Below are 55,625 nucleotides of genomic sequence, written 5' to 3'. Positions count from 1 at the left end.
GGCCAAGGACCAGCCGAGGAAAATGTACGCAATGGTGCTGCCGCGGCGCTTCACCGGCACGATCAGCGCAGCCGTGCCGGCCGCCTGCGGCGTATAGAGCGCGCCGACGGCGAGCATCACCAGGCGAATGATCAGGAGGCTGGTGTAGCCGGGCGCGAAGGCCGAGGCGAGATTGCCGAAGGCAAGCACCGCAAGCGTGATCGCGAGCAGCATTCGCCGCTCGATGCGGCTGGTGAGCCAGGCCGTGAGCGGCGAGCCGACGCACAGCGTCACCGCGCCGAAGGTGATCAGCAGCCCGGCCGCATGGATGCTGACGTCGAGTCCCCCGGCCAATTCCGGCAGCATGCCCGCCGGCGCCAGCACCGAGCAGCCTGTGACGAGGTTGCCGAGCATCAGGGCGGTCGGCGCGAAACGGCCGGCGGCGGGGGCATTTTCCATGCAAACGCATGTAGCGGCACTTGTTTCTGGGGTAAAGGGCGGCCAGATAAAATAGCTGCCTCGATACGGCTCAAGCCGCCTCTTCGCCGCCAACCCGACATCGCAGGAAAAGCTCACGACTGAGATACCCTTGTCTCGGACGCATTTGCCTGCAAAAAATACAACCGAGGCGGGCAGGCCAAGACATGTCTAAAACCGAAATTGATCCCTACAATATAGAGGCACTGGAGAAGTCGCTTAACGACTCGGCGACACGAGTATCTACGATCTGGGTCAGTTTCGTGATCTTCTCCTTGTATCTGTTAGTCGCAGCTACAACGGTGGATGATCGTCAACTCTTATTAGCAGACCCCGTCAAATTGCCGGTTCTAGGAATCGAATTGCCCCTTCGGGGCTTCTTCATTTTGGCACCGATACTCTTCGTAATCTTCCATACCTATGTGTTGATACAGGTCATTCTGCTTGCCCGGACGGCCGCCGTCTACAACGACGTCCTTGATCGCCTTGTTCCTCTCAAGTCGAACAACACCGTTATGCGTCAACGGCTCGCCAATACGCTGTTTGCTCAAATCTTTGCTGGCTCTCCACGCGAGCGACAGGGATGGCTAGGCTTGCTGCTGAAGGGAATCGCGTGGATCACGCTTGCCGTTGCGCCTGTCCTGCTGCTGCTCTCATTTCAATTTGCTTTCCTGCCCTATCATGATCACTTGGCGACATGGGTCCACCGCCTCCTCATCCTCGCGGAACTAGTGGCGGTTGTTGGGCTATGGACGCCGATTCTCGACGCGAGACGAGAGGTTGGATGGTCGAAGATCAAGGACTGGCTTAGAGGCCTGCTTGCCCTTTTCGCTACGCTTGTTGCATGGGCCTCGCGAACGTTTACTTCGAAAAGACGCGTGTTCGCGTCCCCAAAGCGTCGATGGTGTCGGCAATGCTCTCGCATGGGACGGCGCGTAGCTTTGCCAATAGCCTTAGTTGCATTATATGTCACGGTCTCGCTGTCGGTCGCGAGTTTTCCTGGAGAGCTCCATGTGAATCTGGCAACCGGCCATCCCCCGCGTTCGACGCAGTGTGAGCGCTGGTTCGCGAAGACGTACGACCGCTTGATCTTACGCAATGTGGACGTCGTTGACGACGAAAAACTCGCAAAGATCATCCGAGCTACGGAAGAACGGATGAAAGAAAATGCTCATGAAGGCGAAGCTACGCGAAACTTTCGTGATCGCGACCTAAGTTGCGCCGACCTCTCCAATGCAGATTTCCGCCACGTCGATCTTCAAAAGGCTAGTTTGTCGGGCGCGAACTTAAACGATACCGAACTCCAGGGAGCCACCCTGGACAATGCCCACCTGTCGGAGGCGACCCTCAGGTATGCAAAGTTATCAGGAGCATCGTTAAAGCGGGCGGAGTTTCATAATGCAGACCTGACCGGCGCAGAGCTAACGGAAGTGCATGCCGAAGGGGCCGGCTTTCAAGATGCGGATCTGTCTTATTCGCACCTGCGAGGAGCCTATCTCCGAGATACTCTTTTCCACGCAGCCAACCTCTCGTCCGCACAGCTTCAGGGAGCCTCTCTTTGGGGCACAGAGTTCCAGGCAGCCAACCTTGAAAGTGCGGAGTTTCAAAGCGCTTCACTGTACCTAGTGAAATTTCAGGGAGCCACGCTTACCCAAGCCAACCTCACGGGAGCACGGATGACCGAGGTTCAGTTGCAAGGAGCCGTCATGGAGGGGGCAATATTGGAAACAACTTTAATGGCGCGACCTTACGTGTGGCGTACAACTGGCGCGTCGTGCAACGGGGCTCAGATCGAGAATGTTGAACCTGATGCGATCATCGATGTAAATCGGAGCGGACTAGACTCTTCGGTCACAGCAACCAGGGCTACGCCGAGATCAGTCAAGAATTTCATATCGCGGATCGTCCAGAAGAGACCCGAGTCTCAGCAGGCTCAAACACGAGAATTGCTCGAGGCGCGACTTCAAAAGGAAATGGAGCCCGAAGCCTCAAAATCTGCCAATTGGGAAGTATGCGCTTCACAGGCGCTATCAACAGAGGAGTACTATCAAAAGATGGCCAAGCGCGTGCTTGAGCAAGTGTGCTCCAAGGCCTGGAACCCTTATTTGGGCGCAAATGCCATCGTTGCTGGCGCTGTCTCGATGGACATTGCCATTGGTGCACCACCCTCGTACACGAAAGGTCTCGCACGGGGTCTGCTTGGAATAGACAAGACGGTGTGCACAACTCCAATAGAGCTTCCGGAGAAGACAAAATTGCGCCTGACAAGGTGGCTGATGCAACCCGAGAGCGACCAGTAACAGGGGGCAAATCGTAGGCATTCTAGTATTGTAGGCTGGACTAACTTAGGATAGGCGTTCGCTCGTTCCCGCTTACCTGCGCTCGTTCGCAGGAGTGAGCCTCAGGAGAAAAGCAATGACCGACCAGCCCAAATCCGAGTCCGGCTTTCAATACAGCCTGTCCAACCTAAAGCCCGTGACCCCTGCCCCCAAAGTCACCCTCACCTTTCCCGACGGCGCCCGGCGTGAATATGACAAGGGCGTCACCGGCCTTGACGTCGCCAAGGGCATTTCGCCGTCACTGGCCAAGCGCACAGTTGCGATGGCGCTCGACGGGAGCCTCGCCGATCTCAACGACCCGATCGAGGACGATGCCAAGATCGAACTCGTCAATCGCGACGACCCGCGTGCGCTCGAACTGATCCGCCACGACTGCGCGCACGTGCTGGCGGAAGCCGTGCAGACGCTGTGGCCGGGCACCCAGGTCACCATCGGTCCGGTGATCGAGAACGGCTTCTACTACGACTTCTTCCGCAACGAGCCGTTCACCCCGGAAGATTTTGCCGCGATCGAGAAGAAAATGCGCGAGATCATCGCGCGCGACAAGCCTTTCACGAAGGAAGTCTGGGACCGCGAGAAGACCAAGCAGGTGTTCCGCGACAAGGGCGAGGCCTTCAAGGTCGAGCTGGTCGACGCCATTCCCGGCACCGAGCCGATCAAGATCTACTACCAGGGCGACTGGTTCGATCTCTGCCGCGGCCCGCACATGACCTCGACCGGCAAGGTCGGCAACGCCTTCAAGCTGATGAAGGTGGCCGGCGCCTATTGGCGCGGCGATTCCAACAACCCGATGCTGACCCGCATCTACGGCACGGCCTTCGCCAAGCAGGAGGACCTCGACGCCTACCTCAAGCAGATCGAGGAAGCGGAGAAGCGCGACCATCGCAAGCTCGGGCGCGAGCTCGACCTCTTCCACTTCCAGGAGGAGGGTCCGGGCGTCGTGTTCTGGCACCCCAAGGGCTGGACCATCTTCCAGCAGCTGATCGCCTATATGCGCCGGCGCCTGACCGGCGACTACAACGAGGTCAACGCGCCGCAGATCCTCGACAAGGTGCTGTGGGAGACCTCTGGCCATTGGGGCTGGTACCGCGAAAACATGTTCGCGGCGCAATCGGCCGGCGACGAGGCCGAGGACAAGCGCTGGTTTGCGCTGAAGCCGATGAATTGCCCGGGCCACGTGCAGATCTTCAAGCACGGCCTGAAGAGCTACCGCGACCTGCCGCTGCGCCTCGCCGAGTTCGGCGTGGTGCATCGCTATGAGCCCTCGGGCGCGATGCACGGGTTGATGCGCGTGCGCGGCTTCACCCAGGACGACGCCCATGTCTTCTGCACCGAGGACCAGCTCGCCGAGGAATGCCTGAAGATCAACGATCTGATCCTGTCGACCTATGCCGATTTCGGCTTCACCGGCGATCTCACCGTGAAGCTGTCGACCCGGCCGGAAAAGCGCGTCGGCACCGACGAGATGTGGGATCACGCCGAGCGCGTGATGGCCACCGTGCTGCGCGAGATCCAGTCGCAGAACAATCACATCAAGACCGAGATCAACCCGGGCGAAGGCGCGTTCTACGGACCGAAGTTCGAATACGTGCTGCGCGATGCCATCGGCCGCGACTGGCAGTGCGGCACCACCCAGGTCGACTTCAACCTGCCGGAGCGGTTCGGCGCGTTCTACATCGACCATGACGGCGGCAAGAAGCCGCCCGTGATGGTGCACCGCGCGATCTGCGGCTCGATGGAGCGCTACATCGGCATCCTGATCGAGCACTATGCCGGCAACTTCCCGCTCTGGCTCGCGCCGGTGCAGGCGCTGGTCACGACCATCACCTCGGAAGGCGACGAATACGCCAAGGTGGTGCTCGAGCAGGCACGCCGCGCCGGCCTCCGGGCCGAGATCGACCTGCGCAACGAGAAGATCAACTACAAGGTCCGAGAGCATTCGCTGGCCAAGATCCCGGCGCTGCTCGTGGTCGGCAAGAAGGAAGCCGAGTCGCATTCGGTCTCGGTGCGCCGGCTCGGCAGCGACGGCCAGAAGGTAATGAGCACGGCGGAAGCGATCGCAGCGCTGGTCGACGAGGCGACGCCGCCGGACGTCAAGCGGATGCGCGAGGCGGTCGCTGCGACCTAGCCGGCCCGCGCCGTCGTCGACATCGGGGGCGAGGCGCCGCGCGCGCAACTGCGCATCGCTTCGTCCCCGCATTCGGCAAGATAGAGAAACATCGTCGCGAGCATCGCTTCGAGCGCATCGCGGCCAGGCGGCAACAGCACGATCTCGCTGTCGCCCGGTCCGCAGCGCTGGAGCAGGCCCTGCCGCTCGGCATCCCGCAGCAAGGTCAGCACGTGCTTGCGCGACACCGAAAACCGCTTCGCCAGCGCGTTGATCGAGAGCGGCACCGGTTCGCGTGGCGGAAACGGCCCGTTCTTGTCTCCGCTCAGTGCCAGGCTGAACAGGATGACAATTCCGGCGTTGCGTTCGGCGAGCGACCCGAGTTCGGGCGCGCTGTCGAGAACGCGGAGACCTGCCACGAACCGCCGGCCAAGCGCAATCACGAACGCCCTCACGAAGTCCGGGTCCATGATCGCGGCGCTGTAGGCAGTCGCCCTCGGCAGCACGCTGCGCATTGCGGCGAAATGGGCATCCCAGGCACCCGATGCAAAGAGATCAGCTTCTCGGTCGGCACCAGCAGCCGCTTGCGCCGATCCGGATCCGGCGCAGGAGCAAGCAGTCCGGTTGCCTGCATCAAGGCCAGCATCGCTTCGCAACGCCCCCCGCTGCACAGGTCGAGCTGTACGCAGTGCTCCTTCATGGCACCCACGGTCAGCCCCGGCTCGCCGGGTTCGATGCCCTGATGATGCAGGTAAAGCGCGACGTGGCCGAACAGCGCCCGGGCCCGATCGTTCAACAAGGCATTGAGGGGGCGACTTGATTGGTAGAGCGCGACTGCGCTGGCTGCCGAGGACCGGATCGCATGCGAAAATCCGGGATGGCGGCGCAACGCGGCAACGGCGTCGGGCGAAGGGATGTGTGCCGCGTCAGGCATTTCCAGCAATTCACAACAACCGGCCGGGCGTCCGGCCTCACTGCAAGCGATAGCAACCCACCCGGGCCTCCACAACACGGGAAATCCGGACGGATCGCCGCGATCGCTTGGAGGCACTCCCGGCCATGTTGCACGCAAGTCACGTCAATCCGTGCAATCGGCGCATCCGGAATGCACCCAAAAAGTCACAGTTTGAGCGGTCCTCCGGCGCAGGTAACTCGTTGGGACGCAGGCCGCTCCGCAAGGAGCGGAGCCGAAGACGCTGCAAGGGCTGTATGGGCGTCTTTGCGCAAGGGGGCAACGTTGCTGGCCGCTCACATATCCGTTCGCGACCTTCCCGGCGGGACCCCGCGGCGGCCGAGATTTTCCCATCTGGCAAGTGCCGCAGTGTTGGCGCTGGTTATTGCCGGCCCCGCTTTGGCGCAGACACCCCGCGGCGGTTCGGGCGGCAGCGGCAGCGCCGCCTTTACAAATGGCGGCCTGAGTTCGGCGACCGGTGCAGGGGATAACGGGCTCGACGGCGCGAATGCGACACGCGGCGGCGGCGGCGGCGGCGCTGGCGTGACCAGCGGCGCCGGCGGGAGCGACAGCTCGGGCAACGTTCTGGGCGGCTCCGGCACCGACAGCGATGGAAACGGCTACGATGGCGAAAATGGCGACTACGTCACGAGTGGCGGCGGAGGCGCTGGTGGCGTTCACGGCGCGGTGGTGACGACCGGCACCACGAATGTGGGCACGGTCGCCGGAACCCGCGGCGGTGACGGCGGCTCAACGACCGGCGCCAATCGCTCCGGTGGAGGCGGCGGCGCAGGGGGTTACGGCGCCGTCGTGGACGGCAGTGGGCTCACCTACACCAACAGCAGTACCGGGATCATTCGCGGCGGCAATGGCGGTGCCGGGGGCGCCAACACGTTGAGCGACGGTTATGGCGGAAACGGAGGCGACGGCGGCATCGGTGTTTTCCTGTCCGGCGGCAGTGTCCTCAGCAATGCGGGCAGCATTACCGGCGGAAGCGGCGGCAAGGGCGGCAACGCGCCAGGCAGCTCGTTCAGCTCCTCGGGCGGCGACGGCGGCGATGGCGGGGTTGGTGTCTATGCCAGCGGTCCGGCGACGGTGATCAATTCCGGTAGCATCACCGGCGGCAGTTCGGGGAACGTAGGCACCGGCTCCAGCCCCACGACAGGGGGGACAGCCGGCGATGCCGGCCTCGCCATCCTCGGTGCCGATCTGACCGTCATCAACAGCGGCACGATTTCGGGCGGGCTGCAAGCCGGCGGCCCTACAACCGCCAACGCCATCACTTTCACCGGCGGCATCAACGTGCTGGAAATCCATGCCGGATCGATTATCACCGGCAATGTCGTCGGCACCGGCACGGATACCTTCCGCCTCGGAGGCGCCACCGACGACACCTTCGATGTCTCCAGCATCGGTCCGGCGGCGCAGTATCAGGGCTTTCTCGAGCTTCGTGAAGACCGGGACCGGCACCTGGACGTTGACGGGAACGACGACCGCGACCACGCCCTGGAGCATCAACCAGGGTGTTCTCGCCGTGTCGTCCGATGGAAGTCTCGGCGACGTCTCGGGCGGGCTGACGCTGGACGGCGGCACGTTGCGGTTTCTCGCCGGTTTCGTCACAAGCCACGTCATCTCGCTGAACGGCGGCGGTGGCAGCTTCGACACCAACGGCAACAACGCGACGCTCGCAGGTGACATCGTAGGCACCGGCGGATTGACCAAGATCGGCCTCGGCACGTTATCGCTGTCGGGCACCGGCACCTATACCGGCGAGACCCATGTGAACGCCGGCGTCCTGCAGGCGGGTGCGACCGGAGCGTTTTCCTCCGCCAGCGCTTTCACCGTGGCGAGCGGCGCGATACTCGACCTCAACGGCTTCGACCAAGCCATCGGCTCGCTGGCAGGCGGCGGCGCCGTGACGCTCGGTGCGGCGACCCTGACCACCGGCGGCGACAATGGCAGTACGGTCTTCGCCGGTACGATCTCCGGCAGCGGCGGACTGACCAAGTCCGGCAGCGGCACCCTGCGCTTGACCGGCACCAGCACCTAGTCGGGCGCGACCATCATCAACGGCGGTACGCTCGACGTCGAAGGGACACTCGGCGGCACCTCCGCCGTCACTGTCAATGCGGGCGGCACGCTGTCCGGCGAGGGCCTGATCGATCCTCTCACGGTGACGATCAATGCAGGCGGCGTACTGGCGCCGGGCAATGGCACGGCGGCATCGTCGATGACGATCGACGGCAATCTCGTCATGCAATCCGGCGCCATTTATCGTGTGCAGCTCGATCCCTCGGCCGCGTCCTTCACGACCGTGAACGGCACCGCCTCGCTCGGCGGTGCCACGGTGAATGCGGTATTTGCCAATGGGGCCTATGTCAGCAAGAGCTACACCATCCTCACCGCCAGCGGCGGCATCTCCGGTACGTTCGCATCAGATATCGTCTCCACCAACCTGCCCGCCAACTTCCAGACCAGCCTGAGCTACGACGCCAACGACGCCTATCTCAATCTCGCTCTGAACTTCGGCATTCCGTCCGGATTGAACGGCAACCAGCAGGCCGTCGGCAGCGCCCTCACCGACTCCTTCAATCGCATTGGTGGCATTCCCGCCATCTATGCCGGGTTGACGCCTGCTGGCCTGACGCAGGCCTCTGGTGAGACCGCAACCGGCGCGCAGCAGGCGACGTTCGATGCGATGGGCCGCTTCGCCGCCCTGCTCACCGATCCCACCACGCGCGGCGTCGCGGGCGGAGGTGGCGCGAGCGGCTTTGCGGATCAGCACAACCACCGGCGAACCAATGCCTTTGCAAGGCTCACCCGCGCTCCGGCTGCCAGCTTCGAGCAGCGCTGGGACGTGTGGGCGGCCGGCGTCGGCGGCGCGCAATCCACGTCCGGCAACGCGACCGCCGGATCGAACGATGCGACCAGCCGCACCTATGCCGTCGCTGCGGGCGCCGATCACGCTGTCGGCGCAGACGGTGACCGGCTTTGCGTTGGCCGGTGGCGGCACCAGCTTTGGCGTGAACGGCCAGGGTTCCGGCCGTTCCGATCTGTTCCAGGCCGGAATCCATCTGCGCCATACCGAAGGGCGCGCCTTTATCGCTGCCGCCCTCGCCTATGGCTGGCAGGACATCACCACCGACCGCACCGTGACGATCGCCGGCACCGATCGGCTGCGCGCCAACTTCAGAGCCAATGCATGGGCGGGTCGGCTCGAGGGCGGCTACCGGTTCGTCCTGCCCGTCAGCGGCGGCGTGGGCCTTGCGCCATACGCGGCGGTACAGGCCGCTCTATTCGACCAACCGGGCTATGCGGAGCAGGTCGTCTCCGGCGCCTCGACCTTTGCGCTGGGCTATGCTGGCAAGCGCTTGGCCGACAATCGCAGCGAACTCGGCCTGCGCAGCGACAAGTCGTTCGCGGTGCCGGACGGCATGCTGGCCTTGCGCGGGCGCCTCGCCTGGGCCCATGATTTCAACCCTGACCGTTCGGCGGCCGCGAGCTTCCTGGCGCTGCCGGGCGCCAGTTTTGCGGTGAGCGGCGCCGCGCAGGCGCGCGACTCCGCGCTCATGACAACTTCGGTCGAGATGACATGGGCCGGCGGCTGGTCGGCCGCAGCGTCCTTCGAGGGCGAGTTCTCCCGGTCGACGCGCGCCTATGCCGGCAAGGGCGTCGTGCGCTTCGCCTGGTGAGCCCGGGCACAGGACGGCCGTGATCACAATCGATCTAATCGGGGCTCTATGGCCTCGTGGCGAGGGGGAGCGCATGCTAATGCGAGGCTCATACCGACCCCACGAGAGAGACTGCCCGTGCCCGACGCCATCGAACTCCTGAAAACCCGACGCTCGGTCAAGCCGCGCGAGATGACCGGGCCCGGGCCCTCGCCGGCCGAACTCGAAACCATCCTCACCATCGGCGCGCGCGTGCCCGATCACGGCAAGCTGGCGCCCTGGCGCTTCATCGTCTTCGAGGGCGATGCCCGCGCACGTGCCGGAGAGGTGATCGCCAAGGTCTTTGCCCGGAAGAATCCCGGCGCACCGGCCGCCGACGTCGAGACCGAGCGCAAGCGCCTGATGGATGCGCCGCTGGTGATCGGCATCGTCAGCTTCACCAAACCGCATCCGAAGGTGCCGGCTTTCGAGCAGGAATTGTCGGCGGGCGCAAGCGCCATGAACATCGTCACCGCCGCGACCGCGCTTGGCTACGGCGCCTGCTGGCTCACCGGGTGGTTCTCGTTTGACCGTGACGTGCTTGACGGGCTTGGCCTCAAGCCGGACGAAAAGCTCGCCGGCTTCATCCATATCGGTACGCCGACCAAGCCGAGCGAAGACCGTCCGCGACCGTTCCTTTCCGAAATCGTGACGCGTTTTTAATCGAAGGCTTGTTGACGCCCCTGGCGTTGTGCGGCTTTGATCCCGGCGAGGGAGGAAGCCCGGATGCGACGCCGTGAATTTCTGGTCGGGGCCGCGCTGCTCGCCGGCTCGACGATGCGAAGCCGGGCGGCCGCTATTCCCGCCCCCGCGTCCGAGGGGCTCGATCGTATCACGGCCTATTTCAACAATGAGGTGACAAGCGGCCGGCTGCCCGGCGCTGTGATCCTGGTTCAGCAGCACGGCAAGCCGGTCTACCTGAAGTGCTTCGGCGTGCGCGACACCCGGACCGGTCTTGCGATGACGCCGGACACGATCTTCGCCATCCATTCCATGACCAAGCCGATCACGTGCCTCGGCGCGATGATGCTGATCGACGAGGGCAAGCTTGCGCTCACCGACCCCGTGTCGAAATACGTCCCGCTGTTCGCAGGGACCTTGGTGGGCCGCGAGGTGACCCTGCCCAACGGCACGGTGGAGCTGGACCTCGACCCACCGGACCGCCCCGTCAATATCGAGGATCTGCTGCGGCATACTTCGGGCATCAGCTACGATTACATCGGCAGCGAATGGGTCGAGCACGCTTACAAGATGGCCAACATTTTCGAAGGTCACTTCAACAACAGGGAATTCGCCGATCGCATCGCCAAACTGCCGCTGGCGCGTCAGCCGGGAACGCTGTGGCGCTACGGCCATTCCACCGATGTGCTCGGCAGCGTGATCGAGATCGTGTCGGGCCAGACGCTGTACGAGTTCCTGAAGGCACGCATCTTCGATCCGCTTGGCATGAACAGCACCAAATTCGTGGTCGCGACGGAGGACGAGCTGAGGCGGATGGCGCGGCCGCTGCCGAACGATTTCATCCTGCTTGCCGGAGAGCGCGACCGTCTCGACCATCCGGAATGGCAATCCGGCGGCGGCGGCCTGCTCTCGACCATCACGGACTATCAGCGCTTCTCGCAGATGCTGCTCAATGGCGGGGAGTTCGAGGGCAGGCGCTATCTGAGCCCGGCAGCATTCAAGGCCATGACGACCGATCAGATCGGGCCCGGCTCCGGCGTCGGACGCGACTACTTCTATTTCCCGGGCGACGGCTTCGGCTATGGCTACGGCCTTGCCGTGCGCACCGATCCCGGCAATGCAAAGCCGCCGCCGCCAGGGTCGCTCGGCGAATTGAAATGGGACAGCGGCAGCGGCACCTATTTCGGCGTCGATCCCAAGCTCGACATGGTCTACCTCATGATGCAGCAGACCCAGAACGAGCGCGGCCGCATCACGCCTGCGTTCAAGGCGCTGGTCTACGACTGCTACCCGGAAGGGCTACGCCGCCCGTGAGGTGCGCTGGCGGAAATCCGCGAGCAGCTTTGCGATCTCGGCGGCAGGCCGGGCGGCGCTGAACAGAAACCCCTGCACCTCGTTGCAGCCTTCCGCACGCAGCCAGTCGAGCTGATCCTCGGTCTCGACGCCCTCCGCGGTCGTGGTGATGTTGAGGCTGCGCCCCAAACCCGAGATCGCGCGCACGATCGCACCGCAATCGGGCCGCTGCGCCAGGTCCTTGACGAAGGAGCGGTCGATCTTGATCTTGTCGAATGGAAAGCTGCGCAAATAGCTCAGGCTGGAATAGCCGGTGCCGAAATCGTCCATGGAGATGCTGACGCCGAGTTCGCGCAGCTGGTGCAGGATGGCCAGATTGGCATCGGTCTCGGCCAGGAAGATCGACTCGGTGATCTCGAGCTCGAGCCGCTTCGGCGACAGGCCGGACTGCGCCAGGGCCGAGATCACGACCTGAACCAGGTTGCGGCTGCGGAATTGCGCCGGCGACAGATTGACCGCGACCTTGACGTCGGCGGGCCATTTGACCGCCTCGGCGCAGGCTTCGCGCAGCACCCATTCGCCGAGCTGGATGATCAGCCCGATGTCTTCGGCAACGGGGATGAACTCCGCCGGCGAGATCATGCCCTTTTCCGGATGCCGCCAGCGCAGCAGCGACTCGAATCCGGAGATTCGGTCGGAGGCGATCGACACCAGCGGCTGATAATGCAGCTCGAACTCGCCGTTGGCGAACGCGCGGCGCAGGTCGAGCTCCATGTCGCGGCGCTTTTGCGCATGCAGGTCCATCTCGCGCTCGAAGAAGCGGTGCACGCCGCCGCCGTCGGATTTCGCCCGGTACAGCGCCATGTCGGCATTGCGCATCAACTCTTCCGGCGTCGTGCCGTCGCCCGGCGACAATGCGATGCCGACGCTGGCCCCGATCACCATCTCCTGCCCGTCGATCTCATAAGGCGCCTTCACCGTGTCGATCAGCAGGGATGCGCAGGCGCTGGCCTCGTTCGGCGAGACGTCGGCGACCAATATGACCGCGAACTCGTCACCGCCGAGCCGCGCAGCGAGATTGCCGCCTCGGACCGCGGTGGTCAGCCGTCCGGCGACTTCCTTGAGCAGGCGGTCGCCGACAGGATGGCCGAAGGAATCGTTGATGTTCTTGAACAGGTCGAGATCGATGTAGAGCACGCCGACGCGCTTTCCTGCGGCCTGGTCCAGGGCCTGCTTGAGGCGCTCCTGGAAATATTCGCGGTTCGGCAGGTCGGTAAGCCCGTCATGATGGGCCATATGGGCGATGCGCGCTTCGGCCTTGCGCCGCTCCGTGATGTCGACGACCGCAACCAGATAGCCGTCGCGGTCGTCGAAGGCGACGCGGCGGCCGAAGGTGAGCACCTCAATCTCGCTGCCGTCGGCGCGCAGGTGCCGCCAGTTGCGCGAGGAATGATAGGCGTCCCCGAGCCGCTCCAGCGCCTCGGAATGGCTGTCCCACTCGTCCTCCGGCCAGATCTCGTTCAGCTTCATGCGCAGGAACGCGGCGCGGCTATAACCGTAATGCTGGACCGCGGCGTCGTTGACGCTGAGGAACGCCTTGGTCTGCGCGTCGAACACCCACATCGGCATCGGGTTGTTGTCGAACAGCAGGCGGAACGAGGCATCGCGACGCTTCAAGGCGGTGACGTCGGAGATCGCCAGGGAGACCACGCCGGCGAAGGCGGTGGCGCTGAGGCGGAGATGGCGGCCCTCGTGCTCGATCTCGAGCTGCTCGCCGCGGCCGCCCGCGACGGCCTCGAGCAGGAATTCCATGATCTCGGGCAAGGCCAATAGCGTGGTCCCCTCGCCGATCCGCCGCCACAGCAGGCTGCCGTTCGCCACCCTCAACAGCGCGCTTGCGCTGTCGTTGTGATGCACGATCTGGAGATCGAACGGCTTGCCGCCGGCATCGCGCAGGGTCGTCAGCGAGATCACCGCATCGTCGGTGGCGGCGAAGATCGCGTCCAGCAGATTGTAGTGCAGGCCGCGTTCGTTGACATAGGCGCCGACCAGCGTGGCGCCCCAGCGCGAGGCGGTGGGCAGGGCCAGCAGATCGTAGGTCCTCACCATGCCGTCACGGACGCAATGCGCGTTCGCGTGATGCGGCTGCCCCGTCGCCAGCGCGATGGACGCGGCTTCCGTCAGCGCCGTGGCGCAATCGGGCGACAGCTCCGCGACGGGAATGTCCCAGCGTTCCTCGCCGAGCCATTTCTGCGCGTAACGTCCGCTGCGCGACAGTTCGAGCACACCTTCGTTCTTCAGGAGCGCGATGTGGTCGGCAAGCCGGCCGAGGCTGCCGAGCATCACGTCCTCGTAGCGCGGCAGCCGCTCGCCCGGTTTCAACGCCGCGCGCCATTTGCGCTGAAGCACCGGGATGTCATCAAACATGTCGGCGGCCGGTTTCCCCGGCATCTTCTTCGCGGCAGTCATGGTGTCCCCAACGCACTTTGCCGGCGCATCCAATGCAGGCGCGCTTAAGGACGTGTAAAGGGCGCGCGGGCGCGGGTTCCCTTTCAATGATTATGACAGTTTTAAGTCGACTGTTGGTTAGCGGTCGTTAGAGACTATGACAGCCGTGCGAAGGCAATGCGCTCGAGTCCCGGACGCGCTGCAGCGCTCTGGCGCTGCTGCGCAGAGCCGGGACCCAGCAATCCAGGCACGCTGATGCATGGGCCCCGGCTCTGCAGCGCACCGCTGAAGTAGCGCTGCGCTGCGTCCGGGGCACGAGAGTTGGGGCATGGCGGATTCTGTCTGCACGTCGTCATTAGCGATGCTCCAGTGTACATCCCAGCGGCGGTGCGTAGGGTGGGCAAAGGCGCATTGCGCCGTGCCCACGATCTCCTTCGATGAGCCACAGGGCGTGGGCACGCTTGCGCTTTGCCCACCCTACGAGATCGAGCTTGTGGCACGCAGCTCATGTCCCAGACACGCCTTCGCGGCCTCGCGGCGCATCTTGCCCGAGCTTTGCGTTTGTCGCCTCACCCTCTGAAATGAAAGAGGGCGCAGGGAAGACCGGGAGCCCGCAGGCACCCGAGGTCCACTGTGCGAATCTGCGTGGTGAGAAGCTGCACAGCGGCATACAGGTGTAGCCAGGACATCCCGGCCTTCCCTGCGCAGTGGTTTGACGGCTTATGTCGTGCTCTCCCCGGGGAGCGATGCACTATTGCCCCCGTCGCCTTGCGGATGACTGATGCGCGTGCCCGGTCGGGCCGCCGCATCACCGCAACGCTTGGCGCACAGACCCCGGGCGCCAGGACCACACGATTTTGCCGTACGCCAGCCGCACCCGTCGTTGGCACGAGGTCTTTCGCTCACGGTTGCCCGCCCTGCGAAGCCGTCCGCGCCGGTGTGACCCACGTCCACCGCCGCCCGGCCCGCGTTCGTGACGATCGCGATACGCCCCTCTTCCTTGGGCCGGGTTGCCGCAACACCTACGCCGTTTCCGAATTTCGGTAAAGCGGAATATTTTCGGCGGCGCGGATTGACCAAGCGCTGGGGTGTTTTGCCCGTCGGCAATGCGAGGGGTTGATACGCAGGGCGTGCAAGCGAATCGTGCCCACGATGACGATGCGACCGTCGAAAGATGGTGGGCGTGGCGCGTAAGGACGCGCGCCTTTGCCTACCCCGCAGACGGCGGAACGCCGCTCCTAGTCCTCGCTGGAGGCCGCCGAGCGATTGAGCAGATAGGCCTGCGACAGCAGGAAGAACAACGCGCGCTCGCCTTGATATTTGGCGGACGGACGCGTGCGCTCGAAGCCGGCGGCAAATATCTTGCCGGACTGGTCGCACACCTGCCACCGCCAGCCAAATCGCTTGCGCCTGGTGAGGATCACTTCGAACATGCCGACGAGCCCGGTCTCCTGCTCCTGCCGGTCTCGCAAGGCATGCGCCTGCTCCGGCCTTCCCCCGTTAGACGGGCGTCCGACATATAGCGCAGCAGCATGGAAAGAGAACAAGATTGATTGTCGGAATACGCATCGTCCACCGGACGTGCGGCAGGTGCGCCGCTACTGGAATAAGCCGGTGGCCTCGGTGTTTCCGACATCCCCTGGCGGCGGCAGTGTTCAGTACTGAACATAACGCCGACGTGCACTTACCTGGAGACTCCGATGCCGGAAGCGGAGGTAACAAGAGATGCATCTTCGTGCGTGAAATGAGAATTGCGGCGCGCGGGTCTCGCCCGGGCGGCGCCCCACCCGACCGCTAAAGCGCGGTGAGATTTGGATAAATCGTCATCGCGCTTGAGATGGTTGTTTGCGCATGATCTTTCCGGAAAAAGGGCTTCGCACCTTTCCGGATCATGTTGTTAGCGCGCGATGACTTCGACTTCGCCGTCGACGCCGTTGACGACATTGAATCCGCGCTCGTAGACCTTGCCCTCGTTCTTGGCGATGGCGCGGTATTCGCCTTCCGAAAGCACCACCCGCGGGAAGGCGCCGATCGATTCCTTGATGACGTCGCCGCCGGGGGTCAGCACCGACCAGGCGGTGTTGGCGAGCGCCTCGCCGCCTTTGTCGCTGACCAGTTTGAGGGTGATCACGGCGGCGCGGTGGGTGATGGTGACGTCGGTGAGCTTGCCGGCCTGGACGCGGATGTCCGAGCGCACCACCGAATTGGCATCGCCGTAATTAGAGACGATGTAGTAGGTGCCCTCCGGGATCAGGACGACGTCGCCGGCGGCGACGTTGGGCACCAGGGACGCGCGTTCGCCGGCTTCGAACTGGCTGCCCTTGTAGATTGCGAACGAGATCTGGTTCTGCGGAATGCGGCTGGTGCCGACGCGGCCCTCGATGCGCAGGCCGCCGGCCGGCAGCACGAAGGATTCGCGATTGGTCTCGGACTTCAGGCTGACGGTGCGTACCGCGCTGACAAGACCAAAGGCGACGTGGACGACATAATTGCCGGGCGGCAGCACGATGTTCGGCGTTCCGCTGCGGTCCTCGCGGATCAGCTTGAAGGTGCCGTTCTCGTCGGGCCGGTCGGCAAACACGCGCCAGACCAGGCCGCTGGTGATGGGGGCCGAGTCCTTGCCGTATTTGGCTGTCAGCGACAGCACGCCCTGTCCGGGCACGGCCGCATTCAGCGGAGCGGCCGGCGGTACGGTGGAGACGGCGGGCGGCGGCATGCTCGGCGTCGTCGGCTGCATCAGCGTCGACGGCAGGGTCGGCGGACCGGCGCCGAGGCCGGAGGGCGGCGCGAGGCTGACGGCGCCGCCGGGATTGGGCACCGATGCCGGCGGCACCGGCGGCGGGCGATCGGAGAAAAGCTGCGCCTGAACAGTATTTTGGCTTGTGGTAACGAAGCACGCGGCAAGAATCAGCGCCGGCAGCAGCCTGCCGCTGCGCCGCCATCCGATGATGCCGTCACCCCCGCGTGTCATGCCCCTGCTTTTCACCGAAAACGCGGCAAATTCAAGCCTCTGAAATCCCAGGAAATACGGGCTCACGGGCGATGGCTGGAACCCGGCTGACACCTGCGTGATTTCGCCGGAGGCAGTGGCCGCTCGCCATACTCTCGCCCCCTGCCCTTCCCAAAGCGGCATAAACCATGCTTCGCCCATGATATGGCGGAGGGCAAGAGCGGTGCCTAGTCTGTGGCTAAGGACAGGCCCGGCGGAGGAGAGTTTCGGTGCTGGACATCTTGAAGGGTCGGGGCGTGAACGGCTCGAACGGCGAAAAGGGCGCCGAGAAAGTCGGCCTCGGCAGCATCCGCCGGCCGGTCATCGGCCTTGCCCTCGGCGGCGGCGCGGCGCGCGGCTTCGCCCATATCGGCATCATCAGGACCCTGCTCGCGAACGGCATCGTGCCCGACGTCGTGGTCGGCACCTCGATCGGCGCCGTGGTCGGCGGCCTTCATGCGGCCGGCCGGCTCGATACGTTCGAAGAGTGGGGGCGCAGCCTGCAAGGGATGCGCAATATCCTCGGATATCTCGATATCCGTCTCAACGGCTCCGGCCTGCTCGGCGGCGAGAAGCTCGCGACCCGGCTCGAGGACGCGATCGGGCAGATCCTGATCGAGGACCTTCCCATCAAGTTCGCGAGCGTCGCAACCGAAGTCCGCACCGGGCACGAGATTTGGCTGACGCGGGGCCGCGTGGTCGATGCCATGCGCGCGTCCTACGCCCTGCCCGGCATCTTCGCGCCCGTGTTGATCGGCGACCGCTGGCTCGTCGACGGCGCGCTGGTGAATCCGGTGCCGGTCTCGGCCGCTCGCGCGCTCGGCGCCGAAATCGTGATCGCCGCAAATCTTTCCAGCGACATCTTCACCCATTCCACCACGATCTATTCGCACGGCGCAGCGCCCAGCCCGGTCGTGCCGGAGGCCGAGGAGCCGGCGGCCAAGCGGCGCTTCCCGCGGCTGTTCTCGCCCGAGAAGACGATGAAGCGCGAGTTCTTCGGCGGCAACGGTCGGCCCGGCATCTCCTCGGTGATGGTGGATGCCTTCAACATCATGCAGGACCGCATCACTCGCGCCCGCCTCGCGGGCGATCCGCCCGACCTGCTGATCACGCCGCGAGTCGGTCAGTTCGGCTGGTTCGACTTCCACCGTGCCGAGGATTTGATCGCGCACGGCGTGCGCGCCGCAGAGCGTGCCTTGGACTCGATCCAGGAAGCGATCCACGTGCTGGCGCCGCCGCCGGAAGGCGCAGCGCCGACGGCGCAGGAATGACGTCCGTCAGGCGGTCTTGATGTAGTCCCGCAGGGCTTCCTGCTCCGACTCGTATTCCTGGACGCGGCGCTTGACGATGTCGCCGATCGAGATCAGGCCGACTACCTTGCCGTTGTCGACCACGGGCAGATGACGGAACTTGCCGGTCGTCATCATTTCCATGAGCTCGGCCACGGTGTCGGTCTCCTTGCAGGTCACGACCTTCCGGGTCATCACCTCGGAGACCGGGGTCTCCAGCGCGCCGGCACCGCGCTCGGCGAGCACGCGCACAATGTCGCGCTCCGACAGGATGCCCTCGAGCCGGCTCTGGTTCATCACCAGAACTGCACCGATCTTCTTCTCACCGAGCAGCTTGATCGCGGCCTCCAGCCTGACGTCGGGCTCGACGCTCATGATCTGGTGGCCCTTGGTGTTGAGAATGGAGCGTACCGTCATTGTCGCCTCCCTGAATCGGCCGTTCCGCCTGTGGCAGTCCGGACTTGTTCGTCGAGTCTTCAACTAACAGTTTCAGCGCCGGTTTCACGCTCGTGCGCTTTGGCGAGCATCGCCGCCAAGGGCGTGTCGCTTTGGAACATTCTTTTCCACGAATGATGGATGAATTCGGGCCGCGCCGCAAGCGCCGCTTAGAATACGGTGCGAAATGTCCCGTGATCACGCATCCGCAGCATCGCGCCGCACGCGCGGCACGGGATCGAAAAGCGCGAACAGCAGCAGCCCTGCGAAGAAGCCGCCGATATGGGCCTGCCAGGCGACGCTCGTGGTTTCGGCGTCGACCCCGATCGCGCCGACACCGAAGATGATGTTGACGCCGAACCACACTGCGAGAAAGCCGAGCACCCGCCCGTCGCGCAGCGCGCGCGACAGCGGCAGCGCCGGAACCCTCGCGGCGGTATCGGCATCCGATCGGTTGAACGACAGGAAGCTGCCGCGGACGAAGGCGAACCGGATTGCGGCTGCCATCGCGCCCGACACCGAGGCCGAAGCGCCGATCATCGGCGCCACCGCATGCTCATGCGTGACGAGATGGGCCAGCGCGCCGGCCGCCGCCGTCACCGCCAGGAAGACGAAGAACCTGACCGCACCGAAGCGCCGCGCCAGCGCGCTGCCGAACGGCAGCAGCCACAGCACGTTGAAGCCGAGATGGGTGAGATTGGCGTGCAGCAGCGAATAGGTGACGAAGGTCCAGACCTTGGCCCCCGCTCCACCCGGGATCTCCAGATTGAGCAGCGAGGAATCGTAGCGCTTCGGGATGAAGCCGAACACGTCGATGGTCCAGTTCTCGAGCTCCGGCGGCAGCAGCACCCGCAGATGGATCACCGCCAGCAGCGCGATATAGGCCGTCAGCGCGGTGGGAAGCGTCAGGATCGGCTCGCGCGGGGCCTCCTCATGGGCAGCCGGCAGGTCGGGCGTCGAATCGTGCGGGGAATCCAAGGCAGCTTCGCTTTCGGGCGAGATCGGAGCGACGGAGCTTGGAGATAGTCGCCTTTGCCCGCCCTGCGCAAGTGCACAATAGGAAAAGGTGCAGGATGTCTCGTTCGCTGGCAGACTGACTGGGCCCCGGCTCTGCGCAGCAGCGCTACGCGCCGCAGCACGTCCGGGACACGACCTCGCGCATTTGAGCCGCTTCCGTGTCCCGGACAAGGCGCGGCACGAAGGGCCGCGGTGCAGAGCCGGGACCCAGATTCTCCGTCGAGCTCGCAACATGGGCCCGGCTCTGCAGCGCATCACTGAAGGAGTGCGCGCTGCGTCCGGGGCACGAGCGCTGATGACCGAAAAGGAAAAGGCAGGGCCCTGGGAAGCCCTGCCTGTCCGTGTCGGTCTTCCGGTGGCCGGAGAGATAAGGAGTATCCCCACCCCTCCCCGCGGCCCGTGACCAAACTGTTTGACGCCCTGTGTACAGGCCTTGCCGAGAACCTGGAGAAAGCGGCAAGGCTTGCGACCGCCGTCACCATAACAGGCAGGCGGCGGGCACAAAGCGCATAGTTAATTTAACGTTAACGACGCAAACACCGCTTCAGCGGGCCCAAAACCGCCGCTGCGGCATGGACGCTGCAAATCCCCTCCTGCACAACAACACAAGGGATCGCGGGTGCACTGAAGCGGGACAGGACTGTCCCGAGCGGTTGCGCCCCGGGGTTAGCGTTCAGACATGAAACATCCGTCGAGCCGCGCGTTCTTCGCGTATTGGGACAACAAGCGCGGCGCTGCGCGGGCCCCCGACCGGGCCGACATCGACCCGGCCGCGGTCCGCGGCCTGCTCGGCGACATCTTCGTGCTCTCCTGCGAACCGAACCTCGGCTTCCCGTTCCGCGTCGCCGGCACGCGCGTCTGCGCACTCGCAGGAACGGACCTCAAGGACCGGAGCTTCGCGGCGCTGTTCACCGACGCGAGCCGCGGCGAGATCGAGGACATCACGACGGTCGTCGCCGACGAGACGCTGGGTGCGATCGCCGGCGTCACCGCCGCACGCGGCGACGGCAGCAAGGCGCATCTCGAACTGCTGCTGCTGCCCTTCAACGCCCGCCCGCACAGCCCGGTGAGCGTGACGGGCGTGCTCGCGCCGTTCGACGACGAATGCGGCACGCTGTCCGCCCTCACCCTCACCTCATGGCGCTATCTGCACCAGCCGGAGAAACTCCTGCCGCGCGCCATCCGCAAATTGCAGATCGCGCGCGGGCTGATGGTGTATGAGGGGCTGCGATAGCCGCCAGCTCTCACGGCATCGCCAGGTGCCAGGCGCCGTTCAGGAAGCCGTCGCCGGTGACGTCGCCGGGCTTCTGGTCCTTGGCGAACGTGTAGAGCGGCTTGCCCTTGTAGGCCCACTGCTTCGAGCCGTCGTCGCGGGTGATGATGGTGTAGCCGTCGCCGCCGACGTCGCTCGCCTCGGCCTTCAGCACTGGCCAGTTCGTCGCACAAGGACCGTTGCAGGCCGACTTGCCGCCCGCATCCTTGTCGAAGGTGTAGAGCGACATGCCCTTGGCATCGGTCAGCACCGTGCCCTTGTCGGTCTTGCCGGTCTTGGTCGGCGGCGCGGCGAAGGCGGCGGGAACGAGCGCGAGCGATAAGGCCAGCGCGAGCGCGAGGCGGATCGAGGACGTCATGATATCTCCTGTCATGCAATGGGCTTGCATGAGTAGGACGCCGCGCAAGGCCTCGTATTCCTGAGAGGGCAGGCGGATATTTTTTTCGCTGCGCGCGTCGACGCAGCGGAATAAACTGGACCGACCGAGACGGAACGACGAAATGACATGAGCAAGCCGCATTGGCGTCCGGCACACCGATCAGACCTGCCTGCGATCGACGCGATCGCGGCGCGGATCCATCCCGATCTTCCGGAGCGCCCCGAAGTGTTCGCGGAGAAGATGCGGCTCTATCCAGACGGATGTAGCGCGCTCGTTGCGGGTGAGGACATTGTCGGCTACGGGCTGGCGCATCCCTGGATGCAGCACCGGATTCCGCCGCTCGACACGTTCCTGCAAGAACTGCCCGATCGTGCGGATTGCCTCTACATCCACGACGTCGCCGTGCTGCCTGATTTTCGCGGCGGCGTGACGCGCGCTTATCTTGCCCGGCTTGCGGAGTTGGCGGGCGCATCTGGAATCACAACGTTCGCGCTGGTCTCGGTCTACACCACGCGGCCATTGTGGGAGCGCCTCGGCTTTCGTGCGGTCGCAGCGGACGCGGCGCTGGGCGCGAAGCTGGCCTGCTACGGCGAAGGCGCGACCTACATGCTGCGCGGCCTCGCTGCGACGTAACGTCCCTCCCCGGCCGCCCTCCGGCTCACGCGGGCGTGAAACCGCCGCCTCGAACCGGGTCCGATCAGCCTCCGTCGAAGGTGTGTGCGAGCCCTTCCGGTCTCGCCGAACCGAGGCTGGAGAAAGTCATGAAACTCACTTTGTCGAAGATCGCTTTGATGACATGCGTCGCGGCGAGCGCGTTGGCCGCGACCAGCGCCAATGCAACGCAGTATCGGACCTATGGCTGCGACACCGCTTTCTTCGAAGGCTGCGGCGTCCTGATCGAAACGCCGAACGTGGGCAGAAAATCCACCATCAATCGCGACATCTCGCCGATCTACATGAAGCAAACCGACCCGCGCTACAGTTCATCGATGCGCGATGCCGGCGGCGGTGGCGGCGGAGGTGGTGGCGGCGGTGGCGGTGGCCGCTGAGCCGATCTCACCCTGCAGATGATGCCGCCGGTGCAATCCGGCGGCATCCTTGCCGTCCGTCGGGGCGTTCAACCGCGATGCTTCTTCTTCATCTTCTTTCCCGGTGAGCCCTTCGCGGGCCAGGGCGTGACCGATGGCTCCGCGCGGGCCTGCTTGTCGCGGTGCTTCTTTTTCTTTGCGAAGGACGGCGCATCGTCGAATTTCGCGCCGCGCTCGCCGGGCGGTTTGCCGCGTGGCTTGAATTCAGGCGCCTGCCGCGGGCGCTCGTCGCGGCGTTCGCGACGGTCGCCATCGTTCCTCTCGCGGCGCGGCGCGTCCGAGCGTCCCTCCGGCGCCTGGTGCTGCGGGGCGTCCGCCATCGGCTCGATGCGGATGCTGTCTTCCTTGTCCGGACGTTTGATCTTGGCGGCAAAGGATTCCGCGGCCCGCTCGGAGATCTCGAACTCGGTGACAGTGTCCATGATCTTGATGGCGCCGATGTCGCGCTTGTCGATGCCGCCGCGGCGGCAGATCATCGGCAGCAGCCAGCGCGCCTCCGCATTCTTGCGCCGCCCGATCGCGGCGCGGAACCAGACGCTGCCCTCGGCCATGCCGTGCTTCGACGATGCCTTTGCGGACTTGGCGCGAGGTTTTGCGGGACGATCGTCGCCGCTTTCAAACCTGTCGCGGCCACGCTCCTCGCGCGGCCGGGAAGTTCGCTCGCCGGGATCGATGATGTCCTCGGGCGACGGCAGCCGCGCCCGGTATAGCCGCGCCAGCGCCGCGGCGATGTCCTCCGCCGAGCGCTCGGCCAGCAGCGCCTGCGCCAAAGCCAGATCGTCGGCGGTGGTCTCCTCCGTGAACAGCACGTCCTTCATGCGCGCATGATCGAGCTTGCGGATCTCGTCCGCCTGCGGCGCAGTGCCCCAGACTGCCTCGACGCCTGCGAGATCGAGCAGCAGCTCCGCGCGCCGCCGCCGCGCCGGCGGCACCAGGATGACGCTGGTCCCCTTCCGGCCCGCACGTCCCGTGCGGCCGGAACGGTGCTGCATCACCTCGGCGTCGTTGGGCAGGTCGGCTTGGATGACGAGGTCGAGGCTCGGCAGGTCGATGCCGCGGGCGGCGACGTCGGTCGCGACGCAGACACGGGCGCGTCCATCCCGCAACGACTGCAACGCCAGGGTGCGCTCGTTCTGGGTCAGCTCGCCCGACAGCGCGACGACGGAAAAGCCGCGCTCCAGGAGGGCCGCCTGCAAGTGCCGGACGGCGTCGCGCGTGCTGCAGAACACCAGCGCGCTCGGCGCCTCGTAGAAGCGCAGCACGTTGACCACGGCATGCTCGACGTCGGCGGGCGCGATGCGGATCGCGCGATACTCGATGTCGGCGTGACCGCCCTCGTCACCGGCGACCTCGATCCGGAACGCATCGCGCTGATACTGCCGCGCCAGCGCGACGATGCCGCGCGGAAAGGTCGCCGAGAACAGCAGGGTGCGGCGCGCCTCCGGCGTGGTCTCGAGAATGAACTCCATGTCCTCGCGAAATCCGAGATTGAGCATCTCGTCGGCCTCGTCGAGCACGACCGCCTGTAGCTCGGAGATGTCGAGACGGCCGCGGCGCAAATGGTCGCACAGCCGCCCGGGCGTGCCGACGACGATGTGCGCGCCGGCGGCGAGCTCCCGCTGCTCGCGCCTGGGGTCCATGCCGCCGACGCAGGAGACGACGCGCCCGCCCGCGCGCCCGTAGAGCCAGGCCAGCTCGCGCTGGACCTGAAGCGCAAGCTCGCGGGTGGGCGCGACGATCAGGGCAAGCGGAGCGGCCGCAGGTCCGAACTGCTCGGCGTCATCGAGAAGATTCTTGGCGATCGCGAGTCCGTAGGCGACGGTCTTGCCGGAGCCGGTCTGGGCCGACACCAGCAGGTCCCGGCCGGCGGCTTCGTGGGCGAGCACCGCAAGCTGGACGGGCGTCAGTGAATCGTAATTCCGCTCGGCCAAAGCGCGGGCGAGCGGCGGGGTCAGGGCCGGAAGAGACACGGGATGGAAACCTTGGTTAATTCAGGCGCGCAAACGGTAAACCGGCGGGCCTGAGCTCGCGTGCGCGGCAGCTGGCCAGCAACACGGGCGATTTGATTTGGATGCTCTTTACGCCAAGCGCGGGGAAATCACCATGCCTATGTTGCATGGCTTACGGGAAAGCACCGCGCCCAGGGGTTGCAGGATTGCTGCCATTACTCGTTCTGGATACAGAACGCCCCATACACCGCGCCTTAGCGACTGTCGGTCCGGCACACACCAATGTGCCCCCGGGATGCGACGATCCATCGACCGCTCAAGAAAACTCCGGAACGAGGGCGGCGGCCGCTTCTTGTATCGAACGCCAGGCCGTTTCAATATCGACCGCGTCGGTGGAGATCGTGCCGATCGAGACGCGGACCATCCAATGCCCCGCCGCGATGGCGGGCGTGACATAAGCTTGACCGGAGGCATTCACTGCATGCGCCCACGCGCGCGTGAAATCATCGAGACGATGGGAAGGCACAGACTTTGGCCGGTTCACGATGCAGACGGTTTGCAGAGCGACGGGCGCGATGACGTGCCAGCCCGGTGTTGCCTCGACTTTCGACCGAAGATCTCGAGCCAAGGCAATGTCGCGCCGTAACCTGGCTTGCAACCCGGAAACGCCCTGCTCCCGAATGGCGAACCAGAGTTTCAGCGCCCTGAACCGCCTTCCGAGAGGAATGCCGGTGTTACGCAGATTGCGGACCTTCTCGTCGGCCTGAGATTGCAGGAAGCTCGGGTCGGCAGACATCACCCTGAGGAGGTGAGGTTCGTCCCGAACGAAATAGAGCGAGCAGTCAAAGGGGACGCCGAGCCATTTGTGCGCGTTGATCACCACACTGTCGGCGTCCTCGATGCCGTCCCACATCCACCGCAGCTCCGGCAAGATCATCGCATTCCCGGCCATGGCAGCATCGACGTGGAGCCATAGGCCATGCCTCCGCGCGACGCCCGCGATCTCCGAGATCGGATCAATGGACACGGTGGCGGTCCCGCCCACTGCCGCGACGATCGCGCATGGGGTGAAACCAGCGCGACTATCCGCGATGATCGCATCTTCGAGCGCTCCTGGCCGCATCGCGAAATCGGCGTCGACATCGACCATGCGGACATTCTCACGGCCGAAACCCGCCAGCAGCGCCGCTTTTTCGACGGAAGAATGGGCGCTTGCCGACGTGTAGACGGTCAACGGCTTCGGCTCCGCTTGCAGGCCTCGGCGAACGAGCGAAAAGCCCGTCGTCTTCTCCCGGGCGCACAGCAGAGCAACCAAGGTGCTTGTCGACGCAGTGTCATTGATCACGCCGAACCAGGCGGAAGACAGGCCAACCATCTGCCTGAACCAGTCGACCGTGACCTCCTCGATTTCCGTTACGGCGGGGGATGACTGCCAGGACAGGCCCAGCACTCCAAGTCCGCTGCTCACCAAATCGCCGAGGATACCGGATCCGAGCGAATTGGAGGGAAAGTAGCCGAAGAATCGCGGGTGTTGCCAATGCGAGATGTTGGGGAGAACAACGGAATCGAGATCAGCGATGATTCCATCGAACCCCTCGGCTTCGACCGGCGGGGAGGCCGGAAGCATCGCCTTGACATCACCCGGCTGTGTCGCAGGCTGGACCGGATAGTCTGCGATCTTCGCGTGATAGTCCGCCAGCCAGTCGATGATTTCGTGACCTCGTTTTCGGAATTCCTCGGGCGTCATTCAGGCCTCTTTGGCCGCCGCGGACGACGTTCGTGATGCCGCAAGACCAGTCATTTCAGAACTCGCATCAAGCCGAACTTACGTCGCACTTGGTGTAATAATATCTGGGCGATTTCGTGGCCCGGGTCGTGAGGACTTGCGTCTATCGTTGACGCGTCGCCCGCATGAGCGAAGCGACATGCGGGAGTCATCAGCAAGCCCCCGGATATCGCTTCGCTCATCCGGGCTACGCGTCGTCATTCCACCAGTTCCGGCCATGGCACGATGGTCGACTTCACCGTCTTCATCGCCATCGCGTCCCTCACCGCCTGCGCGACGCCCTCTTCCGTGAACGGATAGATCGTCTGCATCTTCAGCCACGGATATTTGCCGGCCGTGCGGTAGAGCATGTCGACGCCGAGCGGCAGGTCGTTGCCGGTGAAGCCCCAGGAGCCCAGCACGTTGAGGTCCTTGGTGCAGATGCGGTGCCAGGAGGTGTCGATCGAGCCGGCGTCGGTGAACTGGCCCATCTCGACATAGGTGCCGCCGTCGCGCAGCATCTCGATGCCTTCGGGGCCTGCGGTCGGATGGCCCGAGCAGTCCATCACGAGATCGGCGCCGAAGTGACCTACGATCTCGCGCACGCGCGCGATGCGCGCCTCGGGCGACTTCAGCTCCTCGATGTTCACCGTCGCCTCCGCGCCGAACTCGCGCGCCAGCTTGAGCCGCGGCGCCTCCGGCGCGCCGACGCAGATCACGCGCCCTGCTCCCATTTCCTTTGCGGCGGCGACCGCCAAAATGCCGATCGGGCCGGAGCCCTGGATCACGACAGTATCGCCCCACGAAAAGCCGCCGGCACGGCTGGCCCGGTTGAAGGCGCGGATGCAGGAGGTCAGCGGCTCCGACAGCGCCCCCAGGCGCAGCGACATGTCGTCGGGCAGCTTGTAGATCTTGGTGCCCGGCAGCATCTCGAGATCGACATAGACATATTCGGCCCAGCCGCCCCACATATGCGGCGCCTTGTCGAAGCCGAGATAGCGGCCGTAATAGACCGGCGTCAGGCACTTGTTCGCGGTCTGCGGATAATGGATGCAGTAATAGCAGCGGCCGCACGGCATCAAGGGCGGGATCATCACCTTCGAGCCGACTTGAAGCGGCTTGCTCATGAAGTCCTCGGTGAACTCCTCGCCGCATTCGACGATGACGCCGCCGATCTCGTGTCCCAGTGTGAACGGCCACGGCAGCGGCTTCGGCCAATGTCCTTTCAGGATATGCAGATCGGTGCCGCAGACCCCGCAGGCGCCGACCTTGATCAGCGCGGCCTTCCTGCCGACCTTCGGCCACGGCACGGTCTTGATGACGGGCTCCGAGCCGGGACCGGCGTGGGTGCAGACGCGGATGTGCTCCATGATGCGTTCCTCGCTGCCCGTCTGTTATGATTGGTGCGGGCTGGCGACAAGCGTATGTGAGATGTGCGGTGGTGCCAAGCGAGCAGTCTCGTAGCCCACACGAGCAAAGCAACATGCGGGGCAGCGGCCCCGGTTGTCGCGGCGCTCGTCCGGGCTGCAAGACGACGACAAGACGGGAGGACCAGTCGCTGCGGAGGCGATGAGGCGCTGACGCGGAACCATTGCCAAACGGCTTTGTTGGATATGGAACTCACTCAAATCATCTCCGCCGAAAGTCCCGAAAAACACCCGCCATGCTGGTCCGGCTACGCACTTTGGCAGACAGGTTGGCGGGCTCATTCTGGCCCATTCCGGGCTTGCTCGTTGCGCTCGGACTCTTCGGCGGCTACGGCCTCGTCCAGCTTGACCACGGCGACCTGCTACCGAAGGCCTTGCTCCAGCATTGGGTTTACGACGGCGGAGCCGCCGGTGCACGAAGTCTTCTCAGCGCAATCGCCTCGTCCACGATCACGGTCGCCGGCACCGTGTTTTCCATCACCATCGCCGCGCTGTCGCTCGCGGCGGGCCAGATGGGCCCGCGGCTGCTGCACAACTTCACGCGTGATCGCGGTAATCAGGTTACGCTCGGAGTCTTGCTCGGAACCTTCAGCTATGCGCTGATCGCCCTGAGGAGTATTCGTACGGAGGCAGAGGGCAATTTCGTCCCGCATTTGGGGTTGACCGTCGGCATCGCGCTCGGCATCGCCTGCGTCGGTACGATGGTGTACTTCATCGGTCACATGGCCTCGCGCATCAATGTCGACACGGTGCTGGAGCTCGTCACGGAAGATCTGGACGATGCGATCGAACGGTTGACCGTTGACAAGCGCGAGACCGAGCCACCGTCTGCTGAATTCTGGCTGGGTGCGCGGATGGTGACCGACACGAGGCGCGGTTATCTGGAGCGGATCGACGATGAGGGCCTTGCCTCCTGGGCGGCCGAACATGGCTGCGTCATTCGTCTGCTCGTGGGCATCGGCGATTTCGTTGCCCCGGGCGCGCCGATTGCTCTGACCAAGCCTGCGCCGGACGGCGTCGAGGAAGCGATCCGGGAGCGAAGCGTGATTGCGAAGGAGCGTAACAGCTCTTTGGACTTGCGCTTCGCGGTCCGACAGCTCGTCGAGGTCGCCGTGCGCGCGCTTTCGCCGGGAATCAACGATCCCCATACCGCGATCAGCGTTGTTGACCGGCTTGGCGCCACCCTTTGCAGCCTGAGCCAGCGCCATCTGCCGACCGGCGTGTTCCATCGGGGCGGGCGCCTCGCGCTCTACGTGCCGAGCATCCAGTACGATCAGCTTGTGAACACCATGTTCCATATGATCAGGCAGAGCGCAGCAGGAACGCCGGCCGTGCTGATCCAATTGCTGAGGGCCTTGACCCAGGTCGCCAGCTGCGAACGGGACACGGCCCGCATGCACGTTCTCAACCGTCATGCAGAGCTCGTCCTTGCCGACGCCCGGCGCAGCGTAGCATCTCCAAACGATCTCGAAGACATCGAACGACGCTATTTCGACTTCGCACAGGTCATCAAGGTCGGTCCCGAACACTATCTCGCCGGTCCCCGCTCCGGATAGGGGATGCAATGGTAGCAATGGCCGCAGGGCATCAGCGGCGGGATCATCACCTTCGAGCCGACCGGAAGCGGCTTGCTCATGAAGTCCTCGGTGAATTCGTCGCCGCATTCGACGATGACGCCGCCGATCTCGTGCCCCAGTGTGAACGGCGCGGCCACGGCAGCGGCTTCGGCCAATGTCCTTTCAGGATATGCAGATCGGTGCCGCAGACCCCGCAGGCGCCGACCTTGATCAGCGCGGCCTTGCGGCCGACCTTAGGCCACGGAACGGTGCGGATGACGGGTTCACTGCCCGGCCCTGCGTGGGTGCAGACGCGGATTTGCTCCATGGTGCCTCCTCGCTGCCCGCTTGTTGTGTTCTGATGATGCGGGCGCACTCAGCCTATGACAGTACGCGACATTGCAAATAGCAGCGCCCCCGTTGACACGCGGCAGCTGTATCCGCAGGTTGCACGTGCGCCAGCATCGCCTGCTTCGGAATTCTGCCGGGATCAGACCATGGATTTGCAACCGGGCTCTGAACGAATTGTCGTCACGCCTGACACCGATCCGCTGGATGGCACCGTGCAATGGGCGCCGGCGAAATCGGTGTGGCTCGCGGGCATGACCGCAGCGGCCATCGCGCTCGGTCCGATCACCTTCTCCTGGCAGGCCTTCGCTCTCTTCATCGCGACCAGTGCCGTCACGCTGTGCTGCGGACATTCCGTCGGCATGCATCGCAAGCTGATCCATGCGAGCTACGACTGCCCGCTCTGGCTCGAACATCTCTTCGTCTATCTCGGCACGCTCGTCGGCATGGCCGGGCCGCTCGGCATGATCCGTCTGCACGATGTCCGCGACTGGGCGCAGCGGCAGCCCACGTGCCATGAATATTCCCGCCACGGCGCCGGCTTCTGGCGCGATGCCTGGTGGCAACTGCATTGCCGGCTGGTGCTGCGCCATCCGCCAAGATTTCAGCTCGAACCGCGGCTTGCCGGTGACCGATTCTATGCATTCATTGAACGCACATGGACATTTCAGCAATTGCCGTGGGCCCTCCTCTTCTTTGCAATCGGCGGACTGGATTGGCTGGTTTGGGGCATTTGCGTGCGCGTCAGCGTCTGCGTCACCGGCCATTGGCTGGTCGGGCACTTCTCCCACACAAGCGGCGATCAGACCTGGGTCGTCGATGGCGTCGCCGCCCAAGGCTACAATGTCCGCCTCGCCGCGCTGATCAGCATGGGCGAGAACTGGCACAACAACCATCACGCCTATCCAGGCTCGGCCAAGCTTGGACTGTTGCCAGGACAGGTCGATCCCGGCTGGTGGCTGATCCGATTGCTTGAGGCTGTCGGGCTGGCGTGGAATGTCAGGACGCCGCACAACCTGACGGAACGGCCCGGCTTGCGTCTGCTGCCACAAGCTCAACCGTCATCCTGAGGTCCCAGCCTTGCGATGCACCGCATCGCAAGGGTGAAGCCTCGAAGGATTAGCCACGGGCGCCTGCAACTCATCCTTCGAGGCTCGCTTTGCTCGCACCTCAGGATGACGGCTGAGCATGTGGCCAGCCAGCATGGCTGATCTTCAACCACACCCAATTGTCTTGAGCGTCGACCGGCGAACGTGTAAGGCGCCACGAGTCTCACCTCAGGTCATCCCGTGAATCCCCTCCCCCAAAATCCCGTGGCCGCATCCGGATCGTTTGCGGCGATGAAGTCCGTGCCGTACCGTCTCCAGTTCGCTTCTTACGTGCTGGCGATGATGGCGGACAATATCGAGCATGTGATCAGCTATTGGGTGGTGTTCCAGAAATTCCAGTCGCCGACGCTGGGTGGTTTCGCCGTGCTGTCGCACTGGCTGCCGTTCCTCTTGTTCTCGGTCGCGGTGGGCGGGCTTGCCGACCGGTTCGATCCGCGCCGCATCATCCAGTGCGGCATGCTGCTGTTCATCATTGCCTCCGCCGGATGGGGCTTCTTCTTCCTCACCGATACGATCCAGATGTGGCACGCCATGCTGCTCCTGGTGATCCATGGCTGCGCCGGCGTGCTCTGGCAGACGCCGAACCAGCTCCTGCTCTACGACCTCGTTGCGCCTGCGGATCTTCCCAGCGCGGTGCGGCTGAACGCGATGGCGCGCTATCTCGGCATCCTGGTCGGGCCTGCGGTGGGCGGGATCATCATGCTGACGCTCGGCCCCTCGCACGGCATCATCTTCAACACGCTGTTCTACCTGCCGATGCTGCTTTGGCTGTTCTGGGCGCCGGTGCGCGACAGGAGCGCGGCGGCGCGGCGCTTCGCCGTGCGCGGGCTTGCCGACATCGTGCTGACCATCCGAGCGATCGGCACCCAGCCGGTGCTGACGGCGATGACGTGGCTCGCCGGCCTGACCTCCTTCATGATCGGCAATGCCTATCACGCCCAGATGCCGGGCTTTGCCGGCGATCTCGGTCATGGCGATCCCGGCGTCTCCTACAGTGTGCTGCTCGCGGCCGATGCGGCCGGCGCAGTGCTCGCCGCCATCGCGCTGGAATCCTGGGGGCGGCTCAAGGGCACGCCGCGCACCGCGATCGCGCTCGCGATGCTGTGGAGCGTGGCGCTGCTCGGCTTCGCGCTGGTGCCGATCTATCCGGTCGCGATCGCGCTGTTGTTCTTCGCGGGCTTCTTCGAGCTCTCCTTCAACACGATGGCGCAGGCGCTGGTGCAGCTGAACGCGCCGCACGACATCCGCGGGCGAGTGGTCGGCCTGTATAATATGGCGGGGCTGGGCATGCGGGCCTTCAGCGGCATCACAGTCGGGGTAGCAGGCGCGGCGATCGGCATCCACTGGTCGCTCGGACTGTCGGCGGCGGTGCTGCTGGCTCTGCTGCTCTTGCTGCAACTGCGCGCGGCGCAACCGGCTTGAGCGGCGGGCGCCGCCTCGGGGTGTGGCTTTTCAAACGCATTGTGTCTGTCCGTTGCCGCCGCGCCCGATCCTAACGCGGCATTAACCCTATGCACCTTAGGGTCGTGCCGGACTCCGCCCGGGCGGGGGGTCGGGTGTTGAAAATGGCGTTGGCGAACAAAAAGTTTCTTCCGGCCGCCGAGGAGCGTCGGCGCTTCCAGCGGGTGAAGGTGCACCTGCTCGGCCGCTACATGCTGCCGGACCGCCGCGAATTTCCCTGCCAGGTGATCAACATGTCGCCGGGCGGCCTCGCCCTGCTCGCCCCCGGCATCGGCAATGTCGGCGACCGGGTGGTCGCCTATCTCGACCATATCGGCCGCGTCGAGGGCAAGATCACCCGCATCATCGACAACGGCTTTGCCATGACGATCGGGGCGACGCCGAGGAAGCGCGACAAGCTCGCGGCCCAGCTGACCTGGCTCGCCAACCGCGACATCCTCAATTTGCCGGAGGACCGCCGTCACGACCGTATCGTGCCACGCAACCCGATCGCCGTGCTGACGCTCGAGGACGGCACCAAGATGACCTGCCGCATCATCGACCTCTCGCTGTCCGGCGCTGCGATCGCCGCGGAAAACCGCCCGCCGCTGAGATCGACCGTTTTCCTCGGCCGGGTCCAGGGTCGCGTGGTCCGAAACCTCGAAGACGGCTTCGCGCTGGAATTCCTGCACGCGCAGCCGATCGAGACTCTCGAAGAGAGCGTTACCGCGCGGTAAAGCGCAAGGACGCGAAAACGCCCGGATTTCCAGCGCCGAAGGCGGCCTCCGTGACGCGGACGCCGCCTTTGTCATGTCGCCCAGGCTCTCCGGCGCGGGTTAACGCGCGGCCCTTTTGTGGATGAAATGGCGGTTCCGCCAGCCTTTGCGCGTTAATCGATAAAACTTGAATCAATTGCAGTCGTTTCAAATTTTATGAGAATTCGATTCAAGTATAGATCGAATTCGCCGCAGCTTTTACTCGTATTCGCCTCGATTTGACTTGGCTGACTTAGCGGCAGCTCAAAAGCTCCGTGCGAAATGTGGTCCCAACAAGAAACGGGGGCCGCAATGTTTGACTTCAGGGGACAGGGGAAGAAGCTGGCGATTGTCGCCATGCTCTTCGGGATCAGCGCGGCAGCGCAGGCCGGCGAAAGCCGTCTGCTCTACGCGAGCCTCGGCGACACCACGCGTGCGCCGATCGGCTGGGTCGAGTTCTGCGCGGACAATGCTGCTCAGTGCCAGGGCACGCCGATGCAGCCGCGCGACATCGTGATGTCGCAGGCCGTCTGGCGCGACCTCGTCAAGGTCAATCGCTGGGTCAACGAGACCGTCAAGCCTTTGACCGACCAGGACCACTGGGGCGTGATCGAGAAGTGGTCGCTGCCGACGGACGGTTACGGCGACTGTGAAGACTACGTGCTGTTGAAGCGCAAGATGTTGATGGATGCCGGCTGGCCGCGCCAGGCCCTGCTCATCACCGTCGTGCGCGACAAGAAGGGCGAAGGGCATGCGGTGCTGACGGTGAAGACCGACAAGGGCGAGTTCGTTCTCGACAATCAGAACGAGAACGTCCTGGCCTGGACGGAGACCGGCTACCGCTTCGTCAAGCGCCAGTCGCAGAGCGATCCCAATGTCTGGGTCTCGCTCGGCGATACCAAGCCGGCGGTCTCCACCGCCAGTGCAAGAGATTGAGGCAAGACAACAGGACCCGCGACCCGGTCACATCCCCACCCCTCCCCGTCCCAGACCGGTTCGCGCGCGGCCAGGCTTCCCCCAAAGCCTGGCCGCAACTTTTTCGGGGATGCGCGATCAGCTCTGCTGGCCCTCGCGCGACCAGGGCACGCGCGCGGCGGTGAAATCCCGCCAGCTATCCAGCAGCGCCTGCTGCACGCCGATCGACGCTCGCGCCTGCCAGCCGGCGATCGCCGCCGCCGCAATGGTGCTGTCGCGATCTTCAGCGCCGATCCCGTCGAGCAAAGAGGCCGTCACGGCCATGTCGTTGAAGACGCCGAGCTCCTCCTGCAAGCCGGCGAGCCGGCGCGCGAATTTTCGCGCGGACTTGCGATCCTCGTACAGCGGCAGCAGGAACTCGCTGAGATAGCGCAGCCGTTTGGCGGCGAGCCGCACCCGGTGGAGCTCGTCGACCGTGAGCGACTTGAAGCGACGGCCGCGCCTCAGCACCTTCGCATGCTGCTCGGACAGGACGCGTTCCGCAAAATTGACGGCGGGCTCGGCGAGCCGGCCGAGATCTTCGGGCGCCACTCCGTTGCGCCAGCCGCGCGTCTCGATCCAGCCGCCGAGACCGATCAGGAAAAGGGCGCAGCGGCGATCGTCGAGCGCATTGCGGGCCTTGCGATAGGCGTCCGCCTGACGCTCGGCAGCGACCCGCGCGAGCGCATCGAAGCCCGCGACGGATGGACATGCTTTTGCGATCGCCGGCAAGGTGTCGAGCTGGAACACGTCCCAGTCGCGCGCGGCAGACAGGCCTTGCGCCAGCCATTTGGCTTCCGAGCGCAGCGCATCGAGGTTGCCGAGCGCGCCGACCGATCGCATCAGGTCGAGCGCAGATCGCAGCCGGCGCAGCGAGACGCGCAGCTGATGCACGCCTTCGGGATTGCGACCGTCCTCGGCTGCCGGCAGCGATTGCAGCAGGTGAAGGAAGCAGGAGCGCAGGATCGCCGCGAAGGCCTCGTCGAGCGCAATGGAGGGATCGAGGCGAAGCTTGCGCGGCCGGGGTGCCGACGGCGGCTGGTCCGCGGCAAGGTCGAAACCGCGTGCGGACTTGCTGCGGATGGACGGCTTTACCGTTCCGTGCTCCGCAAGGCGCAGCGCGATCTCGTAGATCGCGCTCGCGCTGCCGCCCTTCAGCTCCAGCTCGATCTCGCTGACAGGAACCGACCGGTCGCCGGCCGTCAGCCCGCCCTGGTCGAAGGCGACCTCGACCGTGCCGGACGGCAGGTCCACGATGCGCGTGTGCCGATGCACATCGGCCATAAACACCGCCTCGAGCGGCTGCGCTTCGAGCCGCTCGCGCAGCTTCTCCGGAATGAAGGGCATCGCCAAAGCGAGATCGGGCGCAAGCGAGGGCACGCTTGCCTCCCATTCGCCACGACGCAACGGATCGTCCGCAACCTCGGTCTTCACGGTCTGCACGAAGCGCGTGCCGCTCTGGCGGACGCGCAAGCTCAGGCCGGCGCGACGAAGCGCGCGCCCGGGCGTGTCGTAGTAGACGGACTTGAGACGTTTGCGCGTGCCCTTGTTGCGTGCGTTCGCCGCGATGACCGGCGCAGATGCGAGATGCGCCATGCCATCGGCATCGACGAGCAGCTTGAGCTCGATTTCACCGGCAGGATGAGCGGCGCTGCCCGGCTGAGCTGGTTGCAGATCAGGCGTCGCTCTTCGCGCTGGCGTCCGATCACGCACGGCGTCCTTGTGCCCCGACTCCGCTTCTGGCCCTGCCGGTTCAGTCTGCCTCAGGAAGCCGGCGACGACGGGCGCTCTTTTGTTCTCCTTCGGCGGCTGATTCCTATCCGGCGCGCCCGGAGTTTTCAGGGCCGGCATGGGATCTGACTTCAGCATGAAGGGCAACGTGACAGTTTGATGACAGAGCGCGAAGATATAGCGGATAAGCCGCGCGAGGAATTGTCAATTTGCGTCGCAACGCATCATCGTCCACATGCGACATCTCAACCGCTGGTATCGAGGAGGAGTGTCACAATTGGGCGCGGGGTTTCGATTCATTCGGCGCCGCGTAAGACGAATGGCCGTACCTGCGAGGAACTCTAGCAGTCCTCGAATCGAAATGAACGCATCGCCGAGCTCGGTTCATGCGGCCCGAGAAATTCTTTCTGGGTCTCGAACTATGCGTGAACCGGCTCGGTTCGCGCCGCGGCCGGCCGCGTGATCAGGACGTAGGCGACGGGCACGACGAACAACGTGAACAGCGTTCCGATCGACAGACCGGTGGCGATCACGAGCCCCATGTTGTAGCGCGAGACGGCGCCTGCGCCGCTCGCCGTGATCAGCGGAACGACGCCGAGCACCATCGCCGCGGTCGTCATCAGGATCGGCCGCAGCCGGATCGTCGCCGCCTCGATGATCGCCTCGGTCACCCCCTTCCCCGCCGCGCGCAGCTCGTTGGCGACTTCGACCATCAGGATGCCGTGCTTGCTGACGAGTCCCATCAGCGTGAGCAGCCCGACCTGGGTATAGATGTTGAGGCTTGCGCCGCCGATGCCGAGGCTGATGAAGATCAGCGCGCCGGCCAGCGACATCGGCACCGAGACCAGGATGACGACGGGATCGAGGAAGCTGTTGAACAAAGCGGCGAGCGCCAGGAAGATGATGATGACGGCGAAGCCGAACGTCGTGACGAAGCCGCCGGATTCCTGCTCAAGCTGGCGCGAGGCACCGCCGAAGTCGATCGTGTAGCCCGCCGGCAGCGATTTCGCGAGATCCTTGAGCGTGGCCAGCGCGCTGCCCATCGACACCGTCGGCATCGCCACGCCCGAGATCGTGGCCGCGTTGATCTGCTGGAAATGATTGCGCGATTGCGGAACGGTCCTGTTCTCGAGATGGGCGACGGTCGACAACGGCACCATCGAATTGTCGCTCGCCCTGATGTAGTAGCCCAGCAGCTGGTCTGCCGTAAGCCGATCGTTCTGCTTGGCCTGAGGAATTACCTTGTAGGATCGGCCGTCCAGGCTGAAATAATCGAGATAGTTTCCCCCAAGCAGGGTCGCGAGCGCACCGCCGAGATCGCTCATCTTCAGGCCGAGATCGCCGGCCTTGTCGCGGTCGAAGGCGACCAGCGTCTGGGGCCGGTCGATTTTCAGGTCGGTATCGAGAAAGATGAATTGGCCGCTCTCCAGCGCCCGCACCATGAAATCGCGCGAGACCCGGTCGAGCTCGTTGTAGGATCCAGTCGTGCCGATCACGAACTGGATCGGAAGGCCGTTGCTGCCCGGCAGCGGCGACGGCTGGAAGGCGACCGAGCGCGTTCCGGCGATGGTGTTCAGCAGGGCCTGGAAATCCGGCTGGAGCGTCTTCGTGGTCAGGCTGCGCTGGTCCCAGGGCTTGAGCACCCAGCCGCCGATCGCCTGGGTCGGGGTGTCGATCTGGAACAGGGTCTTCGTTTCCGAGCGCTTGGCGACGAGATCGTAGATCTGCTGGCTGTAGAACTGCCGCTGCTGCAGCGTCGCCGAGGGCGCCGAAGTGGTCAACGAGAGTACGACGCCCTGGTCCTCATCGGGCGCGAGCTCGCTGGTCGAGGTCGTGTAGAGCCAGGGAATGCCGGCCAGCAACAGCAGCGCAAACACGGCCGCGACCGGCTTCATGGTGAAGACTGCCTCCAGCCGGCGGCGATAGGCACCTGAGAGCCACTCCAGCACGTGGTCGATGGTCCGGACCAGGCGCGCCTCCCAGTTCGTTGCATCGCGCTCGGTCTTGCGCAACAGCCAGGCGCAGTTCATCGGCGACAGCGTCAGCGCGATCACCGCAGACACCGTCACGGCGCCTGCGAGCGTGAAGGCGAACTCGGTGAACAGCGCGCCGGTGAGGCCGCCCTGGAATCCCACGGGCACGTAGACCGCGATCAGAACCACGGTCATGGCGATGATCGGGCTCGCCAGCGCGCGTGCGGACTCGATCGCGGCCTCGACCGGCGCGACGCCCTCGTCGATCAGCCGGTGCACGCTCTCTACCACGATGATGGCGTCGTCGACGACGAGACCGATCGCGAGCACCAGCGCCAGCAGCGTCAGCAGATTGATGGAGAAGCCCATCAGCAGCATCAGCCCGAATGTTCCGACCAGCGACAGCGGGATCGCGATCACGGGGATTAGGACCGATCGCCACGAGCCCAGGAACAGGAACACCACCACGATCACGATCAAGACCGCTTCCACCAGCGAATGGACGACCTCGTCGATCGAGGAGTTGACGAAGTCGGTGGAGTCGTAGAGCACCTCGCCGACGAGACCGTTCGGAAGCTGCGCCTTGATGTCAGGCAGCACCGCCTTCACGCCGTTGACGACGTCGAGCAGATTGGCCGTGGGTGCCGTCTGGATGCCGATATAGACCGCCGTCTTGCCGTTGAATTTCGTTTCGCTGTCGTAATCGTCGTTGCCGAGCGTCACGTTCGCGACGTCGCGCAGGCGGATGATGGCTCCGTTGACGGTCTTGACCACGAGGTTGCGGTACTGCTCCAGCGAATGGAGGTTGGTCGAGGCGGCAAGATCGACCTGCACCAGCCTGCCCTTGGTCGTACCGAGGCCGGAGATGTAATCGTTGCCCGAGAGCGCCGTCGAGACGTCGCTCGCGGTGAGGCCGTAGGAGGCCAGCTTGTCGGGATCGAGCCAGGCCCGGAGTGCGAACTTCTTGGCGCCGAGCAGCTCGGCGGTCTGCACGCCGGCGACGGCTTGCAGCCGCGGCTGCACCACGCGCGTCAGATAGTCGGTGATCTGGTTCGGCGCCAGCACCTCGCTGGCGAAGCCGATATACATCGCGTCGATGGTCTGGCCGACCTTCAGCGTCAGGGTCGGCTGCTGCGTCCCGGTCGGAAACTGGTTGAGGACCGAATTGACCTTGGCGTTGATCTCCGTCATCGCCTTGCCGGAATCGTAGTTCAGCCGCAGATTGACCGTGATGGTGCTGGAGCCGGTGACGCTGCTCGAGGTCATGTAGTCGATGCCATTCGCCTGGGCGATGGCGTTTTCGAGCGGCGTCGTGATGAACCCGGCGATGATGTCGGAATCGGCGCCGGCATAGGCGGTGCTCACCGTGACGATGGCGTTCTGCGTGCGCGGGTATTGCAGGATCGACAGCGTCGCCATCGAGCGCAGGCCGAGCACGAGGATCAGGGCGCTGACCACGAGCGCCAAGACCGGCCGGCGGATGAAGATATCGGTGAAACGCATCTGGATTGGCTCGTTCTCTCTGCTGACGGCAGCGGCCGCCGCGAAACTACTGGTCGACGATGTTCGGCGCGGCCTCGGCCTGCGGCACGTGCGAATTGTCGATCTTGACGGGACTGCCGTTGCGCAGCTTGAGCTGGCCGGCGATCACCACCGTTTCGCCCGGCTTGATGCCCTCGTTGACCGCAACGCGATCACCCTTCGGCGGCCTGGACTTGACGAACATCTGCCGCGCGGTGCCCTGCCCGTCGCGGAGATCATCGACGAGGTAGACGAGATCGCCGTAGGAATTGTTGACGATTGCGGTGAGCGGGACGGTGACGACCTGCTCCGGCCTGCCGACGGCGATCTCGACCTTGGCGAACATGCCGGGCAGCAGCCGAGCCTCGCCGTTGCGCAAGGTGGCACGGACCTGGACGTTCCGGCTGGCCGAATCGATCTTCGCATTGATCGCCGTGATCTGCCCGGTGAAGCGCTCGGCCGGGAAGGCGTCGACGGCGACGGTCACGTCCTGCCCGATCCGGATCGAGGCCAGCGCCTGCTGCGGCAGATAGAAGTCGACGTAGATCGGATCGAGGCTCTGGAGCGTGACGATGCTGGTACCCGCCGACAGGTACTGGCCGAGATCGACGGCGCGGATGCCGAGACGGCCGGAGAACGGCGCCTTCAGCGTCTTCTGCTCGAGCAGGGCCTTCTGCTGCTCGACCAGCGCCTGGGCGTTCTTCAGGTTGGCCTTGTCGCTGTCGACCGTCGCCTGGCTCACGGCGCTGAACTTGATCTGCTCCTCGTCGCGCTTGAGCACGATCGCGTAGTTTTCGGCCGTCGCCTGCAGCGAGCGCAGCTTGGCGACGTCGTCGGTCGCCACCAGCGACAGCAGGGTCTGCCCAGCCGCGACGCTGTCGCCCGAGGAGAACTCGATGCTCTGCACGATGCCGGCGACCTGGAGTGCGAGATCGGCGCCGTTCACCGCCCGGAGCGAGCCGACCGCATTCAGGCTCGACTGCCAGGGCGCGTCCGCCGCGACCACCGTGGAGACGGTCTGCGGCGGGTTGGCCAACGCGCCGATCGCCTTCCTGATCATCATCTCCTTGAAGGTCTGGAATCCGTAAAGGCCGCCGAACAGGACCGCCATCCCGCACAGCATGATTGTCATCCGCTTCATCATCGCAACGCGTCCTCGGTCTTCTTGTTGCTGCCGGCGAAGTAACCGGCATTGGCGCGCGGCAGCGCGTCCGGCGTCTCGTCCACGCGATTCCACCAGCCGCCGCCGAGCGCCTGGAACAGCGCGGCGGTATCGGTGAAGCGGGTGGCCTGCGCCTTGATGCGGGACACCCGCGCGTTCAGGTAGGATTGCTGCGCGTTGATGATGTTGGCGTAAGGCACGGCGCCGGTCTTGAATTGCTCGACCGCCATCGCAAGACTATCGGCCGTCGCCTTCTCCGCCGCGGCCTGCGCCTTCAACGCTGCGGCGTCGTACTGAATGGCGCGCAGGGAATCGGCGACGTTCTGGAAGGCGGTCACGACCGTGCTCTTGTAGAGCGCGAGATCCTGCTCGAACGCCGCCACGTCCGCTTCCTTGGTGTGGTAAAGCGTTCCACCGTCGAAGATCTTCTGACTGACGCTGGAGGCCGCGCTCCAAACGATCGTCTCCGGCGAGAACAGCCGCTCGGGCCCCGTGGCACCGTAGCTGCCGGACAGCGTGAGCTGCGGCAGCAGGTTGGCGATGCCGACGCCGACCGTCGCCGTCGCCTGATGCAGGGTGGCCTCGGCCTGGCGAATGTCCGGACGCTGACGCACCAGGGTCGAAGGCAGCGACAATGGCAGGCGCCCCGGAAGGCGCAGATCGGCCAGTCGGACGTGTTCGCCGCGGTCCTGGCTCGGCAGCCGTCCCAGATAGGCCATCAACTGATTGCGCTGTTGCGCCAGCTGCTTCTGCAGCGGAGCCAGCGTCGCCTTGGCTTGAGCCAGCGTCGCCTCCTGCGACAGCACGTCCGCTTTCGCGATGGCGCCGATCTCGAACTGGCGCTGGATGCGCGCGAGCTGATCCGAATCCGCCTTGATGATCTCCTCCGTCGCGAGAATTTGATCCCGCAGCGAAGCATCCGTGATCGCGGCGGTCACCACGTTCGCCGTCAGCGCCAGATAGGTCGCTTCGAGCTTGAAGCCCTGATAGTCGGCCTGCGCTTGAAGCGCCTCGACCGAGCGGCGGGTGCCGCCCCAGATGTCGAGCGCGTAGGAGACGCTGACGGAGGCGTTGTAGAGCGTGTAGGTCGAGGCCTGCGCCGGCCATTGTCCCGACTGCGAGGTGCTGACCCGATCTCGCTCCGCCGAGGCGCTGCCGGACACTTGCGGAAACAGGCTGCCCTGCTGCGCCAGCGCATTCTCCCGCGCATAGCGCAAGGCGAACTGCGCCGCCTGCACGTCGGGATGATTGCGGATGGCCTCCTCGACGAAGGCGTTGAGCTGCCGCGACCTGAACAGCGCCCACCAAGCGCCGGGAATGTCCCTGCCCGTCTCGAAGCCCTGCGAATTGCCGCCGGCCGTCGGCGCGCTCGCGGTGGCGCCCGGCCGCTGCTCGCGTGTGTAGCCGCTCACCGCCGGTCCGGCCGGCGACACAAAATCCGGTCCGACGGCACATGATGCGAGCAGCGCACCGCAGAGCGAGACGCCGGCCCAGGCCGAGGCCCGCGCCCAACCTCCTGCGACGACGGGAACGTGCCTGGGCCTACCTGGAAGATGAGCCATCAAAGAACTAAACCGTTTAGTTTTTGTCCGGGAGGCTGTATGTTGCAGGTTGGAACCAAAAGTCAAGCCGTGGGGTTACGGGTCGATGACCAGGACAGTGCATAGGGCGCAGATGCGAGAGACCAAAGAGCCGGCGGATACGAGTCAGAAACCGCGCGCCAGGGCCAAGCACAGCCAAATTCTCGACAGCGCTCGCGTTCTGTTTCTCGATCACGGCTTCGATGCCACCAGCATGGACGCGGTCGCGCGCGAGGCCGGGGTCTCGAAGGCTACGCTCTACGTTCATTTCGACGACAAGGACGATCTGCTGCTCGCGCTCGTGAATGAGGAGTGCAAGCGCTTCGGGCCGAAGACGCTATGGCGCGACCATGGCGGCAAGATCGACCTCAGGGCAGAACTCCATGCCATCGGCACGACGTTCCTCGAAGCCTTTCTCGATCCGCGCGGGCTCGCCGTGCACAGACTCGTGATGTCCTGCGCTTCGCGTTATCCGCGCGTGGCGGAGGTCTTCATGAAGTCGGGCCCGGAGCGCTGCGACGCCGAAGTTGCTGCCTTCCTTCGTGCGGCGCAGGCGCAGGGGCTCGTCGACGTTCCCGACGTCGCCATGGCTGCGACTCAGTTTCTCAGCCTGATCCAGGGCAAGGAAATCCTGAAATGGGCTCTCTCGATGAAGACACCGAGCCCAGCTCGCCATCGCGCGCTGATCGAGAACGGCATCAACGTGTTTCTGGCGGCGTATGAGCGACGTCCCGCCGCCGCGAAGCAGCTGCGGCGAAAGCCGGCGACGACATCTGCACGCCGTTAAAGCATAATCCGGAAAAGTACGAAGCGGTTGTCCGGAAAGATCATGCGTAAGCAGCTCACGCACCGAGCACGTCGGCGAGCCGCAACTCGTCGGCCGAGGGATCCTTCAGGAACAGTTCGGCCTCGATCTCGGTGAGATGCGACAGCATCAGCGCGCGGGCGGCCTGCTTGTCACGCCCTCCAATCGCCGCGACGATTGCCGCGTGATGATCGGTGCCGCAAGCCGGCGTGTCGTGGCGGCGGTAGAGCAGGATGATCAGCGAGGAACGCGCGATCAGCTCCTTGAGGAAGCCGAGATAGATGGTGTGGCCGCTCATCTCGGCTAGGAGACGGTGAAATTCGCCGGAAAGGCGGACGGAGGCGCGCGCATCGCCGCGCAATTCCGCTTCACGCTCCTCGGCGATATGCTGGCCGAGGCGATCGAGCCAGGCCGGCGAGACCGCGTCGATCGCATGGTCGACGATGGTGGGCTCGATCAGGCGGCGCGCCTCGAACACTTCGCGGGCATCGGCAGGCGTCGGGCGCGCGACGAAGGCGCCGCGGTTCTTCTCGATGCTGACGATGCCCTCATGCGCGAGCTGCTGCAGCGCGGTGCGCACCAGCGTGCGGCTCGCGCCGTAGATCTCGCCGATCTCGTCCTCGCCGAGCTTCGTGCCCGGCAGCAGGCGATGTTCGAGGATCGCGGCGGTTACGCCCTCCCGGATACGGCTGACGCGATCGCTCGCATCTGGCGCATCGGATTTCGGGTGGGTCTTGGCGGCCATTGGTGTGAGGCTCGATCGGCGACGTTCGACCGAATGGTAGTCGACGAGCTGTATCCAATCACAGGCGAAACTTTATACAATCTGCGCCCGTTTTGTGTGCAGAGAGGAGTGCGGGCGCCAGCCAGCCGAACGCGGCCGGAAGTGACCTAACGATCTGACTCCACTGCACAGTTTTCTGAAATCGGTTGGCTGAAGGCGCTTGGCACGGAGCTTGCGGAGAGAGGCGGGAAGCATCGCCCTTGCTCGGATACGCCATGGCCACTCCCGCCGCTCTCGAACTGGTCGCCGTCACCAAGCGCTACGACACCACGCTGGCGGTCGACAACGTCAACCTGAAGATCCCGGCCGGCACCTATTGCTGCCTGCTCGGCCCCTCCGGCTGCGGCAAGACCTCGACCTTACGGATGATCGCCGGGCACGAGGCGGTCAGCGAGGGCGACATCATCCTCGGCGCGCAGAACGTCACCGATCTGGAACCCGCCAAGCGCGGCACCGCGATGATGTTCCAGTCCTACGCGCTGTTTCCGCACCTCACCGTGCTCGACAACGTCGCCTTCGCATTGAAGATGCGCGGCATTGACAAGCCGACGCGGCACCGGCGCGCCGGCGAATTGCTCGAGCTGGTCGCGATGAGCCAATATGCGGGCCGGCTTCCGGCGCAGCTCTCCGGCGGCCAGCAGCAGCGCGTGGCGCTCGCCCGCGCGCTGATCACCGAGCCCCAGATCCTCCTGCTCGACGAGCCGCTCTCCGCGCTCGATCCGTTCCTGCGCGTCAAGATGCGGGGCGAGTTGAAGCGGCTGCAGCGCGAGCTCGGCATCAGCTTCATCCAGGTCACCCACGGCCAGGAAGAGGCGATGGCGCTCGCCGACCACATCGTGGTGATGAACCAGGGCCGGATCGAGCAGCAGGGCACGGCCCGCGACATCTTCCATCATCCGCGCACCGAATTCGTGGCGCGCTTCATCGGCGGTCACAACGTTCTCAGCGATGCCGGCAGGCTGATCGCCGTGCGTGCCGATCAGCTCGGCATCGTGCCGTTCACCGAGGGCGCGTTCGGCGCGCCGGCGCTGCTGACCCAGACCGAGTACCAGGGCTCCTACATTGCCGTCTCGCTAACGCTCGACGACGGCACCGCCCTGTTCTCCCACCTTCCCGAGATTACCTTCGACGTCCACCGTTTCCGCGCGGGCGATCGCGTGCTCGCCACATGGGATCCCGCCAAGGCGCAACGCCTGCAATAGCGCCCTTCACGACAGAAAATGCGCAACACAGAGGAGTGAGCGAAATGACCGAGACGACCAGGACAACCGGCGTCAGCCGCCGCACGCTATTGAAGGGCACCGCGGGTCTCGCCGGCCTCGCCGCCGGCTCCGGCGCCATCACCGGCTTCCCCTATGTGAAGTCGGCCGATGCGAAGGTGCTGCGTTATCTCGGCACCGCCGTGAACGAGGGCGACGACATCGCCAAGCAGTGCCTGAAGGACACCGGCATCAAGATCGAATACATCACCGCGACCACCGACGACGTCACCAAGCGCGTGATGACCCAGCCGAACTCGTTCGACGTGCTCGATACCGAATATTTCTCGTTGAAGAAAATCGTGCCGTCCGGAAACATCCTCGCGCTCGACGCCAGGAAGATCAAGGAATTCGGCAACATCACGCCCGTCTTCACCAAGGGGGAGACGCCCGGCGGCAAGAAGATCGGCGGTCAGGGCACCGCGCCCTGGAAGGTGCTCTATCTCGAAGGCAAGGATTCCAAGAAGTTCGCGACGTCGGCGACCGAATTCGTGACGCTGATCCCGACCGTCTACAACGCTGACACGCTCGGCATCCGCCCCGACCTGATCAAGCGGCCGATCAGCTCCTGGTCCGAGCTGCTCAATCCCGAGTTCAAGGGCAAGGCCTCGATCCTCAACATTCCCTCGATCGGCATCATGGATGCCGCGATGGTCGTGGAAGCCTCCAGCAAGTACAAATATGCCGACAAGGGCAACATGACCAAGGATGAGATCGATCTCACCATGAAGGTGATGACCGAAGCCAAGAAGGCCGGCCAGTTCCGCGCCTTCTGGAAAGACTTCAACGAGAGCGTCAACCTGATGGCGTCGGGCGAGACCGTGATCCAGTCGATGTGGTCGCCGGCGGTGACGAAGGTGCGCTCGATGGGCATCCCCTGCACCTTCCAGCCGCTCAAGGAAGGCTATCGCTCCTGGGCCTCGGGCTTCTGCGTCTCCAAGGGCGTCTCGGGTGCCAAGCTCGAATGGGCCTATGAGTTCGTCAACTGGTTTCTATCAGGCTATGCCGGCGCCTATCTCAACCGCCAGGGCTATTACTCCGCCGTGCTCTCCACCGCCAAGGCGCATATGGAGCCGTACGAGTGGGCCTATTGGATGGAAGGCAAGCCGGCCGAGAAGGACATCAAGGCGCCCGACGGTTCGCTGCTGGAGAAGGCCGGCGCGGTCCGCGACGGCGGCTCCTACGAGGACCGCATGGGCGGCGTCGCCTGCTGGAACGCGGTGATGGACGAGAACGACTACATGGTCCGCAAATGGAATGAGTTCATCGCGGCGTAGGCGTAACGGACATGTCGGAAGAAGTCCTGCAACAGGCAGCCCCGGGCTTGATCCCGGGGTCGGGCACAGCGCGCGCCGCCAAGCCGATGCGCCTGTCGCCGTCCTTGATCTCCTGGCTTCAGGCCGGGCCGATGATGCTGGTGTTTCTCGGCTTCTTCCTCATTCCGCTCGTCTTCGTCGTCATCGTCTCGTTCTGGGATTACAACGAATACCAGCTGCTGCCGGTCTTCTCGGGCCGCGGCTACACCGACACGTTCGAGGGCTGCCTCGCGCAGCTCCCCGAGTTGTGCACGATCGGCAGGACCTATGTGAAGACGCTGAAGCTCTGCTTCATGGTCTGGGCCATCACGCTCTTCATCGGCTTCTGGGTCGCCTACTTCCTCGCCTTCCACGTCAGGTCCAAGACCTGGCAGATGGGATTGTCGCTGCTGTGCACGATCCCGTTCTGGACCTCCAACGTGATCCGCATGATCGCCTGGATCCCGCTGCTCGGGCGCAACGGCCTCGTCAACTCGGGCCTGATGAAGACGGGCCTGATCAACCATCCGATCGAATGGCTGCTGTTCTCCGAATTCTCGGTGGTGCTGGCGCTGGTTCACCTCTTCACCTTCTTCATGGTGGTCCCGATCTTCAACTCGATGGTGCGCATCGACAAGTCGCTGATCGAGGCCGCCTATGATGCCGGCGCCAGCGGCTTCCAGACCCTCGTCAACGTGATCATTCCGCTGTCCAAGCCCGGCATCGTGATCGGCTCGATCTTCGTCATCACCATCGTGATGGGCGATTTCATCACCATCGGCGTCATGGGGGGCCAGCAGATCGCCGCCGCCGGCAAGATCATCGAGACGCGGGTCAACGCGCTGCAATTCCCGGCGGCCGCGGCCAATGCCGTGATCCTGCTCGTCATCACCTTCCTGATCATCACGATGATGTCGCGCATCGTCGACATCAAGAAAGAGCTCTAGAGCATGAAGGAAGGACGCCCGCGCTCTTTCTACGTGCTCGCGATCTTCTTCGCGGCCTATGTGCTGTTCCTCTACGGGCCGATGATCGCGATCTACGTGCTGTCGTTCCAGGGGCCGCAGGGCGGCCTCACCTTCCCGATGAACGGCGTCTCGACGTTCTGGATCGCAAAGCTGTTCCAGGGCACCGGCATCGTCGATCTCGGCGCCGCGTTCCGCCGCTCGCTGCTGCTCGGCATCATCGTGATGATCGTCACCGTGGTGCTGTCGGTCGCCGCCGGCATGGCGTTCCGGCGCAAGTTTTGGGCGCAGAGCATTCTGTTCTATTCGGCGATCGCCAGCCTGATCGTGCCCTCGATCATCACCTCGCTCGGCATCTCGCTGGAATTCCGCATCATCGACGACCTGATCAAGGCGCATTGGAACGAGAATTTCGAGACCTCGATGGGCCTGCTGACCTCCGGCCTCGGCGCGCACCTGACCTGGACGCTGCCGTTCGGCCTGCTGATCATGTTTGCGATCTTCAATCGCTTCGACCCGCGCCTCGAGGAAGCCGCGCGCGATCTCGGCGCCACGCCGTGGCAGACGTTCCGTTATGTGGTGCTGCCGATCATCCTGCCCTCCGTGATCGGCATCGGGCTGTTCGGCTTCACCCTCTCCTGGGACGAGCTCGCGCGCTCCAGCCAGGCGATCGGGGCCGTCAATACATTGCCGCTCGATCTTCAGGGGCTCACCACGACCGTGACGAACCCCGACATCTATGCACTCGGCACCGTGATCTCGGCGGTCTCGTTCACGGTCATCGCGCTTGCGCTCGGCACCATCGCCATGCTCAACAAGCGGCAGGCGGCCAAGGGCTCTGACGCCGGCAAGGGAATGGTCTGAGAAGAGCTCACCACAAAGGGCTGGCCCAACCACGATGCGGCTTCACGTCGTCAATCCCAACACCACGGCGTCGATGACGGCGAAGATCGCCGCTGCGGCGCGCAGCGTCGCCCTCCCCGGCACCGTGATCGACGCGCGGCAGCCTGCGATGGGCCCCGTCTCGATCGAGGGCTTCTACGACGAGGCCTTCGCCGTCCCCGGCATGCTCGGCTGCATCCGCGAGGCCGACCGCGACGGCGCAGACGCGCACATCATCGCCTGCTTCGACGACACCGGCCTGGACGCCGCGCGCGCCGCTGCCAAGGCCCCCGTGATCGGCATCGGCGAAGCCGGCTTCCACATGGCGAGCTTGATAGCGGCGCGCTTTGCCGTGGTCACCACGCTCGGTGTCTCCATCGTTCCGATTGAGCACAATTTGCGGAAATACGGCCTCGCCGAACGCTGCGTCCGCGTCCGCGCCGCCGAGGTCCCCGTGCTCGCGCTCGAGGAACGCAACAGTGACGCTCTCGCTCGAATCTCTGCCGAGATCACCGCCGCAATCCGCGACGACCGCGCCGAGGCCATCGTGCTCGGTTGCGCCGGCATGGCCGACCTTGCTGCCGAACTCGCCGCCACGCATGGTTTGCCGGTCGTCGACGGCGTCGCCGCGGCGGTGACGCTGGCCGAATCACTGGTGCGGCTGGGGCTGAAGACGTCCCGCCTCGGCCCCTACGCGGCGCCGCGCGCGAAGAGCTATTCCGGGCCGTTTTCGCAGTTTCAGCCCTGATCGTGCCCTTCACGCGGCGCTCCGAGCCCGCAAGGCCCGTTGATCGCTGGTTTTTTGGCCCTCAGCCTCTTTTTGGTCCCATTCCTTGCCGAAACGTAAGGCTTTCGGGACGCCCCGGTGGCCGCCTCTGGGTTGCCGGTCTTCGCCACTCACCAAGTTTCAATTTGGGTCTTGTCAGCGATGATCGATCTCGCCCAGAACGCGCCGTCCAATCCTCTCCTTCGCCTTGGCGCCCAGCCGATCGCGCTGACCGCTGCAGCGCTGTTGCTGCTGATCGCGGGAGTGACCTCGATCGCGATCTGGCGGGCCTATACGGGCGCTGCGCCGGAGGCGGACCGCGTGGTGGCATCGCGGCAGCTCCAGGCCCGCACCGCCCAGGCCTCCGAGCAGCTGGTGGAGAAGACCAAGGGGCTGGAGGCGACCCAGCAGGAATCGATCGACCAGCTTCAGGTCGTGCAGGACCAGCTCGTGACCATGAAGCGGCTGATGGCCGCACAACAGGCCGACACCAAGCGCCTGTCCGAGCAGGTCGCCGCCTTGAACGAATCCATCGATGGTCTGCGGCAATCCTTTGCCAGCGCGCGTACGACAGAGGTCGAAACGCCGACGGTTACCCGCAGGAAACCGGCGCGGCACCGCGTCCAGGCCAGTGCACGCAAGCGCTCGCGCGGCTGAGCCGAGACAGCGCGACGGGAACTTTATTTTAGGCACTTGTGAACTGGATCACATTCGTCGATATGATTCCGCGCGATGCTCACCGTTACCGGATGGCGTGAGCCGATTTCAATATCCGGGGCTGGCAAGGTCGTTGACGGTATACTGCGTCAACGACCTTGTTTTTTAACGGCATTCCGCCTCACTCGCAGACGTCGACCCGGCGGTAGCGCCATCCCGACGGGGTCATGACGCGCTTCCTCGCGACGTAGCAGCCGCCATAACCATCGTTATAGGCGGGGCCATAGTCGTCGGGGACGGCGTAATAGGGATAACCGTAGCCATATCCGTAATAGCCGCCGTACAGGCCGGCGCCGGCGAGACCTGTCCCGATTGCGACCCCCGGCCAGAAGCCGCCGCCATGCCAATGACGGTGTCCCCAGCCGCCTCCGCGATAAAAGCCACCGCCATGGAAGCCGCCGCCGTGAAAGCCTCCACCATGTCCGAAGCCACGCGCCTCGGCGATTTGCGGCACCGACAGCCCGACCGCCGCCGCGGCCAGCGCCGTCATGATCAACTTGCGTAACATCACTCGATCCTTCCCGCGTGGAGACGCTCCACACTTCAAAGCAGGGCCAAGCTAGCGTCAGTCGGCAATTCCCGACAGCCACGTTGTCTCACTTCCGCGCGAGGCCGGATGTCGAGGCTTGGCTGCGACGAGACGAGTGCTTCCGGAACAAATCTCCTCGTCTCGGCTTGCCAGACGAGGGAGGCCATCACCATGACCGATCGCGATCCATTTGCAGAGGGCGAGCGCGCCGCGCGCAAGAACATTCCGGCTGAAGCAAATCCTTATCCGGACGGCAGCGATGACCACGCGCTGTGGTCGGCGGGCCATGAGAAGGTTGCAGGCGCCATGGAAGCCCGCGAGTCCGAAGGCACCTAGCCGATCCGCTTAAGGCCTTTGCTGAAGCGCGGGCCGTTGGCCACGTAGAACCTGGCCGCGCTGCCCATCTTCTGCACCTGCGCGTCGTCGAGCGTACGGATCACGCGCGCGGGCGAGCCGATGATCAGCGAGCGCTCGGGAAACTCCTTGCCCTCGGTGATGACGGAGCCGGCGCCGACGATGCTGTTGCGGCCGATCCTGGCGCCGTTCATCACGATCGAGCCCATGCCGATCAGCGCGCCGTTCTCGATGGTGCAACCGTGCAGGATGACGTTGTGGCCGACGGTGCAGTCCCTGCCGATGTGAAGCGGAAAGCCGAGATCGGTGTGGCAGGTCGAGCCGTCCTGCACGTTGGCGCCTTCCCCGATCTCGATCCATTCATTGTCGCCGCGCAGCACCGCGCCGAACCAGACGCTCGCTCCCGGCTTCAGGCGCACCCGGCCGATCACGGACGCGGTCTCCGCGATGAAGTAATTGCCGTCGGCGGGAAGGTCGGGCGCCTGCCCGTCGAGCTCGTAGATCGCCATGGAGGTCTCCTGTCGCGTCGACCCAGCCATAGCGAAACGACAGCCGGACGCAAAGGGCCGGCCGCGCGGAAAAATGCGGGTCGTCAGACCGGAATGCCGGCCGCGCGCAACGTCATCAGGAAGAAGGTGCCGCTCATCATGCTCCAGAAGCTGGCGATGACGGTGGCCATCATCACGAACTCGATCCGGCGCCGCTCCACCTGGATGCCGCGCAGCGTGTTGCGCATGATGATGAAGGGCGCGGCGAACACCAGGAACGGAACCGCCGCGAAGGTCTTCGGCGCCACGCCCTCCTGCAGCAGGCCGAAGCCGGCGGGCCGCCGCGCGAGCGCCTGGTAGCCGTTCACGAGCGCGCCGGCGAGCGCGAAGCCAATCCCGATGGCAAAAAACATATTGAGAGCTTCAGGTGTCATCGGAACGGTTCGCCCTTACGCAACGCCACCCCGTTCCTGTGACAAAGAGTGCGGGTTAACGCTACATTATCCTTAAGGAAAGGTTAACGCTGCCGGCCGCCTCGCGCAGGGCCCTACCCCAGCCCCGCAGCCGGGAACGCTGCGCGAACTCGCCGCCGCGTGGCATATTCGGCGCTGATTCGTCGGCCCCCTGGGCGACGTCCCGCTTTCCCAGCGCTCTGGTCATGACGGTGTTTTCGGCAGTTTCCCTCAGGTCCCCTCGCACGCGCACCTGGACTCACATCGTCCCGATCGTGCTCGGCGGCGCGGCTGCGGTGGCTGCGATCGCGCTCGTCGCCTACCTGTTGTGGCCGACCTGGGGCAGCCGCGGCGCGAACGCGCCGGACAGGCTGCCGGTGAGCGTCGGCGGCACATTGTTCAACCTGCCGGTGACCGCGATCCGGATGAAAATCCAGCGGCACTCGGGACCGCAGGAGCGCATCGACCTCGACTTCCTCTATCCCTCGCTGCAGCCGCCCGGCCCGCCCAAGCACGTCACCGCCGACACGGCGGAGGCGGCCCTGCAATCGATCGACCGCATCTTCCTGTCGATCGCGGCCCATCACAATGCGCTGTCGCCCGAGCAGCGAATGGCGACGATCTATCCGCGCTATCTCGACCCGGCTGCGGCGAACCCTGCGGACGGCCTCACCATGCGGACGTTCCGCGCCGAAACGCCCTACGGCAGCGAGGATCTCTATTCGACCGCAAGCCCGGCGTTGACCGCGCGCTGTACGCGCGATGGGGCCACACCCGGCATGTGCCTCTCCGAGCGCCGCGTCGGCGGCGCCGACCTCACCTTCCGGTTTCCCCGCAGCTGGCTGTCGCAGTGGCGCGACGTGGCGGAGGCGATGGACAGGCTGACCGCGCAATTGCGCGGGCCGCGGGGCTGAGCAAAGCCTTTCAAGACAAGTTGTCCGAAAACAACCCCATGCACAGTAGCCAAGTGCTTGGCTCAATTCGTCTTTTCAGAATTTCGGATCACCGCGCCGAAAATCGCCTGCCAAGGCGGGATCCAACACCCACTCTCTTCGAATTTTTCGAATTCGCCTTGAAGCGTCGGGCAATACAGGGGTAGAGTGGCACGATGGAAAGAGAGCGCGGCTCGATGTCGATGCGTGTCCCGGACGCAGCGCAGCGTCGCTTCGACAGTACGCTGCAGAGCCCGGGCCCATGTCGCAGCGATGCGTCGTGTAGCTCTCTGGGTCCCAGCTCTGCATTGCAACGCTAGTTGGCATTGCAATGCGTCCGGGACACGAGAGGCGTCGGAAAACTATTCCTGATCGACCAGATCGTCCTCGAGGATCGCCATCTGGAACTGGAACGAGCGATCGTCGTCCTCGTCGTCGACGAACAGCACGCCGATGAACTCCTCGCCGATATAGACTTCGGCGGAATCGTCCTTCTTCGGCCGCGGCACGACGCGGATCTTGGGATTGCCGAATACGCGCTTCAGATACGCATCCAACTTTCTGACTTCTTTGACGTCCACGGCAAGTCTCCGATCAAAATGGTCGGCGGGTTTTAGGACGAGACGCGACGAACCGCCAGCATGAATTGCCAAAGAATTTGGGGAGGGAAAGGACCGGCAAATCCGGTCCTTTTCAGCACGAAAGCGCCCTCAGAGCCCCATGGCGTTGATCATCTGATCCATGGTGCGCGAGGGCTCGGCACAGCCGGCCTCGCCGACGATCTTGGCGGGCACGCCTGCGACGGTGACGTTGTGCGGCACCGGCTTGACCACGACCGAGCCCGCGGCGATGCGCGCGCAATGGCCGATCTCGATGTTGCCGAGAATCTTTGCGCCGGCGCCGATCAGCACGCCGTGGCGAATCTTGGGGTGACGGTCCTCGTTCTCCTTGCCGGTGCCCCCTAACGTGACGCCGTGCAGGATCGAGACGTCGTCCTCGATGATCGCCGTCTCGCCGCAGACGAAACCGGTAGCGTGGTCGAGGAAGATGCCGCGGCCGATGCGCGCGGCGGGATTGATGTCGGTCTGGAACACCGCCGACGATCGGCTCTGAAGGTAGTAGGAGAAATCCTTGCGGCCCTTCAGATAGAGCCAATGCGCGAGGCGATGGGTCTGGATGGCGTGAAAGCCCTTGAAGTACAGCAAGGGATCGATGAAGCGCGAGGTCGCTGGATCACGGTCGTAGACGGCAACGAGGTCGGCGCGGAAGGCGTTGCCGAGATCGGGATCGTCGCGCAGCGCCTCCATGAAGGCCTGGCGCACGAGGTCGCCCGACAGTGCGGAATGATCGAGCCGCTCGGCGACGCGGTGGACCACCGAATCTTCCAGGCGGCCGTGATGCAGCACCGCCGAATAGATGAAGGTCGCAAGCTCGGGCTCGCGTCGGACGATGTCCTCCGCTTCGCCCCGGATCCGGTCCCAGATCGGATCGAGCGATGCGAGCTTTCCCCCCGGATTGACCTGATGCACTGCCATGGTTTTTCTCTTGGGATGCTCTCTCGAAGTGGCGTCTTTTGCTCGCTGTATAGCACAGTCCAGGTGACAAAGTCCCGACGGGCCTGTCCCGGAAGTAAACAGCACCTTGCCCCGCGGAGGCATCCCAAGACCTTGAAACACAACAGTTTCTCCTGGCGCCCCGAGCGGCAAGGTCGGCTCAAAGTGGTCAGGGTTTCGCCAAATTCAAGCCGGCGGTGTGAAACTATTGGTGAATTCTCTCCGAGCCGCTATTGCAGGCAAGGTCCGAATGAGGGGCGCTGAACCGATTTGACCATCACCACCGATCAATTGCGCGCGCGCGCCGCGGGCGCTTTTTGGCTGCGGCTGGCGGCGGTGGCCCTGCCCCTCCTGATGATCGCGCCGGCGATCTGGAACGGCTATCCGCTGTTGCAATGGGATACAGGCGGCTATCTCGCGCGCTGGTACGAGGGCTATCTCGTCCCCAGCCGCTCCACCGTGTTCGGCCTCTATTTGCACTATGGCGAGAGTTTCGGTTTCTGGATCAACCTCGCGCTCCAGTCGCTGGCGACGCTGTGGCTGCTGCAGCTCACGCTTCGCGTGCTGGGATTGACGCAGACCTACCGCTTCGTCGCGATCGGACTCTGCCTGATCGTGACGACCGCCCTGCCTTGGCTCGCCAGCATGCTGCTCACCGATATTTTCGCAGGGCTGTCGGTGCTGTCGCTGTTCCTCCTGGTGGTCGGCGCAGGCGGTACCTCGGCACTGGAAAAGATCGCACTGTTCGTCTTCACCGGCTTTGCCGCGGCCACCCACAGCGCCACGCTCGGCGTGCTGCTCGGTCTTTGCGTCGCAGGCTGGATGGCGCGGCCGTTCCTTAGGCAGCGCCTGCCGCTCGCCGGACTGGTGCAGGCGAGCCTCACCATCGTCGCGGGCGGGCTGATGCTGGTCTCGGCGAATTATGCGCTGTCGGGCAAGCTGGCCTGGACGCCCGGCGGCTACGGCGTCGCCTTCGGCCGCATGATGCAGGACGGCATCGTCGCACGCTATCTCAACGACCGCTGCCCGCGCGAACGCTACAAGCTGTGTCCCTATCGCAACGAGCTGCCGGCGAGCGCCGACGAGTTCCTGTGGGGCAAGAGCATGTTCAACACGCTCGGCCGCTTCGAAGGCATGAACGAGGAGATGGGGACGATCGTCGTGCAGTCGCTGAAGGATTATCCGGCCTGGCAGGCCGGCGCGGCGCTCCGCGCGATGGGACAGCAATTGCTGCACGTGGCGACCGGCGAAGGCACCGACGGCTGGATCCCGCACACCCGCGGCATCATCGAGCGCTACATCCCCGCGCAAGTCGCGCCGATGCGCGCGGCGCGGCAGCAGAATTGGCAGCTCGACTTCACCGCGATCAACTGGCTTCACGTGCCGGTGGCGCTGGCCTCGATGCTGGGGCTGCTCGCCCTGCTCGCCCATGCGCTGGCGCACCGGCGGCTCGACGATCTCACATTGCTGGCGGCGACGGTGACGCTGGCCCTGCTCGGCAACGCCTTCATCTGCGCCGTAATCTCCGGCCCGCACGACCGCTACGGCGCGCGGATGGTATGGGTTGCGACGTTCGTGGTGCTGATCGCCGCGACGCGCCGTTTCGGCGACGACATCAAAGCGTGATCAGATTTGGATGAAAATATCGTGCTTGGTTTCGTCCGAGCAGCGAGCGCATCATCAAAAAGAAGCACCCAGAACTGACTCGGCGTTCAACAGCCTATCCGCGTCGGCAAAGCACCAGAGCCCGATAACAGCCCTTGGCGGACTATGGGCGCTCTCGTGACCCGAAGCGATCGTGGGCTACCAGATTCACAAGCGGTTATAGATGGAAGCATCGGATGGTCCCCACGCTGGTGCTGCAGCTAGCCAGAGAGACAACGTCGGCGGGTTTAGCCTATTTCTGCTTTTCGGCACGCTTCCTGAGGTGAGGACTGTCGTGCAACACCACGTTCAGCAGAGAATTATGGACCTCCAGTGATCCGTTATATTTGATGAACCCAAGCTTGCGGAACTTGTTCATAAACATGCTGACCCGCGACCTCGTGGTCCCGACCATCTCCGCGAGTGTCTCCTGGCTTATCTTCGCTATGACCGGCTCGGGCTTACTTTCCTTGC

The 55,625-nt window shown here is 64.6% G+C and carries 52 protein-coding genes and 2 pseudogenes (2 of these 54 running past the window's edge); 27 read left to right on the top strand and 27 right to left on the bottom strand.

Annotation, left to right across the window (positions count from 1 at the left end):
* Positions 1-438: the start of an MFS transporter gene (locus AC3WLX_RS21690; protein ID WP_492337525.1), read on the bottom strand. Its footprint begins 735 nt before the window's first position; the window shows 438 of its 1,173 coding nt (coding positions 1-438); it begins with the start codon at positions 436-438; its stop codon lies beyond the left edge, outside the window.
* 185 nt (positions 439-623) lie between these two features.
* Between AC3WLX_RS21690 and AC3WLX_RS21685 the strand changes: the two genes are divergently transcribed.
* Positions 624-2,756, top strand: a complete 2,133-nt coding sequence (locus AC3WLX_RS21685) for a pentapeptide repeat-containing protein (RefSeq protein WP_492337524.1) — start codon at positions 624-626, stop codon at positions 2,754-2,756.
* Positions 2,757-2,871: 115 nt separating this feature from the next.
* Complete coding sequence (gene thrS, locus AC3WLX_RS21680; RefSeq protein ID WP_492337523.1) at positions 2,872-4,923, top strand: threonine--tRNA ligase; 2,052 nt, start codon at positions 2,872-2,874, stop codon at positions 4,921-4,923.
* Here the strand turns inward: thrS and AC3WLX_RS21675 are convergent.
* The 3 genes from AC3WLX_RS21675 to AC3WLX_RS21665 all read right to left on the bottom strand — a co-directional run bounded on the left by AC3WLX_RS21675 (position 4,920) and on the right by AC3WLX_RS21665 (position 7,171).
* Positions 4,920-5,372, bottom strand: coding sequence for a hypothetical protein (locus tag AC3WLX_RS21675; protein WP_492337522.1), 453 nt, complete (start codon positions 5,370-5,372; stop codon positions 4,920-4,922). The genes thrS and AC3WLX_RS21675 overlap by 4 nt on opposite strands.
* Complete coding sequence (locus AC3WLX_RS21670; RefSeq protein ID WP_492337521.1) at positions 5,354-5,836, bottom strand: hypothetical protein; 483 nt, start codon at positions 5,834-5,836, stop codon at positions 5,354-5,356. Before AC3WLX_RS21670 ends, AC3WLX_RS21675 begins: the two co-directional genes overlap by 19 nt.
* 768 nt (positions 5,837-6,604) lie before the next feature.
* The gene (locus tag AC3WLX_RS21665) at positions 6,605-7,171 is read right to left on the bottom strand and encodes a hypothetical protein (RefSeq protein WP_492337520.1); all 567 of its coding nucleotides are present in this window, start codon (positions 7,169-7,171) and stop codon (positions 6,605-6,607) included.
* Here AC3WLX_RS21665 and AC3WLX_RS21660 point away from each other — a divergent pair.
* Both AC3WLX_RS21660 and AC3WLX_RS21655 read left to right on the top strand, forming a co-directional pair.
* Positions 7,170-7,349 (top strand): annotated as a pseudogene (locus tag AC3WLX_RS21660) (hypothetical protein); the annotation flags it as partial. The gene AC3WLX_RS21665 and the pseudogene AC3WLX_RS21660 overlap by 2 nt on opposite strands.
* 99 nt (positions 7,350-7,448) lie before the next feature.
* On the top strand, positions 7,449-7,904 hold the full coding sequence (locus AC3WLX_RS21655) for an autotransporter-associated beta strand repeat-containing protein (RefSeq protein WP_492337902.1): 456 nt from the start codon (positions 7,449-7,451) through the stop codon (positions 7,902-7,904).
* On the opposite strand, the gene AC3WLX_RS21650 is transcribed toward AC3WLX_RS21655, so the two are convergent.
* Together AC3WLX_RS21650 and AC3WLX_RS21645 are read right to left on the bottom strand one after the other, a co-directional pair.
* A complete protein-coding gene (locus tag AC3WLX_RS21650; RefSeq protein ID WP_492337519.1) occupies positions 7,901-8,110 on the bottom strand; it encodes a hypothetical protein in 210 nt (69 codons plus the stop codon). The two genes, AC3WLX_RS21655 and AC3WLX_RS21650, sit on opposite strands and share 4 nt — an antisense overlap.
* A 178-nt stretch (positions 8,111-8,288) precedes the next feature.
* Positions 8,289-8,645 (bottom strand): hypothetical protein, encoded by a 357-nt coding sequence (locus AC3WLX_RS21645; protein ID WP_492337518.1) that lies wholly within the window; start codon positions 8,643-8,645, stop codon positions 8,289-8,291.
* Between the two features lie 130 nt (positions 8,646-8,775).
* Here AC3WLX_RS21645 and AC3WLX_RS21640 point away from each other — a divergent pair, with 130 nt between their 5' ends.
* From AC3WLX_RS21640 to AC3WLX_RS21630, 3 genes are all read left to right on the top strand, one after another.
* The gene (locus tag AC3WLX_RS21640) at positions 8,776-9,546 is read left to right on the top strand and encodes an autotransporter outer membrane beta-barrel domain-containing protein (RefSeq protein WP_492337517.1); all 771 of its coding nucleotides are present in this window, start codon (positions 8,776-8,778) and stop codon (positions 9,544-9,546) included.
* Between the two features lie 117 nt (positions 9,547-9,663).
* Positions 9,664-10,227 (top strand): nitroreductase family protein, encoded by a 564-nt coding sequence (locus AC3WLX_RS21635; protein ID WP_291628500.1) that lies wholly within the window; start codon positions 9,664-9,666, stop codon positions 10,225-10,227.
* A gap of 63 nt (positions 10,228-10,290) precedes the next feature.
* Positions 10,291-11,559: a serine hydrolase domain-containing protein gene (locus AC3WLX_RS21630; protein WP_492337516.1), complete on the top strand. Its 1,269-nt coding sequence runs from the start codon at positions 10,291-10,293 to the stop codon at positions 11,557-11,559.
* Here the strand turns inward: AC3WLX_RS21630 and AC3WLX_RS21625 are convergent.
* The 3 genes from AC3WLX_RS21625 to AC3WLX_RS21615 form a co-directional block, all read right to left on the bottom strand.
* Positions 11,545-14,007, bottom strand: a complete 2,463-nt coding sequence (locus tag AC3WLX_RS21625; RefSeq protein WP_492337515.1) for a putative bifunctional diguanylate cyclase/phosphodiesterase — start codon at positions 14,005-14,007, stop codon at positions 11,545-11,547. The two genes, AC3WLX_RS21630 and AC3WLX_RS21625, sit on opposite strands and share 15 nt — an antisense overlap.
* Before the next feature lie 1,217 nt (positions 14,008-15,224).
* Positions 15,225-15,458, bottom strand: coding sequence for a hypothetical protein (locus tag AC3WLX_RS21620; RefSeq protein ID WP_492337514.1), 234 nt, complete (start codon positions 15,456-15,458; stop codon positions 15,225-15,227).
* A gap of 425 nt (positions 15,459-15,883) precedes the next feature.
* Positions 15,884-16,957 (bottom strand): RgsD C-terminal domain-containing protein, encoded by a 1,074-nt coding sequence (locus AC3WLX_RS21615; RefSeq protein WP_492337513.1) that lies wholly within the window; start codon positions 16,955-16,957, stop codon positions 15,884-15,886.
* 248 nt (positions 16,958-17,205) lie between these two features.
* On the opposite strand from AC3WLX_RS21615, the gene AC3WLX_RS21610 reads away from it, so the two are divergent.
* Positions 17,206-18,246 (top strand): patatin-like phospholipase family protein, encoded by a 1,041-nt coding sequence (locus tag AC3WLX_RS21610; RefSeq protein WP_492337512.1) that lies wholly within the window; start codon positions 17,206-17,208, stop codon positions 18,244-18,246.
* A gap of 6 nt (positions 18,247-18,252) precedes the next feature.
* Here the strand turns inward: AC3WLX_RS21610 and AC3WLX_RS21605 are convergent, their stop codons facing one another.
* Both AC3WLX_RS21605 and AC3WLX_RS21600 read right to left on the bottom strand, forming a co-directional pair.
* Positions 18,253-18,681, bottom strand: a complete 429-nt coding sequence (locus tag AC3WLX_RS21605) for a CBS domain-containing protein (RefSeq protein ID WP_492337511.1) — start codon at positions 18,679-18,681, stop codon at positions 18,253-18,255.
* Positions 18,682-18,897: 216 nt separating this feature from the next.
* Complete coding sequence (locus tag AC3WLX_RS21600; RefSeq protein ID WP_492337510.1) at positions 18,898-19,677, bottom strand: rhomboid family intramembrane serine protease; 780 nt, start codon at positions 19,675-19,677, stop codon at positions 18,898-18,900.
* Positions 19,678-20,395: 718 nt separating this feature from the next.
* On the opposite strand from AC3WLX_RS21600, the gene AC3WLX_RS21595 reads away from it, so the two are divergent.
* Positions 20,396-20,950 (top strand): PAS domain-containing protein, encoded by a 555-nt coding sequence (locus AC3WLX_RS21595; protein ID WP_492337509.1) that lies wholly within the window; start codon positions 20,396-20,398, stop codon positions 20,948-20,950.
* A gap of 10 nt (positions 20,951-20,960) precedes the next feature.
* Here the strand turns inward: AC3WLX_RS21595 and AC3WLX_RS21590 are convergent, their stop codons facing one another.
* A complete protein-coding gene (locus AC3WLX_RS21590) occupies positions 20,961-21,347 on the bottom strand; it encodes a COG4315 family predicted lipoprotein (protein ID WP_492337508.1) in 387 nt (128 codons plus the stop codon).
* A gap of 147 nt (positions 21,348-21,494) precedes the next feature.
* Here AC3WLX_RS21590 and AC3WLX_RS21585 point away from each other — a divergent pair, with 147 nt between their 5' ends.
* Together AC3WLX_RS21585 and AC3WLX_RS21580 are read left to right on the top strand one after the other, a co-directional pair.
* Positions 21,495-22,001 carry a GNAT family N-acetyltransferase gene (locus AC3WLX_RS21585; protein ID WP_492337507.1) on the top strand — a complete coding sequence of 169 codons (507 nt, stop codon included), beginning with the start codon at positions 21,495-21,497 and terminating at the stop codon, positions 21,999-22,001.
* A 128-nt stretch (positions 22,002-22,129) separates the two neighbouring features.
* The gene (locus tag AC3WLX_RS21580; RefSeq protein WP_492337506.1) at positions 22,130-22,417 is read left to right on the top strand and encodes a hypothetical protein; all 288 of its coding nucleotides are present in this window, start codon (positions 22,130-22,132) and stop codon (positions 22,415-22,417) included.
* Positions 22,418-22,485: 68 nt separating this feature from the next.
* On the opposite strand, the gene AC3WLX_RS21575 is transcribed toward AC3WLX_RS21580, so the two are convergent.
* The 3 genes from AC3WLX_RS21575 to AC3WLX_RS21565 form a co-directional block, all read right to left on the bottom strand.
* The gene (locus AC3WLX_RS21575; protein WP_492337505.1) at positions 22,486-24,426 is read right to left on the bottom strand and encodes a DEAD/DEAH box helicase; all 1,941 of its coding nucleotides are present in this window, start codon (positions 24,424-24,426) and stop codon (positions 22,486-22,488) included.
* A 295-nt stretch (positions 24,427-24,721) separates the two neighbouring features.
* Positions 24,722-26,152: a pyridoxal phosphate-dependent decarboxylase family protein gene (locus AC3WLX_RS21570; RefSeq protein WP_492337504.1), complete on the bottom strand. Its 1,431-nt coding sequence runs from the start codon at positions 26,150-26,152 to the stop codon at positions 24,722-24,724.
* Positions 26,153-26,388: 236 nt separating this feature from the next.
* A complete protein-coding gene (locus AC3WLX_RS21565; RefSeq protein ID WP_492337503.1) occupies positions 26,389-27,540 on the bottom strand; it encodes a zinc-binding dehydrogenase in 1,152 nt (383 codons plus the stop codon).
* Positions 27,541-27,833: 293 nt separating this feature from the next.
* Here AC3WLX_RS21565 and AC3WLX_RS21560 point away from each other — a divergent pair, with 293 nt between their 5' ends.
* On the top strand, positions 27,834-29,153 hold the full coding sequence (locus AC3WLX_RS21560; protein WP_492337502.1) for a DUF2254 domain-containing protein: 1,320 nt from the start codon (positions 27,834-27,836) through the stop codon (positions 29,151-29,153).
* Here the strand turns inward: AC3WLX_RS21560 and AC3WLX_RS21555 are convergent.
* A pseudogene (locus AC3WLX_RS21555) lies at positions 29,144-29,481 on the bottom strand (alcohol dehydrogenase catalytic domain-containing protein); the annotation flags it as partial. The gene AC3WLX_RS21560 and the pseudogene AC3WLX_RS21555 sit on opposite strands and share 10 nt — an antisense overlap.
* Positions 29,482-29,650: 169 nt before the next feature.
* Here AC3WLX_RS21555 and AC3WLX_RS21550 point away from each other — a divergent pair.
* The 4 genes from AC3WLX_RS21550 (at position 29,651) to AC3WLX_RS21535 (ending at position 33,741) form a co-directional block, all read left to right on the top strand.
* The gene (locus AC3WLX_RS21550) at positions 29,651-30,571 is read left to right on the top strand and encodes an acyl-CoA desaturase (RefSeq protein ID WP_492337501.1); all 921 of its coding nucleotides are present in this window, start codon (positions 29,651-29,653) and stop codon (positions 30,569-30,571) included.
* Between the two features lie 219 nt (positions 30,572-30,790).
* The gene (locus AC3WLX_RS21545; protein ID WP_492337500.1) at positions 30,791-32,032 is read left to right on the top strand and encodes an MFS transporter; all 1,242 of its coding nucleotides are present in this window, start codon (positions 30,791-30,793) and stop codon (positions 32,030-32,032) included.
* A gap of 143 nt (positions 32,033-32,175) precedes the next feature.
* Positions 32,176-32,787, top strand: a complete 612-nt coding sequence (locus AC3WLX_RS21540) for a PilZ domain-containing protein (RefSeq protein ID WP_291631901.1) — start codon at positions 32,176-32,178, stop codon at positions 32,785-32,787.
* A gap of 330 nt (positions 32,788-33,117) precedes the next feature.
* Positions 33,118-33,741 (top strand): transglutaminase-like cysteine peptidase, encoded by a 624-nt coding sequence (locus tag AC3WLX_RS21535; protein WP_492337499.1) that lies wholly within the window; start codon positions 33,118-33,120, stop codon positions 33,739-33,741.
* 117 nt (positions 33,742-33,858) lie between these two features.
* Here the strand turns inward: AC3WLX_RS21535 and AC3WLX_RS21530 are convergent, their stop codons facing one another.
* Positions 33,859-35,355, bottom strand: a complete 1,497-nt coding sequence (locus AC3WLX_RS21530; RefSeq protein WP_492337498.1) for a CYTH and CHAD domain-containing protein — start codon at positions 35,353-35,355, stop codon at positions 33,859-33,861.
* On the opposite strand from AC3WLX_RS21530, the gene AC3WLX_RS21525 reads away from it, so the two are divergent.
* Positions 35,347-35,619 carry a hypothetical protein gene (locus tag AC3WLX_RS21525; protein WP_492337497.1) on the top strand — a complete coding sequence of 91 codons (273 nt, stop codon included), beginning with the start codon at positions 35,347-35,349 and terminating at the stop codon, positions 35,617-35,619. The genes AC3WLX_RS21530 and AC3WLX_RS21525 overlap by 9 nt on opposite strands.
* A gap of 290 nt (positions 35,620-35,909) precedes the next feature.
* Here the strand turns inward: AC3WLX_RS21525 and AC3WLX_RS21520 are convergent, their stop codons facing one another.
* From AC3WLX_RS21520 to AC3WLX_RS21510, 3 genes are read right to left on the bottom strand one after another with little or no spacing between them, the layout of a single operon-like run.
* Complete coding sequence (locus AC3WLX_RS21520; protein WP_492337496.1) at positions 35,910-38,966, bottom strand: efflux RND transporter permease subunit; 3,057 nt, start codon at positions 38,964-38,966, stop codon at positions 35,910-35,912.
* A gap of 46 nt (positions 38,967-39,012) precedes the next feature.
* Positions 39,013-40,128, bottom strand: coding sequence for an efflux RND transporter periplasmic adaptor subunit (locus AC3WLX_RS21515; RefSeq protein WP_492337495.1), 1,116 nt, complete (start codon positions 40,126-40,128; stop codon positions 39,013-39,015).
* Positions 40,125-41,708 carry an efflux transporter outer membrane subunit gene (locus tag AC3WLX_RS21510; protein WP_492337494.1) on the bottom strand — a complete coding sequence of 528 codons (1,584 nt, stop codon included), beginning with the start codon at positions 41,706-41,708 and terminating at the stop codon, positions 40,125-40,127. The genes AC3WLX_RS21515 and AC3WLX_RS21510 overlap by 4 nt, the downstream gene beginning before the upstream one ends.
* A 112-nt stretch (positions 41,709-41,820) precedes the next feature.
* Between AC3WLX_RS21510 and AC3WLX_RS21505 the strand changes: the two genes are divergently transcribed.
* Positions 41,821-42,513, top strand: coding sequence for a TetR/AcrR family transcriptional regulator (locus AC3WLX_RS21505; protein ID WP_492337493.1), 693 nt, complete (start codon positions 41,821-41,823; stop codon positions 42,511-42,513).
* A gap of 55 nt (positions 42,514-42,568) precedes the next feature.
* Here the strand turns inward: AC3WLX_RS21505 and AC3WLX_RS21500 are convergent, their stop codons facing one another.
* Entirely contained in the window at positions 42,569-43,276 is a 708-nt protein-coding gene (locus tag AC3WLX_RS21500; protein ID WP_492337492.1) for a GntR family transcriptional regulator, read from the bottom strand.
* Positions 43,277-43,530: 254 nt separating this feature from the next.
* Here AC3WLX_RS21500 and AC3WLX_RS21495 point away from each other — a divergent pair, with 254 nt between their 5' ends.
* The 6 genes from AC3WLX_RS21495 to AC3WLX_RS21470 all read left to right on the top strand — a co-directional run bounded on the left by AC3WLX_RS21495 (position 43,531) and on the right by AC3WLX_RS21470 (position 49,139).
* The gene (locus AC3WLX_RS21495; protein ID WP_492337491.1) at positions 43,531-44,517 is read left to right on the top strand and encodes an ABC transporter ATP-binding protein; all 987 of its coding nucleotides are present in this window, start codon (positions 43,531-43,533) and stop codon (positions 44,515-44,517) included.
* A gap of 44 nt (positions 44,518-44,561) precedes the next feature.
* Positions 44,562-45,851, top strand: a complete 1,290-nt coding sequence (locus AC3WLX_RS21490; RefSeq protein ID WP_492337490.1) for an ABC transporter substrate-binding protein — start codon at positions 44,562-44,564, stop codon at positions 45,849-45,851.
* An 11-nt stretch (positions 45,852-45,862) separates the two neighbouring features.
* Positions 45,863-46,816 (top strand): ABC transporter permease, encoded by a 954-nt coding sequence (locus tag AC3WLX_RS21485; RefSeq protein WP_492337489.1) that lies wholly within the window; start codon positions 45,863-45,865, stop codon positions 46,814-46,816.
* 3 nt (positions 46,817-46,819) lie between these two features.
* Positions 46,820-47,698, top strand: a complete 879-nt coding sequence (locus AC3WLX_RS21480; RefSeq protein WP_492337488.1) for an ABC transporter permease — start codon at positions 46,820-46,822, stop codon at positions 47,696-47,698.
* Between the two features lie 34 nt (positions 47,699-47,732).
* Positions 47,733-48,464 carry an aspartate/glutamate racemase family protein gene (locus AC3WLX_RS21475; RefSeq protein ID WP_492337487.1) on the top strand — a complete coding sequence of 244 codons (732 nt, stop codon included), beginning with the start codon at positions 47,733-47,735 and terminating at the stop codon, positions 48,462-48,464.
* A gap of 180 nt (positions 48,465-48,644) precedes the next feature.
* A complete protein-coding gene (locus tag AC3WLX_RS21470; protein WP_291624082.1) occupies positions 48,645-49,139 on the top strand; it encodes a hypothetical protein in 495 nt (164 codons plus the stop codon).
* Between the two features lie 181 nt (positions 49,140-49,320).
* Here AC3WLX_RS21470 and AC3WLX_RS21465 read toward each other — a convergent pair whose 3' ends face one another.
* The gene (locus AC3WLX_RS21465) at positions 49,321-49,707 is read right to left on the bottom strand and encodes a hypothetical protein (RefSeq protein ID WP_492337486.1); all 387 of its coding nucleotides are present in this window, start codon (positions 49,705-49,707) and stop codon (positions 49,321-49,323) included.
* Positions 49,708-49,899: 192 nt separating this feature from the next.
* On the opposite strand from AC3WLX_RS21465, the gene AC3WLX_RS21460 reads away from it, so the two are divergent.
* Positions 49,900-50,064: a hypothetical protein gene (locus tag AC3WLX_RS21460; protein ID WP_492337485.1), complete on the top strand. Its 165-nt coding sequence runs from the start codon at positions 49,900-49,902 to the stop codon at positions 50,062-50,064.
* Here AC3WLX_RS21460 and AC3WLX_RS21455 read toward each other — a convergent pair.
* Positions 50,061-50,591, bottom strand: a complete 531-nt coding sequence (locus AC3WLX_RS21455; protein ID WP_492337484.1) for a gamma carbonic anhydrase family protein — start codon at positions 50,589-50,591, stop codon at positions 50,061-50,063. The genes AC3WLX_RS21460 and AC3WLX_RS21455 overlap by 4 nt on opposite strands.
* Before the next feature lie 83 nt (positions 50,592-50,674).
* The gene (locus tag AC3WLX_RS21450; RefSeq protein WP_492337483.1) at positions 50,675-51,004 is read right to left on the bottom strand and encodes a DUF6949 family protein; all 330 of its coding nucleotides are present in this window, start codon (positions 51,002-51,004) and stop codon (positions 50,675-50,677) included.
* A 224-nt stretch (positions 51,005-51,228) separates the two neighbouring features.
* On the opposite strand from AC3WLX_RS21450, the gene AC3WLX_RS21445 reads away from it, so the two are divergent.
* Entirely contained in the window at positions 51,229-51,936 is a 708-nt protein-coding gene (locus AC3WLX_RS21445) for a hypothetical protein (protein WP_492337482.1), read from the top strand.
* 380 nt (positions 51,937-52,316) lie between these two features.
* Here AC3WLX_RS21445 and AC3WLX_RS21440 read toward each other — a convergent pair whose 3' ends face one another.
* Positions 52,317-52,535 (bottom strand): DUF3126 family protein, encoded by a 219-nt coding sequence (locus AC3WLX_RS21440; RefSeq protein ID WP_007602550.1) that lies wholly within the window; start codon positions 52,533-52,535, stop codon positions 52,317-52,319.
* A gap of 129 nt (positions 52,536-52,664) precedes the next feature.
* Entirely contained in the window at positions 52,665-53,489 is an 825-nt protein-coding gene (gene cysE, locus AC3WLX_RS21435; protein WP_291624148.1) for a serine O-acetyltransferase, read from the bottom strand.
* 288 nt (positions 53,490-53,777) lie between these two features.
* Here cysE and AC3WLX_RS21430 point away from each other — a divergent pair, with 288 nt between their 5' ends.
* On the top strand, positions 53,778-55,133 hold the full coding sequence (locus tag AC3WLX_RS21430) for a hypothetical protein (protein WP_492337481.1): 1,356 nt from the start codon (positions 53,778-53,780) through the stop codon (positions 55,131-55,133).
* A 271-nt stretch (positions 55,134-55,404) separates the two neighbouring features.
* Here AC3WLX_RS21430 and AC3WLX_RS21425 read toward each other — a convergent pair whose 3' ends face one another.
* On the bottom strand, positions 55,405-55,625 hold the end of the coding sequence (locus tag AC3WLX_RS21425) for a Crp/Fnr family transcriptional regulator (protein WP_492337480.1). It continues 472 nt past the right edge of the window; 221 of the gene's 693 nt are visible here — the last part of the coding sequence; its start codon lies off the right edge, out of view; its stop codon occupies positions 55,405-55,407.

Source organism: Bradyrhizobium sp. FW305-F6, assembly GCF_058782905.1.
Note: the sequence above shows the minus strand (reverse complement) of the source record. Positions and strands in the feature narration are given on the sequence as shown.

Bases quoted from the DNA above. Each gene is read 5' to 3' on its own strand.
- AC3WLX_RS21565 (WP_492337503.1), bottom strand. From the start codon at position 27,540: ATGGAGCACATCCGCGTCTGCACCCACGCCGGTCCCGGCTCGGAGCCC.
- AC3WLX_RS21470 (WP_291624082.1), top strand. From the start codon at position 48,645: ATGATCGATCTCGCCCAGAACGCGCCGTCCAATCCTCTCCTTCGCCTT.
- cysE (WP_291624148.1), bottom strand. From the start codon at position 53,489: ATGGCAGTGCATCAGGTCAATCCGGGGGGAAAGCTCGCATCGCTCGAT.
- AC3WLX_RS21675 (WP_492337522.1), bottom strand. From the start codon at position 5,372: ATGGACCCGGACTTCGTGAGGGCGTTCGTGATTGCGCTTGGCCGGCGG.
- AC3WLX_RS21520 (WP_492337496.1), bottom strand. From the start codon at position 38,966: ATGCGTTTCACCGATATCTTCATCCGCCGGCCGGTCTTGGCGCTCGTG.
- AC3WLX_RS21465 (WP_492337486.1), bottom strand. From the start codon at position 49,707: ATGTTACGCAAGTTGATCATGACGGCGCTGGCCGCGGCGGCGGTCGGG.
- AC3WLX_RS21510 (WP_492337494.1), bottom strand. From the start codon at position 41,708: ATGGCTCATCTTCCAGGTAGGCCCAGGCACGTTCCCGTCGTCGCAGGA.
- AC3WLX_RS21550 (WP_492337501.1), top strand. From the start codon at position 29,651: ATGGATTTGCAACCGGGCTCTGAACGAATTGTCGTCACGCCTGACACC.
- AC3WLX_RS21505 (WP_492337493.1), top strand. From the start codon at position 41,821: ATGCGAGAGACCAAAGAGCCGGCGGATACGAGTCAGAAACCGCGCGCC.
- AC3WLX_RS21540 (WP_291631901.1), top strand. From the start codon at position 32,176: ATGGCGTTGGCGAACAAAAAGTTTCTTCCGGCCGCCGAGGAGCGTCGG.
- AC3WLX_RS21560 (WP_492337502.1), top strand. From the start codon at position 27,834: ATGCTGGTCCGGCTACGCACTTTGGCAGACAGGTTGGCGGGCTCATTC.
- AC3WLX_RS21640 (WP_492337517.1), top strand. From the start codon at position 8,776: ATGCGACCAGCCGCACCTATGCCGTCGCTGCGGGCGCCGATCACGCTG.
- AC3WLX_RS21460 (WP_492337485.1), top strand. From the start codon at position 49,900: ATGACCGATCGCGATCCATTTGCAGAGGGCGAGCGCGCCGCGCGCAAG.
- AC3WLX_RS21580 (WP_492337506.1), top strand. From the start codon at position 22,130: ATGAAACTCACTTTGTCGAAGATCGCTTTGATGACATGCGTCGCGGCG.
- AC3WLX_RS21605 (WP_492337511.1), bottom strand. From the start codon at position 18,681: ATGACGGTACGCTCCATTCTCAACACCAAGGGCCACCAGATCATGAGC.
- AC3WLX_RS21685 (WP_492337524.1), top strand. From the start codon at position 624: ATGTCTAAAACCGAAATTGATCCCTACAATATAGAGGCACTGGAGAAG.
- AC3WLX_RS21475 (WP_492337487.1), top strand. From the start codon at position 47,733: ATGCGGCTTCACGTCGTCAATCCCAACACCACGGCGTCGATGACGGCG.
- AC3WLX_RS21515 (WP_492337495.1), bottom strand. From the start codon at position 40,128: ATGATGAAGCGGATGACAATCATGCTGTGCGGGATGGCGGTCCTGTTC.
- AC3WLX_RS21490 (WP_492337490.1), top strand. From the start codon at position 44,562: ATGACCGAGACGACCAGGACAACCGGCGTCAGCCGCCGCACGCTATTG.
- AC3WLX_RS21570 (WP_492337504.1), bottom strand. From the start codon at position 26,152: ATGACGCCCGAGGAATTCCGAAAACGAGGTCACGAAATCATCGACTGG.
- AC3WLX_RS21500 (WP_492337492.1), bottom strand. From the start codon at position 43,276: ATGGCCGCCAAGACCCACCCGAAATCCGATGCGCCAGATGCGAGCGAT.
- AC3WLX_RS21445 (WP_492337482.1), top strand. From the start codon at position 51,229: ATGACGGTGTTTTCGGCAGTTTCCCTCAGGTCCCCTCGCACGCGCACC.
- AC3WLX_RS21495 (WP_492337491.1), top strand. From the start codon at position 43,531: ATGGCCACTCCCGCCGCTCTCGAACTGGTCGCCGTCACCAAGCGCTAC.
- AC3WLX_RS21455 (WP_492337484.1), bottom strand. From the start codon at position 50,591: ATGGCGATCTACGAGCTCGACGGGCAGGCGCCCGACCTTCCCGCCGAC.
- AC3WLX_RS21485 (WP_492337489.1), top strand. From the start codon at position 45,863: ATGTCGGAAGAAGTCCTGCAACAGGCAGCCCCGGGCTTGATCCCGGGG.
- AC3WLX_RS21590 (WP_492337508.1), bottom strand. From the start codon at position 21,347: ATGACGTCCTCGATCCGCCTCGCGCTCGCGCTGGCCTTATCGCTCGCG.
- AC3WLX_RS21630 (WP_492337516.1), top strand. From the start codon at position 10,291: ATGCGACGCCGTGAATTTCTGGTCGGGGCCGCGCTGCTCGCCGGCTCG.
- AC3WLX_RS21595 (WP_492337509.1), top strand. From the start codon at position 20,396: ATGAAACATCCGTCGAGCCGCGCGTTCTTCGCGTATTGGGACAACAAG.
- AC3WLX_RS21480 (WP_492337488.1), top strand. From the start codon at position 46,820: ATGAAGGAAGGACGCCCGCGCTCTTTCTACGTGCTCGCGATCTTCTTC.
- AC3WLX_RS21665 (WP_492337520.1), bottom strand. From the start codon at position 7,171: ATGGATTTCCAGCACGTTGATGCCGCCGGTGAAAGTGATGGCGTTGGC.
- thrS (WP_492337523.1), top strand. From the start codon at position 2,872: ATGACCGACCAGCCCAAATCCGAGTCCGGCTTTCAATACAGCCTGTCC.
- AC3WLX_RS21535 (WP_492337499.1), top strand. From the start codon at position 33,118: ATGTTTGACTTCAGGGGACAGGGGAAGAAGCTGGCGATTGTCGCCATG.
- AC3WLX_RS21525 (WP_492337497.1), top strand. From the start codon at position 35,347: ATGCGCCATGCCATCGGCATCGACGAGCAGCTTGAGCTCGATTTCACC.
- AC3WLX_RS21650 (WP_492337519.1), bottom strand. From the start codon at position 8,110: ATGACGAGATTGCCGTCGATCGTCATCGACGATGCCGCCGTGCCATTG.
- AC3WLX_RS21615 (WP_492337513.1), bottom strand. From the start codon at position 16,957: ATGACACGCGGGGGTGACGGCATCATCGGATGGCGGCGCAGCGGCAGG.
- AC3WLX_RS21530 (WP_492337498.1), bottom strand. From the start codon at position 35,355: ATGGCGCATCTCGCATCTGCGCCGGTCATCGCGGCGAACGCACGCAAC.
- AC3WLX_RS21670 (WP_492337521.1), bottom strand. From the start codon at position 5,836: ATGCCTGACGCGGCACACATCCCTTCGCCCGACGCCGTTGCCGCGTTG.
- AC3WLX_RS21450 (WP_492337483.1), bottom strand. From the start codon at position 51,004: ATGACACCTGAAGCTCTCAATATGTTTTTTGCCATCGGGATTGGCTTC.
- AC3WLX_RS21585 (WP_492337507.1), top strand. From the start codon at position 21,495: ATGAGCAAGCCGCATTGGCGTCCGGCACACCGATCAGACCTGCCTGCG.
- AC3WLX_RS21625 (WP_492337515.1), bottom strand. From the start codon at position 14,007: ATGACTGCCGCGAAGAAGATGCCGGGGAAACCGGCCGCCGACATGTTT.